Consider the following 40,679-nt stretch of genomic DNA (forward strand, 5'->3'; position numbering starts at 1 on the left):
CTTTTTGCTTACTTTTTGGTCCTTCAAAAAGTGAGCCGCTGTAAGAGCGGAACCATAGGCCGCCGTTACCGCAGCAACGGATATGTACTCAGCAACCCTGAGCCAGCCCAAGACTTCAAACTGCCCCGGCACTCCCCGGTCACAAGGAAAAACCGGGGTGCCTGTCGCGAGGGCCGGCTCCTGCACCCCGGTTGCACCAACACTCAGTCGGCAGAAAACTTGAGCACAGTGTTCTGGCTATAAGTCTGCCCAGGATTCAACCGAGTCGAAGCAAACTTGGGCTGGTTGGGCGCATCGGGAAAGTGCTGGGTTTCGAGGGTAAAAGCACTCCAGTGCTGATACGTCTTGCCTGCTTTGCCCTTCACCGTGCCATCGAGGAAGTTGCTGGTGTAGAACTGCACCCCAGGCTCGCTGGTGTAGAGCTTCAAACGCCGGCCAGACGCAGGGTCGTGTACTTCGGCGGCGAGTTGCTTGATATCGCCCTGGGTGTCGAGCGCCCAGTTGAAGTCAAACCCGCCTTGTTTCGGCTCGGCAAATTTAAGCTGCGGATGCTCGTCCTTGATGTGCTGGCCGATCGGCGTGGGTTTGAGAAAGTCCATCGGCGTGCCCTTGACCGGTGCCAGCTCGCCGGTCGGAATCAGGGTGGCATTCACCGGTGTGTAATGGCTGGCATGCAAGGTCGCGACCTGCTTGAGAATGTCGCCATTGCCCGCGCCCGCCAGGTTGAAATAGCTGTGGTTGGTGAGGTTGAGCACGGTGGGTTTGTCGGTGCTGGCTTTGTAGTCGATATGCAGTTCGTTGTTATCGTTGAGGCTGTAGGTGACCTCGGTTTTAAGGTTGCCAGGGAAGCCCATTTCACCGTCCTTGGACAGGTAGCTGAGCTTGACGCCGACCGAGTCCTTGCCCTTGACGGGTTCGGCTTGCCAAACGTGCTTGTCAAACCCCTGGGCGCCGCCGTGCAGCGAATTTGGCCCGTCGTTGAGCGGCACCTGATAGCGCTTGCCATCAAGCTCAAACGCACCGCCCGCCAGGCGGTTGCCGAAGCGCCCGATGGTCGCGCCAAAAAAGGCCGTGCCGCTCTGATAGCCCTGCACGTCATCAAAACCCAGTACCACGTCATCGACCTTGCCGTTTTTATCCGGCACGTGCAGTGACTGCAACACGCCGCCGTAGGTGATCACCGTGGCTTGCATGCCGTGGCTGTTGCGCAAGATGTACTGCTCGACGGCGGTGCCGTCATTTGTTTTACCGAAGGGTTTGTGTTCGCTGGTGAGGCCCGCAGCCTGGGCGCCGCCGCTGGCAATCAGCAGGGACAAGGCGAGGCCGGAAAGCAGGTGACGAGGGTGCTTCATGGTCGAACTTCCTTTTGTTGTTTTCAGTGGAATAGTTCTACTAATGTGCGATATTTTGTCGTTGCAGCAGCAGATTTATAGCCTTTTACGGCCTGTTTGCAAAATAAAATAAGACTAATTAAGTGAGGCAACCTTTATATGACCACTCAGCAGGCTGTTTACCCCGACCTTGAGGGTAAGACCGTTCTGGTTTCCGGTGGTGCCTCAGGCATCGGCGAATTCCTGGTGCGCGCGTTCGCCGCGCAGGGCGCCAAGGTGGGTTTTGTGGACCGGGCGCAAAGCCAGGGTGAGCGGCTGGCCGCGCTGCTGCATTCCCAGGGCTACAAGGTTGAGTTCGTGTGTTGCGACATCACCGATGAAATCGCCTATAAAGCGGCGATCGAACGCTTTGAGCACTCGTTGGGGCCGATCACCGTACTGGTCAATAACGCGGCCAACGATGTGCGTCACACCCTGGAAGAAGTCGATTCGGCGATGTTCGACAGGCTGATCGCGGTCAACCTCAAGCACGCGTTCTTTGCTGCCAAGGCCGTGGTGCCGATGATGAAACGCGCTGGTGGCGGGGCGATCATCAACCTGGGCTCGGTGGGGTGGATGATGGCGTCTGCTGGCTACCCGGTGTACGCCGCCAGCAAGGCGGCGGCCCATGGCATGACCCGCGCCCTGGCACGTGAGCTGGGGCCGAACCATATTCGCGTGAATACCCTGGTGCCCGGTTGGGTCATGACCGAAAAACAATTGGCAATGTGGGTCGATGATGCGGCCAAGGAGCTGATCAGCCGCAGCCAGTGCCTGCCCGGCAGCGTACTGCCGGAACACATCGCCAATATGGCGTTGTTTCTCGCCTCCGATGCCTCGGCGATGTGTTCGGCGCAGAACTTTATTGTGGATGGCGGCTGGGTCTAGGCCTGCTACTCGATGGGGTAGCGCTTGAACGCCGGGTGCTGTTCCAGTTGGTCGGCGTGACGTTGCAGGTTAGGGAATGCCTTGGGGTCGAGCACCGACGGCAGTTTGAGTTGGGTGAACGACCACGCGACTGCCGCGGTCAGCGCCGCCTGGGTCAGTGGCGCGTCGGTGGTTTGGGCAAGGTGCTTTTCCAGCAGCGAATAGGCGGCCAACAGTTGACCGGTCACGCGGTCTATCCACGGTTCATGGCGTTTTTCTGCCGGGCGCAGATTGTCCTCATAGACGATCTGCACGGTTTTCTCGCAGGCCGCCAGGGCCAGCCCGAGCAGGTGCAGTTCGTGGGCGCGGGCGCCCGGCGCTTGTGCCAGCAGCTTCTTGTCGGTGGGGGCCTGGGCTTCGAAATAATCCAGGATCAGGCTGGAGTCCATCAGCAAGGTGCCGTCGTCCAGCACCAGGGTCGGCGCCTTGACCACCGGGTTGATCGCGTGGAACTGCTCGAAGGTGCTGAACACCGACACCGACTGATGTTCAAACGCCACGCCGTACAGGTCCAGGGAAATTGCCACGCGGCGTACGTAAGGCGAGTCAAGCATGCCTATCAGTTTCATGAAGCCTCCGTTGCTTTCAGGTGATGGGATCAGGAGATTAAGGGCACATGATTGTCCTGCGCAATGGCCTTGCGCAGTTGCTGATAGGCATCCACTAACTGCTCCAGGTTGAACGCCAAATTGCGCCCGCTGGGGTTGGGCAACACCCATACCGCTGCGCCGCCCAACAACAGCGGCTGCAACCCCCAGGCAACCTCGCGTTGGCCGGACACGGCGCTATAACCGACCTTGCCCAGAAAGGCCACGAAGCGTGGCTGCCAGCGGCGGATTTTCTGCTCAAACGCAGCCGCGGCGTCGTTGAATTCATGCCGCGCCAATTCCCCCGCACTCGCCGTCGGACGCTCCACCAGTGTGGTCAGGCCGCAGTGGTAGTCGAGCAAGGTGCGCCCCTCTTCGGGGTGAATTTCATGGGGCGTGAAGCCGGCCAGGTGCAACGTGCGCCAGAAGCGGTTGCTGCGGTTGGCGAAGTGCAGGCCCAAGGAGGCGGAGCCTTTGCCGGGGTTGATGCCGCAGAACACCACGTTCAAGTGCTCGGTGAGGATGTCTTCAAGTCTGTCGCTCATGTCGGGTCTATCTGCAAACGCATCAGCAGCCATTCGGTAAAGCTGCGGGCCAGTGGGTCGTTTTCACTGTCACGGTGGGTCAACAGCGCCCAACTGGGACCGCGAATGGTGGCTTCGACCAGCGGCGTGAGCAAACCATCGGCCTGGGCCTGGCGGCTCAGCAGTTGGCTGACCAGGCCGATGCCCAGCCCGCTGCACACGGCATCCAGCAGTAAACCTGGATCGGAAAAATTCAGCCCTTGGTCCTGTTGGCCCACATCAATACCGGCCTCCACGGCCCAATGGCTCCAGTCCATCTCTCGCTCGCCGTGCAACGTGGTGCGCTGCGCCGCAGGCACAGACAGCAGCTTGGGATGGCAAGCCGGAAACAGGCGGTCGGCATGCAGCACCTTGAAGCTGCATTCGGCCTGGGAGCTGATGTCGTCACGCACGGCCAGGTCGATGGTCTGGCTGGCCATGTCAGGCACTTCATCGGTGCTGAAGATCCACAGGTCTACCTCCGGGTGCCGCTGACGAAAGTCCGCCAGGCGTGGCAGCAGCCAGTGACGAGCAAAGGTCGGCGTGGTGTTGAGCACCAGTTGATTGGGTTTGCGGTACTGCCCCAGGCGTCGCACGCCCACCGCCAGTTGTTGCAGCAGCGCCTGGGTGGTGCTGAGGAAGTCATAACCTGCGTCGGTGAGGCTCACGCTGCGCCCGCTGCGTAAAAACAGCGGCTGCTCCAGGTAAGCCTCCAGGCTGCGGATCTGCTGGCTGATCGCCGATTGGGTCAGGTGCAGTTCTTCGGCAGCCTTGTGGAAACTGCCTAGCCGGGCGGCGGCTTCAAAGCCGCGCAGGGTGCCGAGGGGCGGCCAGTGGTTGAGCATATCGATAAGCTCCGCTAATCAGTTTTCTACAAAATCCATCGTTTGTTTGGCCTTTTCAGCCTACGTAGCATGTGCGCCAAGACTCCGTGGGCAGTTTTCACTGAACACAATGACTTAACTCAAAGGTGCTTGTCATGCAGCGTAGTGAAATTTTAAGCAGTGGTTGGTGTATGCCCGCGGAGTGGTCCCATCATGTGGCGACCTGGATGGTCTGGCCACATAACCAGGCGCTGTGGGAAAGCACCTGGGGTGTGACTTTGGCATTGGTGCAGCAGGATTTTGCGCGGGTCGCCAATGCCATCGCACGTTTTGAGCCAGTAAAAATGATTGTCGACCCTTCGGCAATCGCCAGTGCCAAAGCCCTGTGTGGCCCTGGCATCGAGTTGATCGCTAAGGCCGTCAATGACAGCTGGTGCCGCGACTCCGGCCCCACCTTCATTTGTCACCCGCAACAGGGTGCGGCAGGTGTGAGCTGGCGCTTCAACGCCTGGGGCGGCAAGTCGGCCCATGACTTGGACGAAAGCCTGGCGCGCCGGGTGCTTAATCACCTGGGGCTGGAATGCTTCGGCACGCCGCTGAGCAATGAAGGCGGCGCGATCCATGTGGACGGCGAGGGCACCTTGATCACCACCGAATCGGTGCTGCTCAACCCCAACCGCAATCCCGGTATGACCAAGGCCGAGATGGAAGAGGTCTTCGCGCGCCTGCTGGGGATCAAAAAGACTATCTGGCTGCCCGGCGACCCGGATTACGTCACTGGCGATATGACCGACGGCCACGTCGACGGCGTGTGTGCCTTCGCCCGCCCTGGCCTGCTGCTGGTGGATGCCACCCACGATCACCACTCGACCTACGCCCAAGTGGTACGCGAAAACCGTCGCGCCCTGGAACTGGCCACCGACGCCCATGGCCGCCGTTTCGAACTGATCGAACTGTATGAGGCCACCGACGCAGTGGACACCGATGCAGAAGTGTTTTGCGCCTCCTACACCAACTTCTACATTGCCAACGGCGCAATCATCATGCCGGCCTACGGCATTGAGGCTGATCAGGTAGCGGCCGAGGTGCTGGCCCAGGCGTTCCCGGGCCGTGAAATCGTGCCGGTGCAGATCAACCACTTGGCCCACGGCGGCGGCGGGGTGCATTGCATCACGCAACAGCAACCGGCCTGGCCGTTAAAGGGGTAATGCCATGACTGTATTGACGATTGCTACTACCCAGATGCCGTGTACCTGGGACTTGCCGGGTAACCTCGACCGCGCCGAGCGGTTGGTGCGCGATGCCGCCGCACAGGGCGCCCAGGTCATCCTGCTGCAGGAGCTGTTCGCCACGCCGTATTTCTGTATCGAGCAGCATCACAAACATTTGGCACTGGCCGAGGAGTATCAGCACAGCCGCGTGCTCAAGCGTTTCGCCGCATTGGCGAAGGAACTGGGCGTGGTGCTGCCGCTGAGCTGGTTCGAAAAGGCCGGTAATGCCTACTTCAATTCCCTGAGTGTGGCCAATGCCGATGGGCAGTTGATGGGCGTGTACCGCAAGACTCATATTCCCAACGCCATCGGCTACCAGGAGAAGGAATATTTCAGCCCCGGCGACACCGGTTTTCGCGTCTGGGACACGGCGTTCGGGCGCCTGGGTGTCGGTATCTGCTGGGACCAGTGGTTCCCCGAAACCGCCCGCTGCCTGGCGTTGCAGGGTGCTGAAGTGTTGTTGTTCCCCACGGCCATCGGCTCGGAACCCGGCTGCGCGGCGCTCGACTCCCGTGACCACTGGCAAATGACCATGCGCGGTCACGCCGCCGCCAACCTGGTGCCGGTAGTGGCGGCCAACCGCGTAGGCCGTGAAGTGGCGACAACGGATGCGAGCCTGCAAATGGATTTCTATGGCTCGTCGTTTATCTGCGACCACAAAGGCAAGCTGCTGGTCGAAGCTGATCGCGAATCCACTGGCGTACTCGTGCACTCCCTTGACCTGTCTGCGATGCGCGAAGAACGCCGGACCTGGGGCATCTTCCGCGACCGCCGCCCGCACATGTATGACGCACTGCTGACCCTGGACGGACGCCCATCATGAGACTGCTTTTGAGCTGTGCCCTGATCCTCACCAGCGCCTGCGCCACGGCCGATGACAAGACGCTGAAACTCTACAATTGGGCGGACTATTTTGCGCCGGACACCTTGTCGGCTTTCACCGCCGAGACCGGCATCAAGGTGATCTACGACGTGATGGACGGCAGCGAAACCCTGGAAGCCAAGTTGATGGCCGGCGGCAGCGGCTACGACCTGATCTTCCCCGGCGACACCGTGGCCGAGCGCCTGATGCGCGCCGGCAGCCTGCAACCGCTGGACCCTGCCAAGCTCACTGCGCTGGATGATATCGAGCCGGGTTTGCAGAAGTTGCGCAGCCACTACGTCAACTCGAACAAAGCCACGGTGCCCTACACCTGGGGGACTATCGGCCTGACCTACAACACCGCACAGATTAAGCAGCGCTTGCCGAACGCGCCGGTCAACAGTCTCGACCTGCTGTTCAAGCCCGAATTTGCCGCCAAGTTCGCCGACTGTGGCATTTCGCTGATCGATTCACCGGATGAAGTGCTGGCCGTGGTGCTCAACTACCTGGGGCGCGACCCGCGCAGCGCCAAACGTGAAGACCTGGCCGCTGCCAGTGACTTGCTGCTCAAGCTGCGCCCGTATATCCGCAAGTTCCAGTCGCAACCGGTGACCGACTTGGTCAACGGTGATTTGTGCCTGTCTCTCGGCTACAGCGGTGACATGACCCAAGCCCAGCGCGCCGCCGATGCGGCCGGCAAATCGGTGACCTTTGGTTATCACATCCCTCGCGAGGGCACCACGGTATGGATGGATACCATGGCCATTCCCGTCGACGCCCAGCACCCGGAATACGCCTATGCTTTTATCAACTTCGTGATGCGCCCGCAGAACATGGCCGCCATCACCAACTTCACCGGCTACCCTACGGCCAACGCCAAGGCCCGCCCGGCGGTGGAGGCAGCCATGCGTGATAACCCGCAAATTTACCCGGATGCAGCCACCTTCGAGCGGTTGATTGCCGGCAAAGACATCCCCCAGGCGGATATGCGTGCGCGCATGCGCATGTGGACTAAATTCAAGACAGCGACCACCAAGTAGAGACCCCCATGCCAACCCGTCGAACCTTCATCAAACAAGCCAGCGTGGTCTGTGCCATGACCTTACTCACCACCCATGTACGTGCCGCTGTCAAAGGCCGTTTCTACATGCCCGACGAAGGCGAAAAACACCGCCAAGCCTTTATCGCCTTTGGCGCCCAGGACGCTATCTGGGAAGACTTTACCGCTGATGTGCAAGCGGCCCTGGGCCGTATCGCCAGGGCGATTGCCAACTATGAGCCGGTCACTGTGTTCTGTCGCGAAGACGAGCGCGCATTGGCGGAAAAACACTGCGGCACGCGCAATATCACCTTTGTCGAAACCGAGTTGGACGATATCTGGATGCGCGACACCGGCGCCAATTTCGTCATCGATGGCACCGGTGGCGAAGGCGCAGTGGATTTCAACTTCAATGGCTGGGGCAACAAACAACAACATGCCGATGACGCGCAGTTGGCGGCGCTGGTGGCCGAAGAAACCGGCGCGCGCCACATTCGCAGTGAGCTGGTGGGCGAGGGTGGGGCAATCGAAGTGGATGGCCTGGGCACCGGCATCATGACCGAAAGCAGTTGGATCAACCGCAACCGCAACCCCGACTGGAGCAAGGCCGACGTGGAGGCCGAACTTAAGGAACGCCTGGGGCTGCGCAAGATCATCTGGCTGCCGGGCATCAAGGGCAAGGACATCACCGACGCCCACGTCGACTTCTACGCCCGGTTTGTGTCGCCCGGCGTGGTGCTGGCCAACCTCGATACCGACCCCGAGTCCTACGACCACAAAGTCACCCTTGCGCACCTGGAAATCCTCAAGAACGCCACTGACGCCGACGGCCGCCCGTTGCAGGTGCACACCGTATCGCCGCCGCTGAACCCGCGCAAAAACAAGTTCAGCAAGGGTAACGAGGACTTCGCCGCTGGGTATATCAATTATTTTGTGATCAACGGCGCGGTAATTGCGCCTGAATTCGGCGACCCGGAGGCGGACCGCAAGGCATTGGACCTGCTGTCACGGCTCTACCCGAGCCGCAAAGTGCTGCAACTCAATATCGATGCGATTGCCGCGGGCGGCGGTGGCATTCACTGCGTCACTAACCACCAGCCGATGGCTTAATCGTCCTTGGCCAGCAGGGTGCGGGCAAATTCGTCGGAGGCGATAAAGTCCAGGGTCTGGCGCAGTTGCGCCGCCGCTTCACGGCCGAATGCCTGATCGAAGCGTTCGGCCATTTGCGTGGAAATACGCTTGGCCGCCAGGTGGGTGCGCTTGCCTTGTTCGGTCAGCAGCACGCGCCGGGTACGCCGGTCGAGTTCGTCCACGCGCAGCTCCACCAGGCCGTCACGTACCAGCGGTTTGAGCGTGTGGCCGAGCGCGGACAAATCCATCACCAGGGTTTGTGCCAGCTCGCCCATTTTCGGCGTGCCGGCCTTGGCGATGCGGTTGAGCAGCGCGTATTGCGTGGCTTTGAGCCCGCAGGGCGCGAACGCTTCGTCATAGATCTGGCCCAGGCGGCGCGAGGTGCGGCGCACGGCACCGTTGACGCAGGCGCTGGGGCTCTCGGAGCAAGGCGGGGCAGATTTCAAGGGCAGATACTCTCTGATACAAAACACGACGCGGCTGATTATGCCTGCGCGACCTGTCAGGACAAGGCCTTTCGGACCGAACTGACGTTCCAGATGAAAGCTGAGACAGCTTGAAACAAATTAGTTGCGTATGCCACTAAGTTCGATATCGTGGCATATGCCTCTTTGTGACCGGGATGTCGTTACAAAAACCCCAGGACGTGCATGGGGCGAGGCGGGAAAACGGCATGGCGAAGCCTGCTTGATCAAACAATCTCCTGTCTGGATCACCTCCTATGCTCAACCTCGTGCGCATCGCCTTGCTGCGCCCCTATACCTTTTTGGTATTGGCCATTTTCATCCTGATTGTCGGGCCGCTGGCGGCCTGGCGCACGCCGACGGACATCTTCCCGGAAATCCGCATTCCGGTGATTGCGGTGATCTGGCAGTACACCGGTTTGCCGCCGGACCAGATGGCGGGGCGCATCACCTCGCCGTTCGAGCGGGTGCTGACCACCACCGTGAACGACATTCGCCATATCGAAGCGCAGTCGATGAACGGCTACGGGATTGTGAAGATCTTCTTCCAGCCCGGCGTCAACATCAGCACCGCCAACGCCCAGGTGACGTCGGTGTCCCAGGCGATCCTGCGGCAATTGCCGCCCAGCACCGTGCCGCCGCTGGTGCTCAACTACAGCGCCTCCACCGTGCCGATTGTGCAGCTTGCACTCTCTGGGCCGGGGCTGAGCGAACAGCGCTTGGGTGATATCGGCCTGAACCAGGTGCGCCTGATGCTCACCAGCGTGCCCGGCGCAGCACTGCCATACCCGTTTGGCGGCAAGAGCCGGCAAGTGCAGATCGACCTCGATTCGGCGCGCATGCAAGCCCGTGGCCTGTCGGCACAGGACGTCGCCACTGCCCTGGCCACGCAGAACCTGATCACCCCGGTAGGCACCCAGAAGATCGGCAGCTACGAATTCAACCTGCAACTGAACAACTCACCTTCGGACTTCCATGACCTGGAAAACCTGCCGATCAAGACCGCCGACGGCACCACCGTGCTGATCCGGGACGTGGCCACCGTGCGCGACGGCAACCCGCCGCAAACCAACATCGTGCATGTGAACGGCAACCGCTCGGTGCTGCTGCCGGTGCTCAAGACCGGTTCGGCATCGACCTTGGGCGTGATCGCGGGCATCAAGGAAAAGCTTGCCGACAACAAGGCTGCGTTGCCGCCCAACTTGAATATCGATTTGATCGGCGACCAGTCGCTGTTCGTGCGTTCGGCCATCAGCGGCGTGGCCCGTGAAGGCTTGATCGCGGCGGCGCTGACCAGCCTGATGATTTTGCTGTTCCTCGGCAGTTGGCGTTCGACGGTGATCATTGCCACCTCGATTCCGCTGGCGATCCTGGCCTCGATAGCCACGCTTTCGGCGCTGGGCGAAACCCTGAATATCATGACCCTCGGCGGCCTGGCGCTGGCCGTCGGTATTCTGGTGGACGATGCCACGGTAACCATCGAGAACATCAACTGGCACCTGGAGCAGGGCAAACCGGTGCAGACGGCAATCCTCGACGGTGCGGCGCAGATTGTGACGCCGGCGTTTGTCTCGCTGCTGTGTATCTGCATCGTGTTTGTGCCGATGTTCTTCCTTGATGGTGTGGCGCGCTTCCTGTTCGTGCCGATGGCCGAAGCGGTGATCTTTGCCATGATCGCCTCGTTCCTGCTGTCGCGGACCCTGGTGCCGACATTGGCCAACTACCTGCTCAAGCCGCATCTACACGGCGACGACGGGCACGCACCGTCGCGCAACCCGCTGGTGAATTTCCAGCGCGGTTTCGAAAAGCGTTTTGAAGCCTTTCGCGAGCGTTACCACAGCGTATTGCACAGCGCCTTGCACCATCGTCGCGCGGTGGTGATCGGCTTGCTGGCGTTTGTCGCCGTGTCGTTTGCGTTGGTGCCGTTCCTGGGCCGCAACTTCTTCCCCGAGGTCGATTCCGGGTTGATCCTGTTGCACGTCCGCGCTCCGGTGGGCACACGGGTGGAGAGTAATGCGCACCTGATTGCCGACATCGAAAACGCGATCCGGCGTAAAGTCCCGGCCCAGGAACTTAAAGCCTTGGTCGACAACATCGGCCTGTCCATCAGCGGTATCAACGTGGTGTACAACAACACCGGCACCGTGGGTTCCCAGGACGCCGATATCCAGATCAGCCTCAACGAAGGCCATCGCCCGACCGCCGAGTACATGCGCCAATTGCGCGAAACCCTGCCACGGGAGTTCCCGAGCGCGGTGTTCTCGTTCCCGGCCTCGGACATTGTCGGGCAGATTCTCAACTTCGGTTCGTCAGCACCGATCGACCTGCAAATCACCGGCAATAACCTGGCGGCTAACTTCGCCTATGCCAGCGCGCTGCTGCGTGATATTCGCCGGGTGCCGGGGGTGGTGGATGCGCGCATCCAGCAGTCGCGGCAATTGCCGACGTTCAATATCGACGTGGACCGCACCCGTGCGCAGTTGGTCGGCCTCACCGAGCGCGATGTCACCAACAGCCTGGTGGTCAACTTGGCGGGCTCCAGCCAGGTAGCGCCGACGTTCTGGTTGAACCCGGCCAACGGCATTTCCTACCCGATCGTGATGCAAACCCCGCAATACAACCTGGAAAGCCTGGCCGCACTGCACAACTTGCCGCTGAGCGGCAGCAATGGCGCGGCCACCGACCAGACCTTGGGCGGCCTGGCGAATATCCAGCGCAGCCACAGCAGTTCGGTGTTCAGCCAGTCGGATATCCAGCCGGTGGTTGAGGTGCTGACGGCGATTCAGGACCGCGATTTGGGTGGCGTCGCCGCCGATATCCAGAAAATCATCGCGGCCCACGCCGGTGAAGTACCGACCGGCTCCAAGGTGATTTTGCAGGGCCAGGTGCAGACCATGAACGCGGCCTTCAGTGGCTTGCTGTTCGGCCTGTTGGGCGCAGTGGTGCTGATCTATCTGCTGATCGTGGTCAACTTCCAGTCCTGGGCCGACCCGTTTGTGATCATTACCGCGTTGCCGGCGGCATTGGCGGGCATTGTGTGGATGCTGTTTGTCACGCATACGCCGCTGTCGGTGCCCGCCTTGACGGGGGCGATCATGTGCATGGGCGTGGCCACCGCCAACGCCATTCTGGTGGTGAGCTTCTGTCGTGAGCGCCTGGCCGTGCATGGCGATGCCGTGCAGGCCGCGCTGGAGGCCGGTTACACGCGGCTGCGGCCGGTGTTGATGACCGCCATCTCGATGATTATCGGCATGGCGCCCATGGCTTTGGGCCTGGGCGAGGGCGGCGAGCAGAACGCGCCGCTCGGCCGTGCGGTGATCGGCGGGCTGGCGTTTGCCACCATCGCCACGTTGATTCTGGTGCCATTGATTTTCAGTCTGGTCCACGGGCGTCGCCAACACGCCACGCTGGCGACTACCGTTTCCCAAGGGGTTTGACATGTCCGTTTCTATTGCTGAAAAAAAGCCGTCCCGTGGCCTTTTGTGGCTGATCGTGGGCGGGGTGACGGTGGTGGTCATCGTCGGTGTCGGCCTGAGCGTGCGTGCCAGTGAGTCCCGTGACCTCAAGACCTGGACCGACGCGCAGGCACTGCCCAGCGTCAACCTGGTCAAGCCGGTGGTGCAAGCGCAAGGCCCGGTACTCAACTTGCCGGGGCGCATGGAGGCTTATTCGCGCGCGTCGATCTTTGCCCGGGTCAATGGCTACCTGAAATCCTGGAATGTCGACATCGGCACGCGCGTCAAAGCCGGCCAGGTATTGGCCGAAATCGACACCCCGGAACTCGACCAGCAACTGCTGCAAGCCCGCGCCACTTTGGCCTCAGCCCAGGCCGATGAACACCTGGCCGATACCACCGCCAAGCGCTGGCAGGCGATGCTCGCGACCGACTCGGTGTCGCGTCAGGACGTCGACGAGCGCACCGGCGACCTGACCGCCAAGCAGGCCAAAGTGACGGCGGCCAAAGCCAATGTCGAGCAGTTGGTGGCGACCAAGGGCTTCCAGCATCTGGTCGCGCCGTTTGCCGGTGTGGTCACCGCGCGCAGCACCGATGTGGGCGCGTTGATCAGCGCCGGGGGCACCGCCGGCAAAGAGCTGTTTGCGGTGGCCGATGTCAGCCGTCTGCGCGTGTATGTGCAGGTGCCGCAGACCTTCTCGCCACAGATTCGCGAAGGCACCACGGCGCGCCTGAGCGTGCCGGAGTATCGCGGCGAAACCTTCACCGGCAAGGTGATCGCCACCGCCGATGCGGTCAACGCCGCGTCCGGCAGCACCTTGGTGCAACTGCTGGTGGACAACCCCGGCGGCCGCCTGCTGCCCGGTGGCTACACCAGCGTGCAGTTTGATTTGCCGGTGCAGGCCGACGTGCTGCGCGTACCGTCCAGTGCCCTGGTGTTCGATGACAAGGGTATGCGCGTCGCCACCCTCGACAGCCAGGACCATGTGCACTTCAAGACCGTCACCATCGCCCGTGACTTTGGCGACAGCGTGGAGATCGCCAGCGGCCTGCAAGCGGCTGACCGCGTGATCGATACGCCGCCGGATGGCCTGGCCGATGATGATTCGGTGCAATTGGCTGCCGCTTCCGTCGAGGCCAAACCCCATGGCTAAGCGCAACCTGCTGGGCCTGCTCGCCACCTTGAGCCTGGGTGCCTGCTCGTTGGCGCCGCCGCTTGAAGTGCCGCAAACACCTGTCGCCGCGCAGTTTCACACCCAAGGCCCGTGGACGGTCGGCGCGCCCGACGACCAGGCCAACCGAGACGGCTGGTGGCGCATCTACAACGACCCGCAGCTGGATGCGATGCAGCAGCAGTTGCTGAAAAACAACCCGGACCTGAGCGCGGCACTCGCGCATTACCAGCAGTCCCAGGGGTTCCTGGCCCAGGACCGTTCGGGGCTGTTCCCCAAGCTCTCGGCCATCGGCAGCGGCCAGCGTATTCGCCAGTCGGGCACCAAACCGCTGCGCTCGGCCACCTCGCCGGACGTCTATAACTCCGCGACATTGGGCCTGGAGGTGGATTATGAAGTCGACCTGTGGGGCCGCGTGCGCGACACGGTTGCGGCCGGCACCAGTGACTCGGAGGCGGCCAGGGCCGACCTGGCGTCGGTACGCCTGAGCCTGCAAGCGCAATTGGCTGACAGTTACATCCGCCTGCGCGGTATCGACTGGAAGAACCAACTGCTGGAACAGACCCGCGACGCCTACACCAAAGCCCTTAGCCTGACCGAAGGCTTGCACGGCGGCGGGATCGTGTCCGGGCTGGACGTGGCGCGGGCGCGCACGCAGCTGTCGACGGTCAAGTCGCAATTGAACCAGAGCCTGGTGCAACGGGCGGTGCTGGAGCATTCGATTGCGGCGATGCTGGGGGAGTCCGCCTCAACCTATACCGTCGCCGTGAATGTGGCGCCGATTGCATTGCCCAACGTGCCCACGGGCGTGCCGTCGAGCCTGCTGCAACGCCGCCCGGATATTGCCGCTGCCGAGCGTCGCATCGCGTCGGCCAATGCGCGGATCGGCGTGGCCAAGGCCGCATGGTTCCCGCAGATCACCTTGAGCGCCCAGGGCGGCTATCAGAGTGACGAGTTTGCCCGTTTGCTCAGCGCACCCAACCTGTTCTGGGCCATCGGCCCGTCGCTGGTCGGCACAATCTTTGATGGCGGCGCGCGCCAGGCCCAGGTGGATATTGCCAAGGCCGCCACTGACGAAGCCGCGGCTAAATACCGCGGCGTGGTGCTGGGCGCTTTCGAGCAAGTGGAAGACAACCTGTCGCAGATCGCGGGCCTGGGCAGTGCCCTGGATGACCAGCGTGACGCGGCCGCTGCCGCGCAATACGCCGAAGACCTGTCGACCTCGCGTTATCGCCAGGGCGCCGTGGCCTATCTGGATGTGGTCACCGCCCAAGTGGCTGCGCTGGAAGCCAAGCGCAGTGTGCTGCAACTGCAAACCCAGCAATTAAGCGCTAATGTGGGCCTGATCAAGGCGCTGGGCGGCGGATGGAACGTGGCCCAACTGGCTGCATCGAACAGTACTCAAATCAAGGAGAAGTGAGCATGACCGACTACCTACCCCCGAAGGTGTGGACCTGGGACACCGAAAGTGGCGGCACTTTCGCCAGCATCAACCGACCCATTGCCGGTGCGACCCATGACAAAGCACTGCCGGTCGGCAAACACCCGTTGCAGCTGTATTCCCTGGCCACGCCGAATGGGCAGAAGGTCACCATCCTGCTCGAAGAGCTGCTGGCCCTGGGGCACAGCGGCGCGGAATATGACGCGTGGCTGATCAAGATCGGCGATGGCGACCAGTTCGGCAGCGGCTTTGTGGCAGTCAACCCCAACTCCAAGATCCCGGCGTTGATGGACCACAGTGGTGACACGCCGATTCGCGTATTCGAGTCGGGTGCGATCCTGCACTACCTGGCCGAGAAATTTGGCGCGTTCTTCCCCACCGAGCCTGCTGCGCGGGCTGAGTGTTTGTCGTGGCTGTTCTGGCAGATGGGCAGCGCGCCGTACCTGGGCGGCGGCTTCGGGCATTTTTACGCCTATGCGCCGAGCAAGATGGAATACCCGATCAATCGCTTCGCCATGGAAACCAAGCGTCAACTGGACGTGCTCGACCAGCGCCTGGCGGTGAGTAAGTACATTGCCGGCGATGAGTACACCATTGCCGATATTGCGATCTGGCCGTGGTATGGCGGCTTGGTCAAAGGCCGTTTGTACGGCGCGTCAGCGGAGTTTTTGTCGGTGCACGAGTACAAGCACGTGCTGCGCTGGGCCGAGGCGATTGAAGCACGTCCGGCGGTGCAGCGTGGGCGGCGGGTGAATCGGGTGTCCGGGGCACCTGAGGAGCAACTGGCTGAGCGCCACGACGCCACCGATCTGGACTGAAACCCGGGCAAATTGTGGGAGCTGGCTTGCCTGCGATGACGGAGTGTCAGTCGATAAATTTGCAACTGACCCACCGCTATCGCGGGCAAGCCCGCTCCCACCTTTGGACCTCCATATTCTTCCAAACTATTTGTAGCGCTGCTCGAACTGCACCCACACGTTGCGCTGGCCGAGGCGGTTGAAATACACCGATTTTGGACTGAAACTCGATCAAACTGTGGGAGCTGGCTTGCCTGCGATTGCGGTGGGCCAGTTTTTGATCGTTGTGTATCAGTTGGACAGGTTCTCCGAGGTCACGATCTGCGGTGGGATATGCACTCTGTGCCGCAGTGGATCGAAGGCCTCGGCGGCCTGCAACTCCACCAGTAATTCGATCAGCGCGGTCGCCGTCTGCCGAGGCTGCGAGTCCATCACCACATCAATCAAACCTCGGCTCAGCGCCTCACGCGACAACGCGGTGGACTCCTGCAAAATGCAGCACAGCGCCGGCCGTTTGGGCAGCTGCGCCAGGGCATTGATCACGCCGTCACCGCCGCCGCCCACCACGCACAGGCCGCGCAGGTCGGTGTGGCGGGTGAGCAGGTCGAGGGTGGCTTCCTCAGTGATATCGCTGTTGTCCAAGTTGATCAGCGGCTCCAATGGCTTGAGCCCCGGCGCATGCTCGGCCAGGTAACTGTGCAAGCCTTCAACCCGCGCCTGGTGGCCGAGAAAACGATGGCCGCCCAACAGGATGCCGACGCTGCCTTTGCGTGCGCCGCAGGTGCGCGCCAGCAGCCAGCCCATGGTGCGCCCGACCACGTGGTTATCCTGGCCCACATACGGCTCCAAGGCTTGTTCGTGGATATCCGACAGTAACGCGACCACCGGCACGCCGGCTTTGCGAACCTGCGCCAGTGTGGCGTTGATCAACGGGTGGGCGAAGCTGACGACGGCGAGCGCGTCGCATTGCACCGCCAGTTGCTCGATTTGCGTAGCGATGGCACTGGGCGTGCGGTCGAGAATGTAGTCGAACTGGCAGGTCAGGTTGGCTGTAGCGTGCTGCTGCGCGGCCGTGCTGATCGACTGCGCCAGGTTGGCGTAAAACGCTTGGGCGGTGCCCAGCAGCAGGATGCCGAAACGGTAGGTGGGGCGCCGCTCACGAATGCGTTGGCCGATCAGCCGTGCGGCAAAATAACCCACGGCTTCGGCGGCCTGGAATACTTGCTCGGCGGTCTGCGGATTCACCGGCGCACGGGCGTTGAGTACGCGGTCGACGGTGGCCACACTCAAGCCTGCCTGGGCGGCGACAGTGGCGATGGTCGGGCGTTTATTATTATTCATGACAGGCCTCTCAAGCGTCTTGATAGAAAACTATCAAGCCTCGCTGGGCCTGGATGATAGCTTGATAGGGAATGGATTCAAGGCCTTGAGGCGGATTTATCCGCGCTCTATGGTTGGTTCGCAAAGCACCTGTTACCCAACGCTTGCGGAGAACAATAACAATGCCTGAACACACGCCTCACCGCGCTCGGCGCGACTACAGCCTCACCGGCCCTGAAGCTGCCCGCGCCGCTGAAAAGGGCCTGGTCTCGGCCAGTTGGTATCAATCGCCGATCTCGCGTAAACGCATGAAAGAACTGATGCAGCGCCGCGACGGCCCGGCGTTGCTCGATACGGCCCTGTGGGTGTCGGCGCTGCTGGTCACGGGGTTTGGCGGCTACTGGTTCTGGGGCTCGTGGGCGTGCGTGCCGTTCTTCATGGCTTACGGCGTGCTCTACGGCACCGCGTCCAACCCGCGTTGGCATGAGACCGGCCACGGCACCGCTTTCAAGACCCGCTGGATGAATGATGGGCTGTACCAGGTGGCGAGCTTCATGTGCATTTTCGAGCCGCATGTATGGCGCTGGAGCCATGCGCGGCACCACACCGACACCATCGTGGTCGGGCGTGACCCGGAGATCGTCGAGCCGCGCCCGCCGAGCCTGTTGATGATGGGCCTGAGCCTGTTCAACCTGCCGCTGGCCTGGAAAACCTTCAGCGGCGTGGCGCGCCATGCGATCGGCAAGATGAGCGCCCAGGAACAGGACTTCATCCCCGAGTCCGAATGGCCCAAGGTGTTCCGCGCTGCGCGGATCTGGGTCGGCATTTATGCGCTGGTGATCGGCACCGCGTTGTACCTGCACAGCTGGCTGCCACTGATGCTGGTCGGCCTGCCGAGCCTGTATGGCGCCTGGCTCGGCTACCTGTTCGGTCTCACCCAGCATGTGGGCCTGGCCGAGGATGTGCTGGACCATCGCAGCAACTGCCGCACCATCTACATGAATCGCGTGCTGCGCTTTATCTACATGGACATGAACTACCACCTCGAACACCACATGTACCCGATGGTGCCGTACCACGCCTTGGCGCAACTGCACGAAGAGATCCGCAGCGACTGCCCGCCGCCGTACGCGAATATTCTTGAGGCGTACAAGGAAATCCTGCCGACGATCTGGAAGCAGCGCAGCGACCCGAGCTATTTCGTGCAGCGCCCCACTCACAGTGGCGAGCGAGCTTGCTCGCGCTGGGCTGCGCAGCAGCCCCAATAAAAACCACCGCATTCTTTCAGACAATACTCGACTGCCGACCTTGGGGCCGCTTCGCAGCCCAGCGCGAGCAAGCTCGCTCGCCACAAGGAAGGCCATGCATAGAGAGAACAACGCCATGAACGATCAATGGATCGACGTCTGCGCCGTGGGCGAAATTGACGAAGAAGACGTGCTGCGCTTCGACCATGGGCCGCACACCTACGCGGTGTACCGCTCGGCCGAGAATGAATTTTTTGCCACTGCCGGCCTGTGCACCCACGAGAAAATCCACCTGGCCGACGGCCTGGTGATGGACCACGTGATCGAGTGCCCCAAGCACAACGGGCGCTTTGATTACCGCTCCGGCAAAGCCCTCGGCGCGCCGGTGTGCGTCAACCTCAAAACCTACCCGGTGCGGGTCGAAGCGGGGCGGGTTTTACTCGCCGTGACGGCGTGAGCATGAACGCCCCCCTGATCATCGTCGGCGCCGGCCATGCCGGTGGCCGTGCGGCGCTGACCTTGCGCGAAGAAGGCTACACCGGGCGCCTGATCCTGATCGGCGATGAACCGCACTTGCCCTACGAGCGCCCGCCGTTATCCAAGGGCTTGCTGCAAGGCAGCACGGACCTGGCGGGTTGCAGCCTGTTTGACGGCCAGCGCATGGCCGCGCTGGGCATCGAGCATATCGCCGGCAACCCGGTCACGCGCCTGGAGCCGCACCAGCACCGGCTGCAACTGGCTGACGGCCAATGGCTGGACTTTGCCGGTGTGCTGCTGGCCACCGGCGGCCGGGCGCGACGCTGGCCTGTGGAGCAGGCGAGCGTGCTTTACCTGCGCACCCATGATGAGGCGCTGGCCCTGCGCGACGCCTTGCGCCCCGGCACGCGGCTGGTGGTGGTCGGCGGTGGTTTTATCGGCCTGGAAGTGGCGGCGACCGCGCGCGGCCTGGGCTGCCAGGTCACGGTGCTTGAAGCTGGCCCACGCTTGGCGGGCCGGGTGCTGCCGCCGGTGATCAGCGAAGCGCTGCTGGATTTGCACCGCCAGCAAGGCGTTGAGGTGCGCTTGAATGTGGCACTCGAATCCATCGACGCCGACGCGGTGCAACTGGTCGATGGGCAGCGCTTGCCGTGTGATCGGGTGGTGGTTGGCATTGGCATGCAACCCAATCTCGAACTGGCTGCAGCAGCGGGGCTGGAAGTAGGGCAGGGCATTCGCGTCGATGCGCAACTGCGCACCAGTGCGCCGAACATTTATGCGGCGGGCGATGTGTGTGAGTTTCGCCTGGGTGGCCTGTATCAACGCCAGGAAACCTGGCGCAATGCCGAAGCCCAAGGTCGCCATGCTGCGCTGAATATGTTGGGGCGTGAGTTGCCGTTCGAGGCCATGCCGGGTTTTTGGTCCGACCAGTACGACTGGGGCTTGCAGACCGTTGGCGTGATGACCCCGCTGACGGTCAGCCGCGCACTGCCGGGCGGTGGTTTGCTGTTGTTCCACCTGGATACCGACGGGCATTTGCAAGGCGCTTGCGGCTGGGCGCTCGGCAATGGCGTGGCCAAGGACATCAAGCTGTGCGAACGCTTGATCAGCGCGTGCATTGCACTTAATACGGCCGACCTGGCCGACCCGGATGTTTCCCTTAAACATTTGCTGCGAGGCTGATATGCGCCAATTGCTGGTGTTCCAATCCCTCTGGGCCATGCAGACCGAACCCGGGCCGCTGGAAGCCCGGCTCGATCGCATCGCCGCCGCCGGCTTCGACGGCATCACCGATCATTACTGGAAACCCGCCGAGGTCGCGCGCCTGCACGCTGCCGCCAGCGCCAGGGGCTTGCAGATCGAAGGCCAACTGTTCCCGCAATCGGTGGATGACCTGGCCGCCGTGCTGGATGTGATCAGCCGCTACGGCTGCCACCACCTCACCCTGCAGGCCGATGTGCGCCCGCGCACGCTGGCCGAGGCGGCCCGGCTGGTCGAAGGCTGGCAACGCCTGGCCGAACAGGTGGACTTTCCGATCCTGCTGGAAACCCATCGCTACCGCCTTACCAACGACCTGCTGTTTACCCTCGACCTGCTCGTACAGATGCCCGACCTGAAACTGCTCGCCGACCTGTCCCATTACGTCGTCGGCCGGGAGTTACCGGAACCGGGCGCGTTCGAGGACGACGAGCAGATACGCACGATATTGCGCCACAGCTGGGGCTTTCACGGGCGAGTGGCCAGCAGTGAACAGGTGCAGGTCTCTGTGGGTTTCCCCCAACACCAGGCCTGGGTAGAACGCTTTACCGGTTGGTGGCGCTACGGGATTGAAGACTGGCTGGCCCGGCCCGATGCGCCCAATAGCCTGTCGTTCACCTGTGAGCTGGGCCCGCCGCCCTATGCAATCACGGATGCAAACGGCGGTGAAATCAGCGACCGCTGGGCCGAGGCGCTGAAGCTGAAGACCCTGATTCGCCAGGTGTGGGAGAGCTGCCAGCGATGATCTGCTAATCTGCGCGGGTTAAAACCGCCCTTAGCCTGTGGACTTTCATCATGAAGACTTGCCCTGTTCAGCCACCTCTTGAGCCGCAGTCCGTCTGCCATCCCATCACCAGCAGCGCGATCTTCATGGTGGCAACCGTCGCTCCCGGCAGTGAAGACCAGGTGCGCGCCTGGTGCGGCGATATCGCCGGGCTGGTGCGTTCGGTGGGCAAGCGCGTGCCGGCGGGCAACCTGACCTGCGTCTGCGGGTTCGGCTCGGATGCCTGGAGCCGGCTGTTCGGCGGGCCACGCCCGGCGGCCTTGCACCCGTTTCGCGAGTTCGGCGTGCCAGGGCGCATGGCGCCGTCGACGCCCGGCGATATCCTGCTGCATATCCGCGCCGAGCAGATGGACCTGTGCTTCGAATTGGCCACGCAGTTGATGGTGGCCCTGGGCGACAGCATCAAGGTGGTGGATGAGGTCCAGGGTTTCCGTTACTTCGATATGCGCAGCATCATCGGTTTTGTCGACGGCACCGAGAACCCGGTGGGGCGCAAGGCCGTCGGCTTTACCATCGTCGGCGATGAAGACGCGGAATTTGAAGGCGGCAGCTACGTGCTGGTGCAGAAGTACCTGCACAACATGAGCGCCTGGAACGAGCTGACGGTGGAAGCCCAGGAGAAAGTGATCGGGCGTACCAAACTGGCCGATATCGAGCTGGATGAAGAGACCAAACCGAGCAACTCCCACAGCGCCCTGACCGTGATCACCGACGAAAACGGCGAAGAAGTGAAAATCCTGCGCGACAACATGCCCTTTGGCCGCCCAGGCGCCGGCGAGTTCGGCACCTACTTTATCGGCTACGCGCGCTCGCCGCAGCCCCTGGAGTTGATGCTGGAAAACATGTTCGTCGGCCGCCCGGTCGGCAACTACGACCGCTTGCTGGACTTCAGTACCGCCGTGACCGGCGGCCTGTTTTTTGTGCCTTCGGCCGATTTGCTTGAAGAGCTGGCCGACCGTCAACCGGGGTCTTAACTGAGCAACCCGGTGCTGACCGCCACAATCAAGAAGACTCCCAGCAGCGCGCGATAAATCACAAACGGCCAGGTGGAGAACCGCTCCAGGAACTTCATCAGGCCCCAGATCGCGAAGAACGCCGAGATACTTGCCACCACCAGGCCGAAGAGCAAATGCGGCCAGGCGTGGGCGGGCATGTCGGCGTGCAGCAGCACCCACAGCTCTTTCAAACCGGCCAGCGCGATGGCGGGCAGGCCCAGCAGGAATGAAAAGCGCGCGGCTTCTTCACGCTTGAAGTTGAGGAACAGCGCAGCGGTCAGCGTCGAGCCCGAGCGCGATACGCCGGGAATCAGCGCGCCAATTTGCGCAACCCCGACAATCAGTGCATCGCGCAGGCGCATCTGGCCCATGTCCCGGGTGTGACGTGCGCGCACTTCGGCCACCGCCAGCAGTACCGCCATCACCACACAGGAAATCCCGATCACCATCAGGCCGCGCAACGGCGAGTTGCAGCTGTTGAGGGTCGAGGACAAGGCCAGGCCGGCAATGCCGATGGGGATGGTCGCCAGCACAATCGCCACCGCCAGCTTGAACCACGGGTCGTTGTAGTCGCCCCGGCGTACCGCACCGATGCTGCCCGTGGTGACCTGGCGCACATCGCGCCAGAAATAACTGACCACCGCCGCCAGCGCCGCCAACTGCATCGCCGCCGAAAACGCCGAGCCGGGGTCTTGCCAGCCGAGCAGGGCGGGCACCACACGCATGTGGGCGGTGGACGACACCGGCAGCAGCTCGGTAATGCCCTGGATCACACCCAGGATGAAAATCTGCAGGTAATCCAGGGAGGCAAAGCCCACATCCAGGCCGGCGGAACAGACGTTGGTCAAAATAGAGGTCCTTGAGGAAAAGGTCGAAGCTGACGAAGTTTATTCTAAATGTTTCAGGAATTTCGGTTGGACGGGGCAAATCCGCAATCGGTTCAGCAAACAGAAAGGTTATGCAATGTATTGGCCTGCGCGCGTGTTTTGTGAACAATGGCGCCCTGCGTTTTGTCACCGAGAGCCCCATGCCTGAAACCACCGTTGAACTGATCCAGACTGGCCCCGAAGCGTCCGAGTTGATCCGCAACCTTTACCAGTATTACGCCTATGAGTCCTCGGACTGGGAACAGGAAGATGTCGAGGCGGATGGCCGCTTCTACATCCACGATGAGCACCTGACCCGTTACTGGCACGACCCGCAATGGAGCGCCAACCTGCTGCTGGTGGACGGTTATATCGCCGGCTTCCTGCTGATTGAAGGCAGCGAACTGCCAGGCATCGACGCCCTGGAACTGGCCGACCTGTTCATTCTCAAGCGCTACCGCCGCAAAGGCATTGGGCGTGCCATCGCCACCCAGGTGTTGAGCAGCGGCCAGGCCGATTGGCTGGTGCGTTTCTATGACCAGGATGAAGTGTCCCAGGCGTTCTGGCGTGCGGTGCTGGATGATTTGCCGCGCCCGGTGCAGACCCTGGAGCTGGAGGATGACCCGCAGTTGGTGAGTTACCTGATTACGCGAGCGGTCCTGCATTAAAGGCCTGTTGCATGGCCTGTGGCGGCTGCCCGAAGGCACGCAGAAACGCCTGGCGCATGCGTTCGCGGTCACCAAAGCCGGTTTCGCGGGCCACCACTTCGACCGGGTGACGGCTGGTTTCCATCATTGCCCGGGCCGCTTCCACGCGCAGTGATTCGATGGCCTTGGCCGGTGTTTGCCCGGTTTCTTCGCGAAACACCCGGCTGAACTGGCGCGGGCTCAGGCGGGCAACCTCGGCCAGGGCTTCGACCGACAGGTCGTGGGTCAGGTTTTCGCGGGCATAGGCCAGGGCCAGCTGCACGCGGTCGGATTTGGGGTCCAGTTCCAGCAGGGCTGACAATTGCGACTGCTCACTGCCGCGGCGTTGGGCGATCACCAGTTTGCGGGCGATGCGCCGGGCCAGGTCGCTGCCCAGGTCAGCCTCGACCATGGCCAGTGCCAGGTCGACGCCGGCACTCATGCCGGCGCCGGTCCAGATCTGGCCGTCGACCACGAACAGTTTGTCTTCCTCAAGCTGGATGTGCGGGTAGCGCTTGCGAAAGGCGGGCGCGTGGATCCAGTGGGTGGTGGTGCGCTTGCCCTCGAGCAAGCCGGCTTCGGCCAACACGAAGATGCCCATGCACAATGAGGCCACACGCCGTGATTGGGCGGAGGCGGCCTTGACCAGCTCGAGCAGGTTGGCTTCCGGCAAGCGAAATTCCAGATAGCCGCTGACGATCAGCGTGTCATAGCCCTGCGCGCGGATCGGCGTGGTGTTCACCGAAAAGCCTTGGGAGGTCATCACGGCACCGCCGCTTTCCGACACCAGGTGAAACTCATAGGCCGGTTCGCCGCGCAGCAGGTTCGCGCATTCAAATACCGAGCCCAGGCTAAGGCTCAGGGATTGAAAGTTCGGGTAAACCATCAGCGCAACGCTGTGCATCATTGTTCTCCAAAAAACGCGGGCCAGGGCACGGGAGTGGCGATTGTCGGCGGGTGTCGGGTAAACGGCAACCGGCTTTGTGGCATGTCCGGAATCCTTGCGCATCTGACATTGTTGAAGGTGTGCGTGGCGCCTAACATCCCCTCAACGAACTAGACGACTGGTCTAATCGGACGGGAAGCGTGATGAACAACGTAGCTAAAAGTACTCGGCAGGTCATTCTGGACACGGCGCAAGTGATTGTCGGCCGTAAAGGATTTTCTGCGGTGGGCTTGAACGAAATACTGCAAGCCGCCGAAGTACCCAAAGGCTCGTTCTATCACTACTTCAACTCCAAGGATGCCTTCGGCGTGGTGTTGCTCGACAGTTACTTCGACCACTACGTCAACGGCATGCAGCAGTTGTTCAATCAGCCTGGGCTGTCAGGTTTTGCCAAGTTGATGCGCTATTGGCACTCCTGGGTCGACAACCAGACCGGCTGCACCGACACGGGCAAATGCCTTGCCGTCAAACTCGGTGCCGAGGTGTCAGACCTTTCAGAGCCGATGCGTCTGGCCCTGCAGCGCGGCACTGCACGGACCATTGAATTGCTTGCCCAGGCCTTGCAGCACGGCATTGAAGACGGCTCGCTGCAGGCACAGCCACACCCCGAAAGCCTGGCCCGGCGCCTGTATGCGTTGTGGCTGGGGACCAGCGTCATGAGCAAGATCACCCGAACATCCGCGCCGTTTGATGAGGCGCTGCTGCTCACACAACACCTATTGCAACCCATCGATCGAGGCACTGGAAAATGAAAGTATTAATGGTACTGACCTCTCACGACCAGCTGGGCGATACCGGTCGTAAAACCGGCTTCTGGCTCGAAGAATTTGCCGCTCCGTATTACACCTTCAAGGACGCCGGTGCCGAACTGGTGCTGGCATCGCCGGCCGGTGGTCAGCCACCGCTGGACCCGGTCAGTGACCAGCCGGATGCGCAAACCGACGATACCCGCCGCTTTGCCGCCGATTCGGCCGCGCAGCAGGCCCTGGCCAACACGGTCAAGCTGGACTCGGTGAATGCTGCCGACTTCGACACGGTGTTTTACCCAGGTGGTCATGGGCCATTGTGGGACCTGGCCGAATCGCAAGCGTCGATCGCGCTGATCGAAGCCTTTGAGCGCGCCGGTAAGCCGATCGGGTTTGTCTGCCATGCGCCGGGCACGCTGCGTCACGTCAAGGCGGTCAACGGCGAGCCGTTGGTGAAGGGCCGTCGTGTGACGGGCTTCTCCAATTCCGAAGAAGCCGCCGTGGGCCTGACCGATGTGGTGCCGTTTTTGATTGAAGATGATTTCAAGGCGCTCGGTGGCCTGTATGAGAAGGGCGCCGACTGGCAATCCTTTGTGCTTGAAGATGGTTTGCTGGTGACCGGGCAGAACCCTGCCAGCTCCAGCGATGTGGCCAAGGCCCTGCTGAAACTCACCGCTTAAATTAACTAACCGTTGTAGGCATTGGCGGCTCTCAAGAGCCGCCAATGCTTTTGTTCGCCCTGAATTTGGACTTTTACTCATGACCATGCGTGTTTTAAATACCCCGGTAAAGCTGGGGCATCACAGCCTCAATAACCGGGTTGTGCTGCCGCCCTTGACCCGTCAACGCAGTGCGCAACCGGGTGATATCGCCACCGACCTGATGGCCGAGTATTACCGCCAGCGCGCCAGCGCCGGGTTCATGGTCAGTGAAGGCACACAGATCGAACCTCGGGGCCAGGGCTATGCGTGGACGCCGGGTATCTACACGCCCGCGCAGATCGACGGCTGGCGCAAAGTCACCGAGGCGGTGCATGCCGATGGCGGGGTGATTTTCGCCCAGCTCTGGCATGTTGGCCGTGTGTCCCATAACGCCCTGCAGCCAGAAGGGTTGGCACCGGTCGCGCCCTCGGCGTTGCCGGCTGAGCAGGCAAAAGCTTTCATCGAAACCGGCCCTGGCGTCGGTGAATTGAAACAGCCGCCCGTGCCGCGCGCATTGAGCGTGCTGGAGATTGAGGAGTTGGTTGGGCATTACGCACAGGCTGCGCGCAATGCCTTGGACGCCGGTTTTGACGGCGTGGAAATCCATGCTGCCAATGGTTACCTGGTCAACCAGTTCATCTCTGCCCATGCCAACCAGCGCGACGACGAATACGGCGGCTCGTTGCACAATCGCCTGCGCTTTTTGCGCGAGATCGTTGAAGCAGTGACGGCCGTGGTTGGGCCGGAGCGTCTTGGCGTGCGTTTTTCGCCGTTGTTCAGCGGCACTGATCAGGACCGCGTGTATATCGGCCTGGTGGAGGAAGACCCACATCACACCTATATCGAGGCGATCAAGGTGCTGGAGGCGTCCGGCATTGCCTATGTGTCCATCGCCGAAGCCGACTGGGACAACGCGCCTGACCTGCCGGAAACCTTCCGCCAGGCGGTGCGCAGCACCTTCAGCGGGCGCATCATCTACGCCGGGCGCTACACCGCTGAGCGCGGTGCAAAGCTGCTGGAGGCGGGGCTGGCGGACCTGATCGCGTTCGGTCGCCCATTCATTGCCAACCCGGACCTGCCACAGCGACTGTTCAACGGCTGGCCATTGAACCCGCTGCGGGCAGAAGGGATGTACGGCGGCTCGGCGCAGGGCTATACCGATTACCCGGTGTACGCCGGGTAAGTGCGCCAAGCCGCTGCGATGGCGGTGGTTCAGGTGGTTTATGTTTCGCCAGTGCCGCCGTCTTCGCAGCCTCGCCGGGGCTCGACAGCTCCCACAGTTGAGCTTTGTTGCTGGGGGGATCTGCGCTTGCCGCGATGGCCTTGCGAACTGAAATCGAACCAACACAGCTGATCCCCTGTGGGAGCTGTCGAGCTTTAGCGAGGCTGCGAAAGCGGTGGGTCAGGCAACTTATATGTCGCCTGTGCCGCCGCTTCGCCGGGGCTCGATTACTTCACTTGCAACACGATCTTGCCGATATGGTCGCCACCTTCCATGCGTGCATGAGCCTGGGCGGCGTCGGTGTATGCGTACACCTTGTCGATGATCGGCAGGCAGCGCCCGGCGGACAGCACCGGCCATATGTATTCGCGCAGTTGCTCAGCGATTGCGGCTTTCTCGTCCTTGGTGCGAGCGCGCAACAAGGAACCGGTGATGACTGCGCGTTTGCCGAGGATCGTCAGCAGGTCGACGTCATTGGCTTTGCCGCCGCCGAGGAAGCCCAGCATCACCAAGTGCCCGTCCATGCCCAGGGCCTTGAGGTTGTTGTTCAGGTAGGAGGCTCCCATGATGTCGAGGATCACATCGACGCCCTGGTCGCCGGTCTTCTTGGCGATGACCTCGGCAAAGTCCTGCTCGCGGTAATTGATCGGCTCGGCGCCCAGTTTGGCAATTGCCGCGCATTTGTCGGCGCTGCCGGCGGTGGCGAACGCCTGGATGCCGAACTCCTGGCAGAGCATCAGCGCGGTGGTGCCGATGCCGCTGGTGCCGCCGTGGATCAAGGCGCGTTGGCCTGTGTGCGCGCCACCCAGGCCGAACAGGTTGGCCCAGACAGTGAAAAAGGTTTCTGGCACGGCAGCGGCTTGAATCCAATCCATGCCTTCAGGCACCGGCAGGGCCTGGCTGGCGGGTACGGCGCAGAACTGTGCATAGCCGCCACCATTGGTCAGGGCACAGACCTTGTCACCCAGGCTGTATTCACTGACGCCGTCGCCCAGCGCAACCACTTCGCCGGCCACTTCCAGGCCCGGTATCGGGCTCATGCCGGGCTTCATCGGGTACTTGCCGGCGCGTTGCAGGGCATCAGGACGGTTGACCCCGGCGGCATGCACGCGGATCAGAATTTCGCCGGGGCCGGGTGAGGGCACTGCAACCTGACGGGGCTGGAGAACCTCAGGGCCGCCGAAGGTGGTGATTTCAATCTGGGTCATGTCGTGGGGCAGAGTCATGTTTACGATTCCTGTAGCGATGAGCGTATGAAGTGGGACCGCAGCCTGGGGTGGTTGATTCAACCGGGGTAGTTTGTGTGGCGCCCAGCATAGCCGGCTCTTTGCCATAAGGTCAGCACAGGCTTGCAAGCTCGGGCGCGGCTCTGCGGACACAATCGACGTCGGTTTCTTTTATGGACGTTGCAGATGAATGAATCAAAAAGTCAGGCGCTTGGGCTGCTGTTTCTGCGAGTGAGTGCATCGCTGTTCTTGCTGTGGGTACATGGGCTGCCCAAACTGCTCCACTACAGCCAACAATTGACGCTGATCGAAGACCCGTTCCACCTGGGTGCCAATGTCACGTTATGCCTGGCGATTGGCGCTGAAGTCGTCTGCCCGTTGTTGATTATCGCCGGGGTCTGGGTGCGCCTGGCCTGTTTGCCGATCCTTGCAGTGCTGCTGGTGGCTTTGCTGGTAGTGCACCCGCAGTGGTCGCTGTTTGAAGGGCAGTTTGGATGGCTGCTGTTGATCCTGTTTTCCAGCATTCTGATCGCAGGGCCCGGTCGCCTGGCACTTGATCACGCCTGAACAAAAAAAGGCCGGGCAAGCCCGGCCAAAGAAAGGAGAGGGTGACGCCGTTGCTTCAGCGGTTGAGGAAGGCCAACAGGTCTTCGTTCAACTGCTGGGTGTGAGTGGCGGCAAAACCATGCGGCGCGTCCTTGTACACCTTCAATTGCGCGCCTTTAATCATCTGCGCCGCCACCTTGCCGGTGGTCTCGAACGGCACGATCTGGTCGCCATCACCGTGGATCACCAGGGTCGGCACATCGACCTTGGCCATGTCCGGGCGAAAGTCGGTTTCGGAGAATGCCGTGACGCAATCAACCGTCGATTTGAGCGATGCCAGCAAGGCAATCTGCAAGGTCTGGGTGAGCACGCCCGGCGAGACCTTCTGCCCCTGGTTGATACCAAAGAACGGGGTATTGAAATCGCTGATAAATTGCGCGCGGTCCTTCAGCAGCCCGGCCTTGATACCGTCGAATACATCGGTGGGTACACCTTGCGGGTAGTCCGCTTTCTGACCGAAGATCGGCGTCACGGCACCCAGCAATACCAGGCCGGCTACACGTGCGTTGCCATGGCGAGCGATGTAGCGAGCGACGTCGCCGCCGCCCATGGAGAAGCCCACCAGGGTCACGTCGGTGAGGTCCAGGTGTTCAATCAACTGGGCAATATCGTCGGCGAAGGTGTCGTAGTCATTGCCGGTCCAGGGTTGGTCGGACCGCCCAAAACCACGGCGGTCGAAAGCGATGGTGCGAAAGCCGCGGCTGCTCAGGTATTCCATCTGGTATTCCCACATATCCGCATCCAGCGGCCAGCCGTGGCTGAACAATACAGGTTTACCGCTGCCCCAGTCCTTGAAGTAGATCTGGGTACCATCTTTGGCAACGAATGTGCTCATGCATAACTCCTTGATTGAGGGGGATGACTGCGCGTTACTATTGCCCTGCACGTGTCGAAGGGCTTGTACACGTGTGCTTGCTTGGGTTTACCAACTGAATTTGAGCTCGACTCCCAGGTAATTGCTGTCGTCACCACCGGCCTCGCGCAGGGTGCGGCCCACCGCGTAATGCACGGCTTCCACCGCGCCGGTAAGGTTCGGTGTGAAGTCATAGTCGGTGCGCAGCTGAGTGTAGGCGCCGGTCCAGCGTTCACCTTTGCCTGCAGTGCCGGCCACGGGCAAGTTCGGTTGGGTATAGACCGCGTCTTCGGTGGTCTGTCGCCAGAGCAGGCCGATGGCAGTCTGTACGCTCAGTTTGGCAATGGGCTTGACGGTGATCGACGGTTTGACGTGGATCAGGTTGCTGTAGCCCGTATAGCCGGCCAGTGAAAAATAGTAGCCGTTGGGAAACAGCGGGTTGAACGTGCCGACGGTAGCGTCACCCGCTTTGCGGTCGCCGGAGGCGATATCCAGTTGCACGCCGAGCCGTGGTTGCCATGCCAGGCCCTCAAGCGTATAGCCCGTGCGGCTGCCAGCGGCCCACGCCCGAATCGACTTGCTCCCCACCGACCCCCTTTGCAGCATCGCCTCGATGTCCCAATCGAAGCCCTGGGCTGCGCCGCCCAGGCGGGCGTCGACAAACTGGCGGGTTTCCTCGCCGTCGGCGTCCAGATAATGCGCAGCGCTGCGTTCATACACGCCGTAGTAGGCCGACAATTCATTGCTGCCGCCCACCAGTCGCTCGACCCGCAGCAGGTGAAAGCGAGCGTCGCTGTTGGAGCGGTCGTCAAAGTGTCTCTCGTCCTGATACTGCACCGGCTGGCTGGCGATCGCGATAAAACGCCAATGGGTGGTTTCCCAGTCGGCCCAGAGCGCGTCGAACGACTGGCGCACATTCGGCCCATCCCGCGACGAGATAAAACGCTGCAAGTCGAAGGCGAAGTCCTGGCGGCCGATACGGCCCTTGAACGTCCCGCTGCTGAAGGTGTTCACGTACTCGGCAAATGCCAGCCGCAAGTCGACACGGTTTTGATCGGCACCACCCACTGTGGTTTTGTCGTACGCCCGAGCATCTTCGAGTTGGGTGAACACCCGCCAGTTTTCGTCCAGGTGCAGGTCCGCGTGGATCTCAAAGCGCTGGATCAGGTAGCGATCACGCTTCACATCGCGCACGCCGAAGCCACTGGCATCGTTCATCTCGAAGCGTTCGCGCAAGCTCGCGCCCAACGACAGGTACGTCAACGGGTTGGTGCTTGACAGCGGGATGTACTTCAAGTTGTCCAGAGGTTGCGTGCGCAGCACCGGGTCTTGCAGCACCGACCAGTTTTCCTGCCAGCGGTTGGTTTTGAGCACCGGTCGGGTGGCTTGCTCCTCTGCGTGGGCGCTGGCGGTGAGCAGCGGCCACAGCACGGCCAAGCCCCAGGGGGTATGACGATTCATTTTGTCGCGCTGAGCTGGTGAATTTCCGCGACGTATCCACCGGGAAATTCGACCATTGCGCTGCGCCGCCCTTTGCTCGCGAACGCCGGTACCAGCACAGTGGCGCCAGAGCCTGTGGCTTTGGCCAGGGTAGCCGTCAGGTCGTCGACTTGGTAACCGGTGGTCTCATGGCCGAACGGGTAGGGCAGTTGGCCATTGGTCACCAGTACGGCCATGCGTCCGAACGGCGATTGCAGGTCGACACGCCGGTAGAGGCCGCCCTGGCCGATATCGATACCCGGCGCGTGTTTGTCGTCAGCCAGGACCTTGCCATGGGAAAAACCGAGGAAAGCGTTGATAAACGCCTCGGCCCGCTCGGCTGGCAGGTAGACGCGGTTTTCCGGCACCGTCTGGAACCCTGCGTAGTTCGGGGCCTGGGTGTGCCAGTAGAGCTGCATGTTCACACCGCCCGGCCACTGCACCACGGCATCGCGGCCGATGGGGTCGGGAAAGTCACTGACAATTACGGCTGCACCATTTTCCCGTGCGGCCTTGAGTGCCACGTCCATGTCTTTGACCAGATAACCGTTGCGCTCCTGGCCAAACGGATGTGGGATAGGTGTGCTGAAGCCGAACAGTGACACCGTACCGACTGGCGTCTGCAGCAATTGCGAGGTGGTACTGCTTGGCACTGGCAGTACGTTCACCACCACCTGTGGGGTACTTTTGCCACCGAAGGTCGCGAGGAAGCTCGTGGCAAAGCGGTCCACATCAGCGGGTGCCACGTAGACGTGGCTGGTGTCGTATTGCGGTGCCACTGCCACGCTCGGCTTTGCCGCAAACGCGCTGTTCATCATGGCCCCGACCAACAGCGTCAATGCCAGGCTTACCGTATTCGCGTTTCTACCCATGCCTGCTCTCCAGCCGTTTTTGGAAAGTCAGGAGCTTAGGCGGCCGGCACGGATGCGAATTGTACGGGCGTGCTCGATGGAACACTTGAGGCGGGAAAGTCACAGGGCATGACAGGTGCGTTTTTCAGCGCGCAGCACTGCTGTAGCTTCGAGTGATATCGCAACCCGACAAAAATCTACCTCCGTCAGGCCACCATAATAATTTTCGACACCAATTCCACCACCGTCTTGGCCTGCAACTTTCTCATCAAGCGCGCCCGGTGCACCTCCACCGTGCGGTGGGAGATCGCCAGGCGCAAGGCGATTTCCTTGGACTTGAGGCCATTGACGATGTGCATGGCGATTTCCCGCTCCCGTGGCGTGAGGTCGCCGGTGCCCTGGTGGGTGCGGTCCAGGCGTTCGAAGTGCCAGATCATCAGCTTGAACGGGTCTTTGGGCGTAAGGGTGTAGCCGTGGGACCTGGCCCAGAACACTTCGCCGTTGTGGTGCTGCATGAAACGTTCGTCGGAGTAAAAGCCGTTTTCGCTTTCCAGCAGCCATTCATGGCTGCGCTTGCCAATGGCGTGGTAGTCAGCCTGGGAAGGGTAGATCAGCAGCGTCAGCTGGTTGACCAATGCGTCGCGCGAATAGCCGAACAACTGCAGGAAAGCCTCATTACAGTCGACCATTACGCGGTTGCGGGTGACCAGTTGCGGCGCGGGGGAGAGCTGGAACGCCAGGCGTTCTATGTCGTGGAACTGCTGTGCAAACGCGTTCATTGGGCATCCTGCCTCGTCGCTTTTCTCAACTGGGGCTACTTAGCCATGTAAGTAGTTGCACGAATTGGCGCGCGCCCAACGGTGGGTCATTGTAGGTAAATGTCCGCGCCAAAAATAGAAGAAATTGATTATGCCAGCTGATTGCGTCTCCATTGTTGCTGCCGGTCATTCACGTTTTGGTCGCCTTGAAGGCACCAGCCTGGAGGATCTGATCGTACAGGTCACCCGCGAAGCCCTGAAGGACGCGGCGATTGACGCGAGCGAGATCGACGCGTTGTTCCTTGGCCACTTCAACTCCGGGTTGGTGCCCGACGGGTTCCCGGCCTCGCTGCTGCTGCAGGCCGACCCTGGGCTGCGCTTCAAACCGGCGACCCGCTGTGAAAACGCCTGCGCGTCCGGCTCGGCGGCAATCCTGGCCGGAGTCCAGGCGATCCTGTCCGGCAGCGCCGAGCTGGTATTGGTGGTGGGCGCGGAAAAAATGACCCACACCACCACCGCCGAGGTGACCCAGGCCTTGGCCGGTGCCGGTTATCAGAACGACCCGGCCGAAGCGGGCTTGAGTTTCCCGCAGCTGTTCGGCCGTGCGGCGCGCCAGTATGCCGAGCGCTACCACTGCCCGTTGGGCTCGATGGCGGCCATCGCCACCAAGAACCACTCCAACGCCATGGCCAACCCGCTGGCACAGATGCACCGGGTGATGGATTTCGAGCACTGCAACAACGTGTCCAAGAGCAACCCGTTTGTGGCCGATTCGCTGCGCATTACCGACTGCTCGCTGATCAGCGACGGCGCCGCCGCGATCATCCTGGCCTCGCCCAAGCGCGCGCGGGCGTTCCGCCGTGATGTGCAGATTCGTACACTGACCCAGGTCAACGATTGCCTGCCGATTGCCCAGCGCGACATCCTCGCCTTTGAAGGCCCGCAACGCGCGATCCATACGGCGTTGCGCGGGGCGAATATCACCCTGGCCGACCTGAGCTTCGCCGAGGTGCATGACTGCTTCACCATCGCTGAGCTGCTGATCTACGAGGCCATGGGCCTGGCGCCCAAAGGTGAGGGGCACCGTGTGCTCGACAGCGGTGTGGTGCGCGCGGGCGGGCGGTTGCCGGTGAACCTGTCCGGCGGGCTCAAGGCCAAGGGGCATCCGGTGGGCGCCACCGGTGTGTCGATGCATGCCCTGGCGTTTCGCCAGTTGACCGGCGAGCCGATCGGCCTGGCGGTACCCAACCCCGAATTCGGCCTGGTGTTCAATATGGGCGGGATGGCCGTGGCCAACTATGCCTCGGTTCTGCACGCGCGTCGGAGCTGAACCATGAACATTGCCAACTGGCTGCACGACACCCAGCGCCGCGATCCGCTACGCCCGGCGTTGTTTGAGGGCACGCGGCAAGTCGCCGACTACGCGACCTTCACCGCCCATGTCCGTCAACGCGCTGCGCAACTGGTCGATCAATATGGCCTGGTGCCGGGCGATGCGGTAGCGCTGCTGATGAAGAACAGCTGCGACTACCTGGAAGTGCTCTACGCCGTCTGGTGGCTGGGTGGCGTGGTGGTGCCGATCAACGCCAAACTGCACCCGGCAGAAGCTGCGTGGATTGCTACCCATGCCGAGGCCCGCTTGATCTTTACCGACGGCGGCCGGGTCTTCGCGTCATCCCGGGACTTGCCTGCGCGCTGCAAGGAACTGGACGCTCACACACTGCCGCCGACCCGCGGCTGGCCGACCCTGGAGCAGCCGGTGCCGCGCCAGGATCAGGACCTGGCCTGGCTGTTCTACACCTCCGGCACCACCGGGCGCTCCAAGGGCGTGATGTTGTCCCACGGCAACCTGGTCGCCATGTCGCTGTGTTACCCCACGGATGTCGACCCGGTGAGTGCCGACGACGCAGCCGTGTATGCCGCGCCGATGTCCCACGGTGCGGGGCTGTACAACTTCATCCATGTGCGCTGCGGCGCCCGGCATGTGGTGCCGGCTTCCGGTGGTTTTGATGCCGGCGAGTTATTTGGCCTGGCTACGGAGCTGGGCAATGTATCGCTGTTCGCCGCGCCGACCATGGTCAAGCGCATGGTCGAACAGGCGCGGCGCCAGGGTTATGGCGGCGACGGCATCAAGACCATCGTCTACGGAGGCGGGCCGATGTACCTGGCCGACCTGTGCGAGGCGTTCGACACCTTCGGCGCGCGCTTGGTGCAGATCTACGGCCAGGGTGAAAGCCCGATGACCATCAGCGTATTGCCTCGCGCTGTGATCGCGGACCGCCAGCGCCCAGGCTGGTCAACCTTGGCGGCGTCTGTTGGCCATGCGCAAGCCTGTGTCGAAATCCGTATTCTGGATGCCCGGCACCAACCGCTGCCGACCGGCGAGCGCGGTGAGATCGCCGTGCGCGGTGCCACGGTGATGCAAGGTTATTGGCGCAACCCGCAGGCCACCGCGCAAACCCTGGTGGATGGCTGGTTGCTCACCGGCGACATCGGCTTTCTCGACCTGGCCGGCTTCTTGACCCTCACCGATCGCTCCAAAGACGTAATCATCACTGGCGGCAGCAATGTGTACCCGCGTGAAGTCGAGGAAGTGCTGGTGCAGCATCCCGACGTGTCCGAGGTGTGTGTGGTGGGTGAGCCGGACGCGCAATGGGGCGAGTCAGTGGTGGCCTTCGTGGTTACACGCAGCGGGCAGGCGCTGGACGAGGCCGAACTCACCGCGTGGTTTCTGCAGCGCATGGCGTCATTCAAGAAACCCAAAAAGTATGTGTTCAGGGCCGATTTGCCGAAGAACAGCTACGGCAAAACCCTCAAGACCGACTTGCGGCAGTGGTTGAAAGCAGCGAGTATCGCCGCGCTTTCCTAGCTTTTCATGGACAGAACAACCGACAAGGAGTCCCTTCGATGGGCAATACAGCGCAAGACACGCAGCGCAAGCGCCGCCGTGCATTCCTCGGTGCCACCTCCGGCCACTTGATCGAGTGGTACGACTATGGCGTCTACGGCTTTCTCGCCGTGTACATCGGCCAGGCGTTTTTCGTCTCCGACGACCCCACCACCAGCCTGCTCGCCAGTTTCGCGGCGTTTGCCCTGAGCTTCTTTATCCGGCCGTTGGGCGGGCTGTTCTTCGGCCCGCTGGCGGACAAGATCGGCCGGCGCAAAACCCTGATCATGGCGCTGGTGATGATGACCGGCTCCACTGTAATGCTGGGCCTGTTGCCCACTTATGCGACCCTTGGTATCGCCGCGCCGATCCTGCTGATTCTGGTGCGCTGCGTGCAGGGCTTTTCGGCGGGCGGCGAGATCGGCACCGTCACCAGCTTTATCTCCGAATACGCCGGCCCCGGCCGCCGCGGTTTTGCCACGTGCTGGTTGATGGTTACCGCCGTGCTCGGCCTGCTGCTGGGTGGCGCCGTGGCGAACGGCATGACCTGGATTCTGGGCGCCGACACGATGCAGGAATGGGCCTGGCGCGTGCCGTTCCTGATCGCGGCGCCGCTGGGGTTTATCTCCATGTATATCCGCCTCAAGCTCGAAGACAGCCCGGAGTTTCTGGCCCTGCAACGCGCCGGGCAAACCTCCCGCGCGCCGCTGCGCGAGGTCTGGCAGTGGAAACGCGCCATCGCCCTGGTGTTCTTCATCATTACCTTGCACAGCTCGATCTTTTACCTGGTGCTGACCTTCGCCTCGACCTACATGGCCAAGATCCTCAAGTTCGACAGCGGCACCACCTTGCTCTATGTGTTTGTCGCCAGCTTCTCGGCGGCATTCGTGATGCCGTTTGGTGGCGCCTTCACCGACAAATACGGGCGCAAGCCGTTTCTGATGGTGATCGGCACTTTGGCCACGCTGGCGATGTTCTGGCTGTTCAAATCGGCACCCACCGCCACGCCCGCGTCGTTCTTCGCGCCGTTGATGGCCGTGGCGATCCTGTTCGGGCTGTACGCCTCATCCACCTACGCGCTGATGAGTGAGTTGCTGCCGACGCGCATCCGCTCCACCGGGATTGCCGTGGCCTATAACGTGCCGGTCGCGGTGTTTGGTGGCAGCGCGCCGCTGATCTCCACCTGGCTGATCAAAGTGACGGGCGACATTACTTCACCGTGGTACTTCTACGTGGCCACCGGTGTGGTATCGCTGATTGCCCTGGTGGTGTTGCGCAAAGAAGATTTTGTTGCCAGCGGTAGCCCGGTGGTTGTGCCGCCTGCGGCTGCGGCGTTGGCCTGATTGCTCAGGGGCGTTGGGGTTTTACCGACGTCCCGAACGTATTGCCCATGCGGTTACTGGTCGCCGCCGGCGTGGCCAACCCCACCTGGTTCGGCGGCCGCTTGTGTACCGGGAGGTTCTGCGCCTCGCGGTTCTTTTGCGCGGCCTTGGCCGCGTCCGGGTCATTGCCCATTTGCTGGCTCAGGCAGCCATAGTCGGGCGCCTTGTACCCATCTACCGTGACTTCCGTGCAGCCTTTGGCAGCGGTTTCGGCGTGGGCGGCCAGTGGCAATGCGACGCACAGCAACAGGCCGGCGAATGGGGTGTAACGCTTCATCGGAGCCTCCTGGCAGGCCCGCACAGAGGGGCCGTTAGTGTTGCGAAGTGTAGTTCAGCGGGCTTGCCGTCACCGTGATGTTTTTTTTGCTATCACCGTAACATCAGGTTCATAAACGGGCCTCAGGATGACGGTTTTCAAGGACACGTCAGCCGTGCAGCGATGCCGCGTGGGGGGTGAACAGGGAGGCTGGAAGCGCGCCATGGGTGCCCTGGCCTTGCTGTTGCTGTTGGTTGGCATAACGCCCGCCAGCGCCGCGCCATCGCTGCTGACATTGGACCTGCCCGCGCAGGACCTGGAACACGCACTGCATGCCTACAGCCGCGCCACCGGGATGGCGGTGCTGGTCGACCGTGAGTTGACGCGGGGCCGGCGCTCCATCGGTGTGCGCGGGCGGTTCACTGCGCAGGAGGCGCTGGCGGTGCTGCTGACGGGGAGTGGGCTGATGGCGCGTTATGCACGTGATGATGCGGTCACCCTGCAAGTCCCGCCGACCCCGGCGCCTTTGCTGCGGGGAGCGTCAGCGCGCAATACGGCACGCATCAACACCAGTTACGCCGCCGCGCTGCAACAGGCGATCGAAGCCAGCCTGTGCCGCTCACCACTGACCCGGCCCGGCAGCTTTCGGGCGTTGGTGCAGGTGTGGGTCAACGCTGATGGCGTGATTGAACACAGCCGGCTGGTCAGCTCCACCGGCGACGAACAACGCGATGAAGCACTGGTGCGCAGCCTTGGGACAACCCGGGTCGAACGCCCGGCACCCAGCGCGCTGCGCCAGCCGGTGACGTTACTTTTGATGCCCGACACAACAGGAATACGCATGGAATGCACAGCAGGGACGGGAGCCGCGGGCGCATGAAGAACACCGGGCACAGTGCGATGGTCAGTCTGTTTCTGGCCTCCTATGAAGACTTCAAGGTGCGCCTGCGCAAACGCTTGGGCTCGGAGGACCTGGCCAATGATGTGCTGCACGAAACCTACCTGCGGGTCGACCGCATGGACGTGCCGCCGAACCTGCAACAACCCAACGCCTACCTGTACCGCATGGCCCTGAACATCGCCGCCGACCGCCGCCAGGCGGATGCGCGCTTGCTCACCGGCAGTGAAGTCGAGGCGTTGCTGCAAAGCGCCGATGAGGCCCAGGACCCTTCGCGGGTGGTGGGTGGCCAGCAAGAGATCCAGTCGTTGGTCAAAGCCCTGTACGAACTGCCGGCGCGCCGACGCAAGATCCTGATCGCTGCGCGCCTGGAAGAAGCGCCGCACCTGGAAATCTCCCAGCGCTTCGGTATTTCCACGCGCATGGTAGAGAAGGAAATCAAGGCTGCTTTGGGCCATTGTGCCAAGCGCCTGGAAAGAAAAGTGATTCAGCGGTTCGGTCCCGGGGCCGGAAAACCGTCTTAGTGTCGAGTCCCTGATAAAACCGTGAGTATGTGCGCGCTTGAACATTTTCAGTTTCCCCTCCACCCGGCAATCGCCCGCTGACCCTGTGCACGAACAAGCCCGTGATTGGTTGCTGTTGCTGACCTCGGGCCGGGCCACCGTGGCTGATGCCAAGGCGCTGCAGGCCTGGGTCGCGCAAAGCCCGGCGCATGCCCAGGCGTTCGAGCAGGCCAAGCTGTTGTGGCGGCAATTGGGCGCGGCCACCGAACAGTCGGCGCCGCACCGTCAGTTTGGGCGTCGTGCGTTCCTGGGTGGCGTGATTGCGGCCACGGCGGCAGTGGTGATGGTGCGTGTGGGCGTGCCGGGCGGGTTTGCCGGATTGAGGGCCGACTATCGCACCGAGGTGGGTGAGCAGCGCCAGGTGCTGTTGAGCCAAGGCGTCAGCCTGGAGCTCAACACACAGACGCGTATCAGCCGGGTCGGGCAGGGGATTGAGTTGCTTGAAGGCGAAGTCGAAGTGCTTGCACAGCTGGCGCAACCGCTCAAGGTGCAGGCCGGCGAGGGCTGGGTGACTGCGGCGCAGGCGCGGTTCAATGTGCGCAACACCGACCGCAATGTGTGCGTGACCTGTATCGAGGGTTCGCTGACGGTGGATGTTTCCGGGCGCAGTGTGCGCTTGGACAGTGGCCGGCAACTGACTTATGGCGCGGGTGGTGTGGGCGAGCCGATTGGGGTGGATGCGCAGGCGGTCGTCGCTTGGCGTGAACAGGTGCTGGTATTTAACAACGCGACATTGGCGACGGTGGTGGATGAGATCAATCGTTATCGGCCGGGGATGTTGGTGTTGCTTAACAAGGAACTGGGGCAGCGGCGGGTGCAGGCGCGGTTCAGTTTGCAGCAATTGGCAGGCGTGGCGCTGTTGATTCGGGATGCGTATGGGGCCAAGTGTACTGAGCTGCCGGGTGGGGTGGTGTTGCTCAGCTGAGATCGTTCCCGCGTTCTGTGTAGGATTTTTTTCTCGGTGTTTGTAGGTGTCTTCTCGTTGTTTTTTTCGGCCTCTATGGACTGCTGGGAAAAAACACGGCAGGTAGCCGATCATTCATGAATATCCGCAAAAAGTATCTTCAGGGGCAGGCAGTACAGCCAGCTTGTCTTTCACATCGGGGCACCGCCTGCGGGTGGCGCTCAAAGCGTGCGAAATTCCTCCGACGGCGTTTGCCGAGTGGTTGCGCATTAGTCCGCAACGTTTGAATAATTGGTTTTTGCGGGGTTTGCCGGATGTGCATCTGGAGGGACTGGCGAGCGCGTTGAGTTTGAGCAGGGTCTGGCTTGAGACTGGGGAGGGGGAGCCGTAGGTTGGGGGTATATCCGTTATTTGGGTAACGGCGGCTATTGGTTCCGCTCTTACAGCGGGTCACTTTTGGCAAACGCCCCAAAAGTAACCAAAAGGTCTTCGCCCCACCACTCGGTGCCTCGCTTAGGCTCGGCATGCCCTCACTCCGGCTTGAATCCGTGGGCCGCCGCGATGGGCCATCCTTGGCCCAGCGCGGCTAACCCGGCGTCCTGCCGGGTTACCCACGGATTCAAGCCTGCGTTCGGCCATCGTGGTTAACGGGGCGCCTCAGATCAAAAGCAAGATCAAAAGNNGTTGGATCAAAAGCGAAAAGCGAAAAGCGGATTTGCATACACTGAAGAGCTGCTTTTCTGTGGGAGCTGGCTTGCCTGCGATGCAGACACCTCGGTACATCAGGTACAACCGGTTGATGCTATCGCAGGCAAGCCAGCTCCCACAGTTGACCGAGTATTGCTCTGCTGTTGCTGTTGCTGTTGC

The 40,679-nt window shown here is 61.9% G+C and carries 39 protein-coding genes and 1 pseudogene; 25 read left to right on the forward strand and 15 right to left on the reverse strand.

Annotated elements, in window-relative coordinates; translation table 11 throughout:
* Window positions 1-203: 203 nt before the first annotated feature.
* Window positions 204-1,352 carry an aldose epimerase family protein gene (locus HX790_RS28975; RefSeq protein ID WP_017134566.1) on the reverse strand — a complete coding sequence of 383 codons (1,149 nt, stop codon included), beginning with the start codon at window positions 1,350-1,352 and terminating at the stop codon, window positions 204-206.
* Between the two features lie 138 nt (window positions 1,353-1,490).
* Between HX790_RS28975 and HX790_RS28980 the strand changes: the two genes are divergently transcribed.
* Entirely contained in the window at window positions 1,491-2,258 is a 768-nt protein-coding gene (locus HX790_RS28980; RefSeq protein ID WP_017134567.1) for an SDR family NAD(P)-dependent oxidoreductase, read from the forward strand.
* A 5-nt stretch (window positions 2,259-2,263) separates the two neighbouring features.
* Here HX790_RS28980 and HX790_RS28985 read toward each other — a convergent pair whose 3' ends face one another.
* From HX790_RS28985 to HX790_RS28995, 3 genes are read right to left on the reverse strand one after another with little or no spacing between them, the layout of a single operon-like run.
* On the reverse strand, window positions 2,264-2,866 hold the full coding sequence (locus tag HX790_RS28985; RefSeq protein WP_017134568.1) for a glutathione S-transferase family protein: 603 nt from the start codon (window positions 2,864-2,866) through the stop codon (window positions 2,264-2,266).
* A 29-nt stretch (window positions 2,867-2,895) separates the two neighbouring features.
* Complete coding sequence (gene mug / locus HX790_RS28990; RefSeq protein ID WP_017134569.1) at window positions 2,896-3,429, reverse strand: G/U mismatch-specific DNA glycosylase; 534 nt, start codon at window positions 3,427-3,429, stop codon at window positions 2,896-2,898.
* A complete protein-coding gene (locus HX790_RS28995) occupies window positions 3,426-4,292 on the reverse strand; it encodes a LysR substrate-binding domain-containing protein (protein ID WP_017134570.1) in 867 nt (288 codons plus the stop codon). The genes mug and HX790_RS28995 overlap by 4 nt, the downstream gene beginning before the upstream one ends.
* A gap of 134 nt (window positions 4,293-4,426) precedes the next feature.
* Between HX790_RS28995 and HX790_RS29000 the strand changes: the two genes are divergently transcribed.
* From HX790_RS29000 to HX790_RS29015, 4 genes are read left to right on the forward strand one after another with little or no spacing between them, the layout of a single operon-like run.
* Window positions 4,427-5,479 (forward strand): agmatine/peptidylarginine deiminase, encoded by a 1,053-nt coding sequence (locus HX790_RS29000; protein WP_176992596.1) that lies wholly within the window; start codon window positions 4,427-4,429, stop codon window positions 5,477-5,479.
* Window positions 5,480-5,483: 4 nt separating this feature from the next.
* The gene (gene aguB / locus HX790_RS29005; RefSeq protein ID WP_017134572.1) at window positions 5,484-6,365 is read left to right on the forward strand and encodes an N-carbamoylputrescine amidase; all 882 of its coding nucleotides are present in this window, start codon (window positions 5,484-5,486) and stop codon (window positions 6,363-6,365) included.
* On the forward strand, window positions 6,362-7,444 hold the full coding sequence (locus tag HX790_RS29010; protein WP_026013487.1) for an extracellular solute-binding protein: 1,083 nt from the start codon (window positions 6,362-6,364) through the stop codon (window positions 7,442-7,444). The genes aguB and HX790_RS29010 overlap by 4 nt, the downstream gene beginning before the upstream one ends.
* A gap of 8 nt (window positions 7,445-7,452) precedes the next feature.
* Window positions 7,453-8,553, forward strand: a complete 1,101-nt coding sequence (locus HX790_RS29015; RefSeq protein ID WP_099549157.1) for an agmatine/peptidylarginine deiminase — start codon at window positions 7,453-7,455, stop codon at window positions 8,551-8,553.
* Here the strand turns inward: HX790_RS29015 and HX790_RS29020 are convergent.
* Window positions 8,550-9,020 carry a MarR family winged helix-turn-helix transcriptional regulator gene (locus HX790_RS29020; protein WP_178111042.1) on the reverse strand — a complete coding sequence of 157 codons (471 nt, stop codon included), beginning with the start codon at window positions 9,018-9,020 and terminating at the stop codon, window positions 8,550-8,552. The two genes, HX790_RS29015 and HX790_RS29020, sit on opposite strands and share 4 nt — an antisense overlap.
* A gap of 275 nt (window positions 9,021-9,295) precedes the next feature.
* Between HX790_RS29020 and HX790_RS29025 the strand changes: the two genes are divergently transcribed.
* Genes HX790_RS29025 through yghU form a run of 4 tightly spaced genes read left to right on the forward strand, consistent with a single transcriptional unit; the run spans window position 9,296 to window position 15,923 of the window.
* A complete protein-coding gene (locus tag HX790_RS29025) occupies window positions 9,296-12,475 on the forward strand; it encodes an efflux RND transporter permease subunit (RefSeq protein ID WP_017134576.1) in 3,180 nt (1,059 codons plus the stop codon).
* Between the two features lies 1 nt (window position 12,476).
* Window positions 12,477-13,646: an efflux RND transporter periplasmic adaptor subunit gene (locus HX790_RS29030; RefSeq protein ID WP_176992597.1), complete on the forward strand. Its 1,170-nt coding sequence runs from the start codon at window positions 12,477-12,479 to the stop codon at window positions 13,644-13,646.
* Window positions 13,639-15,084: an efflux transporter outer membrane subunit gene (locus tag HX790_RS29035; protein ID WP_176992598.1), complete on the forward strand. Its 1,446-nt coding sequence runs from the start codon at window positions 13,639-13,641 to the stop codon at window positions 15,082-15,084. The genes HX790_RS29030 and HX790_RS29035 overlap by 8 nt, the downstream gene beginning before the upstream one ends.
* A gap of 2 nt (window positions 15,085-15,086) precedes the next feature.
* Window positions 15,087-15,923: a glutathione-dependent disulfide-bond oxidoreductase gene (gene yghU / locus HX790_RS29040; RefSeq protein WP_017134579.1), complete on the forward strand. Its 837-nt coding sequence runs from the start codon at window positions 15,087-15,089 to the stop codon at window positions 15,921-15,923.
* Between the two features lie 270 nt (window positions 15,924-16,193).
* Here yghU and HX790_RS29045 read toward each other — a convergent pair whose 3' ends face one another.
* Window positions 16,194-17,243, reverse strand: a complete 1,050-nt coding sequence (locus tag HX790_RS29045) for a LacI family DNA-binding transcriptional regulator (protein ID WP_176992599.1) — start codon at window positions 17,241-17,243, stop codon at window positions 16,194-16,196.
* Window positions 17,244-17,404: 161 nt separating this feature from the next.
* On the opposite strand from HX790_RS29045, the gene HX790_RS29050 reads away from it, so the two are divergent.
* From HX790_RS29050 to HX790_RS29070, 5 genes are all read left to right on the forward strand, one after another.
* Window positions 17,405-18,490, forward strand: a complete 1,086-nt coding sequence (locus tag HX790_RS29050; protein ID WP_176992600.1) for a fatty acid desaturase family protein — start codon at window positions 17,405-17,407, stop codon at window positions 18,488-18,490.
* Between the two features lie 115 nt (window positions 18,491-18,605).
* Window positions 18,606-18,926, forward strand: coding sequence for a MocE family 2Fe-2S type ferredoxin (locus HX790_RS29055; protein WP_017134582.1), 321 nt, complete (start codon window positions 18,606-18,608; stop codon window positions 18,924-18,926).
* A gap of 2 nt (window positions 18,927-18,928) precedes the next feature.
* The gene (locus HX790_RS29060) at window positions 18,929-20,128 is read left to right on the forward strand and encodes an NAD(P)/FAD-dependent oxidoreductase (RefSeq protein ID WP_176992601.1); all 1,200 of its coding nucleotides are present in this window, start codon (window positions 18,929-18,931) and stop codon (window positions 20,126-20,128) included.
* Between the two features lies 1 nt (window position 20,129).
* Entirely contained in the window at window positions 20,130-20,948 is an 819-nt protein-coding gene (locus HX790_RS29065) for a sugar phosphate isomerase/epimerase (RefSeq protein WP_176992602.1), read from the forward strand.
* 50 nt (window positions 20,949-20,998) lie between these two features.
* Window positions 20,999-21,961 (forward strand): Dyp-type peroxidase, encoded by a 963-nt coding sequence (locus tag HX790_RS29070; RefSeq protein ID WP_017134585.1) that lies wholly within the window; start codon window positions 20,999-21,001, stop codon window positions 21,959-21,961.
* On the opposite strand, the gene HX790_RS29075 is transcribed toward HX790_RS29070, so the two are convergent.
* Window positions 21,958-22,830 carry an undecaprenyl-diphosphate phosphatase gene (locus HX790_RS29075; RefSeq protein WP_099549168.1) on the reverse strand — a complete coding sequence of 291 codons (873 nt, stop codon included), beginning with the start codon at window positions 22,828-22,830 and terminating at the stop codon, window positions 21,958-21,960. The genes HX790_RS29070 and HX790_RS29075 overlap by 4 nt on opposite strands.
* Window positions 22,831-23,009: 179 nt before the next feature.
* Between HX790_RS29075 and HX790_RS29080 the strand changes: the two genes are divergently transcribed.
* Window positions 23,010-23,516: a GNAT family N-acetyltransferase gene (locus HX790_RS29080; RefSeq protein ID WP_099549190.1), complete on the forward strand. Its 507-nt coding sequence runs from the start codon at window positions 23,010-23,012 to the stop codon at window positions 23,514-23,516.
* Here HX790_RS29080 and HX790_RS29085 read toward each other — a convergent pair.
* Window positions 23,494-24,438 carry a GlxA family transcriptional regulator gene (locus tag HX790_RS29085; RefSeq protein ID WP_017134588.1) on the reverse strand — a complete coding sequence of 315 codons (945 nt, stop codon included), beginning with the start codon at window positions 24,436-24,438 and terminating at the stop codon, window positions 23,494-23,496. The two genes, HX790_RS29080 and HX790_RS29085, sit on opposite strands and share 23 nt — an antisense overlap.
* 185 nt (window positions 24,439-24,623) lie before the next feature.
* On the opposite strand from HX790_RS29085, the gene HX790_RS29090 reads away from it, so the two are divergent.
* The 3 genes from HX790_RS29090 (at window position 24,624) to HX790_RS29100 (ending at window position 27,110) form a co-directional block, all read left to right on the forward strand.
* Entirely contained in the window at window positions 24,624-25,232 is a 609-nt protein-coding gene (locus HX790_RS29090; protein WP_176992603.1) for a TetR/AcrR family transcriptional regulator, read from the forward strand.
* Complete coding sequence (locus tag HX790_RS29095) at window positions 25,229-25,906, forward strand: type 1 glutamine amidotransferase domain-containing protein (RefSeq protein WP_017134590.1); 678 nt, start codon at window positions 25,229-25,231, stop codon at window positions 25,904-25,906. Before HX790_RS29090 ends, HX790_RS29095 begins: the two co-directional genes overlap by 4 nt.
* 79 nt (window positions 25,907-25,985) lie before the next feature.
* A complete protein-coding gene (locus HX790_RS29100; protein WP_017134591.1) occupies window positions 25,986-27,110 on the forward strand; it encodes an alkene reductase in 1,125 nt (374 codons plus the stop codon).
* 266 nt (window positions 27,111-27,376) lie between these two features.
* On the opposite strand, the gene HX790_RS29105 is transcribed toward HX790_RS29100, so the two are convergent.
* On the reverse strand, window positions 27,377-28,375 hold the full coding sequence (locus HX790_RS29105; RefSeq protein ID WP_099549182.1) for an NAD(P)H-quinone oxidoreductase: 999 nt from the start codon (window positions 28,373-28,375) through the stop codon (window positions 27,377-27,379).
* 186 nt (window positions 28,376-28,561) lie between these two features.
* Here HX790_RS29105 and HX790_RS29110 point away from each other — a divergent pair, with 186 nt between their 5' ends.
* Window positions 28,562-28,942: a DoxX family protein gene (locus tag HX790_RS29110; protein WP_026013490.1), complete on the forward strand. Its 381-nt coding sequence runs from the start codon at window positions 28,562-28,564 to the stop codon at window positions 28,940-28,942.
* Between the two features lie 55 nt (window positions 28,943-28,997).
* Here the strand turns inward: HX790_RS29110 and HX790_RS29115 are convergent, their stop codons facing one another.
* From HX790_RS29115 to HX790_RS29130, 4 genes are all read right to left on the reverse strand, one after another.
* The gene (locus HX790_RS29115; protein ID WP_017134594.1) at window positions 28,998-29,816 is read right to left on the reverse strand and encodes an alpha/beta fold hydrolase; all 819 of its coding nucleotides are present in this window, start codon (window positions 29,814-29,816) and stop codon (window positions 28,998-29,000) included.
* A gap of 87 nt (window positions 29,817-29,903) precedes the next feature.
* A complete protein-coding gene (locus HX790_RS29120; protein ID WP_017134595.1) occupies window positions 29,904-31,295 on the reverse strand; it encodes an alginate export family protein in 1,392 nt (463 codons plus the stop codon).
* Window positions 31,292-32,185: a VOC family protein gene (locus HX790_RS29125; protein ID WP_176992604.1), complete on the reverse strand. Its 894-nt coding sequence runs from the start codon at window positions 32,183-32,185 to the stop codon at window positions 31,292-31,294. Before HX790_RS29125 ends, HX790_RS29120 begins: the two co-directional genes overlap by 4 nt.
* Window positions 32,186-32,370: 185 nt before the next feature.
* Complete coding sequence (locus HX790_RS29130; RefSeq protein ID WP_138453870.1) at window positions 32,371-32,943, reverse strand: LuxR C-terminal-related transcriptional regulator; 573 nt, start codon at window positions 32,941-32,943, stop codon at window positions 32,371-32,373.
* A 130-nt stretch (window positions 32,944-33,073) separates the two neighbouring features.
* On the opposite strand from HX790_RS29130, the gene HX790_RS29135 reads away from it, so the two are divergent.
* Genes HX790_RS29135 through HX790_RS29145 form a run of 3 tightly spaced genes read left to right on the forward strand, consistent with a single transcriptional unit; the run spans window position 33,074 to window position 37,152 of the window.
* Window positions 33,074-34,252, forward strand: coding sequence for an acetyl-CoA acetyltransferase (locus HX790_RS29135; protein WP_176992605.1), 1,179 nt, complete (start codon window positions 33,074-33,076; stop codon window positions 34,250-34,252).
* A 3-nt stretch (window positions 34,253-34,255) separates the two neighbouring features.
* A complete protein-coding gene (locus HX790_RS29140) occupies window positions 34,256-35,791 on the forward strand; it encodes a class I adenylate-forming enzyme family protein (RefSeq protein ID WP_176992606.1) in 1,536 nt (511 codons plus the stop codon).
* Window positions 35,792-35,829: 38 nt separating this feature from the next.
* Entirely contained in the window at window positions 35,830-37,152 is a 1,323-nt protein-coding gene (locus tag HX790_RS29145; protein ID WP_099549187.1) for an MFS transporter, read from the forward strand.
* A 4-nt stretch (window positions 37,153-37,156) separates the two neighbouring features.
* Here the strand turns inward: HX790_RS29145 and HX790_RS29150 are convergent, their stop codons facing one another.
* On the reverse strand, window positions 37,157-37,468 hold the full coding sequence (locus HX790_RS29150; protein ID WP_017134601.1) for a hypothetical protein: 312 nt from the start codon (window positions 37,466-37,468) through the stop codon (window positions 37,157-37,159).
* A gap of 202 nt (window positions 37,469-37,670) precedes the next feature.
* Between HX790_RS29150 and HX790_RS29155 the strand changes: the two genes are divergently transcribed.
* Genes HX790_RS29155 through HX790_RS29165 form a run of 3 tightly spaced genes read left to right on the forward strand, consistent with a single transcriptional unit; the run spans window position 37,671 to window position 39,833 of the window.
* Window positions 37,671-38,327 carry a secretin and TonB N-terminal domain-containing protein gene (locus HX790_RS29155; protein ID WP_017134602.1) on the forward strand — a complete coding sequence of 219 codons (657 nt, stop codon included), beginning with the start codon at window positions 37,671-37,673 and terminating at the stop codon, window positions 38,325-38,327.
* Entirely contained in the window at window positions 38,324-38,869 is a 546-nt protein-coding gene (locus tag HX790_RS29160) for an RNA polymerase sigma factor (RefSeq protein ID WP_017134603.1), read from the forward strand. The genes HX790_RS29155 and HX790_RS29160 overlap by 4 nt, the downstream gene beginning before the upstream one ends.
* Before the next feature lie 37 nt (window positions 38,870-38,906).
* Window positions 38,907-39,833, forward strand: coding sequence for a FecR domain-containing protein (locus tag HX790_RS29165; protein WP_017134604.1), 927 nt, complete (start codon window positions 38,907-38,909; stop codon window positions 39,831-39,833).
* 636 nt (window positions 39,834-40,469) lie between these two features.
* Here the strand turns inward: HX790_RS29165 and HX790_RS29705 are convergent.
* A pseudogene (locus tag HX790_RS29705) lies at window positions 40,470-40,679 on the reverse strand (hypothetical protein); the annotation flags it as partial.

This window comes from Pseudomonas sp. IPO3747 (genome assembly GCF_013385245.1).
In the GTDB taxonomy this organism is placed as follows: Bacteria; Pseudomonadota; Gammaproteobacteria; order Pseudomonadales; family Pseudomonadaceae; genus Aquipseudomonas; species Aquipseudomonas edaphica.

What these genes read in the sequence shown, in the direction of transcription:
- HX790_RS29120 (WP_017134595.1), bottom strand. Translation starts at nt 31,295, where the DNA reads ATGAATCGTCATACCCCCTGGGGCTTGGCCGTGCTGTGGCCGCTGCTC.
- yghU (WP_017134579.1), top strand. Translation starts at nt 15,087, where the DNA reads ATGACCGACTACCTACCCCCGAAGGTGTGGACCTGGGACACCGAAAGT.
- HX790_RS29085 (WP_017134588.1), bottom strand. Translation starts at nt 24,438, where the DNA reads ATGCACAGCGTTGCGCTGATGGTTTACCCGAACTTTCAATCCCTGAGC.
- HX790_RS29060 (WP_176992601.1), top strand. Translation starts at nt 18,929, where the DNA reads ATGAACGCCCCCCTGATCATCGTCGGCGCCGGCCATGCCGGTGGCCGT.
- HX790_RS29115 (WP_017134594.1), bottom strand. Translation starts at nt 29,816, where the DNA reads ATGAGCACATTCGTTGCCAAAGATGGTACCCAGATCTACTTCAAGGAC.
- HX790_RS29000 (WP_176992596.1), top strand. Translation starts at nt 4,427, where the DNA reads ATGCAGCGTAGTGAAATTTTAAGCAGTGGTTGGTGTATGCCCGCGGAG.
- HX790_RS29015 (WP_099549157.1), top strand. Translation starts at nt 7,453, where the DNA reads ATGCCAACCCGTCGAACCTTCATCAAACAAGCCAGCGTGGTCTGTGCC.
- HX790_RS29045 (WP_176992599.1), bottom strand. Translation starts at nt 17,243, where the DNA reads ATGAATAATAATAAACGCCCGACCATCGCCACTGTCGCCGCCCAGGCA.
- HX790_RS29155 (WP_017134602.1), top strand. Translation starts at nt 37,671, where the DNA reads ATGGGTGCCCTGGCCTTGCTGTTGCTGTTGGTTGGCATAACGCCCGCC.
- HX790_RS29070 (WP_017134585.1), top strand. Translation starts at nt 20,999, where the DNA reads ATGAAGACTTGCCCTGTTCAGCCACCTCTTGAGCCGCAGTCCGTCTGC.
- HX790_RS29080 (WP_099549190.1), top strand. Translation starts at nt 23,010, where the DNA reads ATGCCTGAAACCACCGTTGAACTGATCCAGACTGGCCCCGAAGCGTCC.
- aguB (WP_017134572.1), top strand. Translation starts at nt 5,484, where the DNA reads ATGACTGTATTGACGATTGCTACTACCCAGATGCCGTGTACCTGGGAC.
- HX790_RS29145 (WP_099549187.1), top strand. Translation starts at nt 35,830, where the DNA reads ATGGGCAATACAGCGCAAGACACGCAGCGCAAGCGCCGCCGTGCATTC.
- HX790_RS28975 (WP_017134566.1), bottom strand. Translation starts at nt 1,352, where the DNA reads ATGAAGCACCCTCGTCACCTGCTTTCCGGCCTCGCCTTGTCCCTGCTG.
- HX790_RS29110 (WP_026013490.1), top strand. Translation starts at nt 28,562, where the DNA reads ATGAATGAATCAAAAAGTCAGGCGCTTGGGCTGCTGTTTCTGCGAGTG.
- HX790_RS29050 (WP_176992600.1), top strand. Translation starts at nt 17,405, where the DNA reads ATGCCTGAACACACGCCTCACCGCGCTCGGCGCGACTACAGCCTCACC.
- HX790_RS29105 (WP_099549182.1), bottom strand. Translation starts at nt 28,375, where the DNA reads ATGACTCTGCCCCACGACATGACCCAGATTGAAATCACCACCTTCGGC.
- HX790_RS29130 (WP_138453870.1), bottom strand. Translation starts at nt 32,943, where the DNA reads ATGAACGCGTTTGCACAGCAGTTCCACGACATAGAACGCCTGGCGTTC.
- HX790_RS29125 (WP_176992604.1), bottom strand. Translation starts at nt 32,185, where the DNA reads ATGGGTAGAAACGCGAATACGGTAAGCCTGGCATTGACGCTGTTGGTC.
- HX790_RS29025 (WP_017134576.1), top strand. Translation starts at nt 9,296, where the DNA reads ATGCTCAACCTCGTGCGCATCGCCTTGCTGCGCCCCTATACCTTTTTG.
- HX790_RS29090 (WP_176992603.1), top strand. Translation starts at nt 24,624, where the DNA reads ATGAACAACGTAGCTAAAAGTACTCGGCAGGTCATTCTGGACACGGCG.
- HX790_RS29065 (WP_176992602.1), top strand. Translation starts at nt 20,130, where the DNA reads ATGCGCCAATTGCTGGTGTTCCAATCCCTCTGGGCCATGCAGACCGAA.
- HX790_RS29010 (WP_026013487.1), top strand. Translation starts at nt 6,362, where the DNA reads ATGAGACTGCTTTTGAGCTGTGCCCTGATCCTCACCAGCGCCTGCGCC.
- HX790_RS28995 (WP_017134570.1), bottom strand. Translation starts at nt 4,292, where the DNA reads ATGCTCAACCACTGGCCGCCCCTCGGCACCCTGCGCGGCTTTGAAGCC.
- HX790_RS29055 (WP_017134582.1), top strand. Translation starts at nt 18,606, where the DNA reads ATGAACGATCAATGGATCGACGTCTGCGCCGTGGGCGAAATTGACGAA.
- HX790_RS29030 (WP_176992597.1), top strand. Translation starts at nt 12,477, where the DNA reads ATGTCCGTTTCTATTGCTGAAAAAAAGCCGTCCCGTGGCCTTTTGTGG.
- HX790_RS29140 (WP_176992606.1), top strand. Translation starts at nt 34,256, where the DNA reads ATGAACATTGCCAACTGGCTGCACGACACCCAGCGCCGCGATCCGCTA.
- HX790_RS29100 (WP_017134591.1), top strand. Translation starts at nt 25,986, where the DNA reads ATGACCATGCGTGTTTTAAATACCCCGGTAAAGCTGGGGCATCACAGC.
- HX790_RS28980 (WP_017134567.1), top strand. Translation starts at nt 1,491, where the DNA reads ATGACCACTCAGCAGGCTGTTTACCCCGACCTTGAGGGTAAGACCGTT.
- HX790_RS29035 (WP_176992598.1), top strand. Translation starts at nt 13,639, where the DNA reads ATGGCTAAGCGCAACCTGCTGGGCCTGCTCGCCACCTTGAGCCTGGGT.
- HX790_RS29160 (WP_017134603.1), top strand. Translation starts at nt 38,324, where the DNA reads ATGAAGAACACCGGGCACAGTGCGATGGTCAGTCTGTTTCTGGCCTCC.
- HX790_RS29150 (WP_017134601.1), bottom strand. Translation starts at nt 37,468, where the DNA reads ATGAAGCGTTACACCCCATTCGCCGGCCTGTTGCTGTGCGTCGCATTG.
- HX790_RS29095 (WP_017134590.1), top strand. Translation starts at nt 25,229, where the DNA reads ATGAAAGTATTAATGGTACTGACCTCTCACGACCAGCTGGGCGATACC.
- HX790_RS29135 (WP_176992605.1), top strand. Translation starts at nt 33,074, where the DNA reads ATGCCAGCTGATTGCGTCTCCATTGTTGCTGCCGGTCATTCACGTTTT.
- mug (WP_017134569.1), bottom strand. Translation starts at nt 3,429, where the DNA reads ATGAGCGACAGACTTGAAGACATCCTCACCGAGCACTTGAACGTGGTG.
- HX790_RS28985 (WP_017134568.1), bottom strand. Translation starts at nt 2,866, where the DNA reads ATGAAACTGATAGGCATGCTTGACTCGCCTTACGTACGCCGCGTGGCA.